At 31.3% G+C, this 57,671-nt stretch carries 57 protein-coding genes and 3 pseudogenes (2 of these 60 only partly in view); 8 read left to right on the forward strand and 52 right to left on the reverse strand.

The window, feature by feature from the left end:
* The 10 genes from KPL50_RS01795 to mraZ all read right to left on the reverse strand — a co-directional run.
* Nucleotides 1-366 carry the 5' portion of a DUF881 domain-containing protein gene (locus KPL50_RS01795; protein ID WP_216296713.1) on the reverse strand. It extends 354 nt beyond the left edge of the window, so only the first 366 of its 720 coding nucleotides appear in the window; its start codon is at nt 364-366; its stop codon lies off the left edge, out of view.
* A gap of 49 nt (nt 367-415) precedes the next feature.
* A complete protein-coding gene (locus tag KPL50_RS01800; protein WP_216296714.1) occupies nt 416-1,222 on the reverse strand; it encodes a cell division protein FtsQ/DivIB in 807 nt (268 codons plus the stop codon).
* A gap of 239 nt (nt 1,223-1,461) precedes the next feature.
* Nucleotides 1,462-2,568: a stage V sporulation protein E gene (spoVE, locus tag KPL50_RS01805; protein ID WP_216296715.1), complete on the reverse strand. Its 1,107-nt coding sequence runs from the start codon at nt 2,566-2,568 to the stop codon at nt 1,462-1,464.
* A 20-nt stretch (nt 2,569-2,588) separates the two neighbouring features.
* On the reverse strand, nt 2,589-3,542 hold the full coding sequence (gene mraY, locus KPL50_RS01810; RefSeq protein ID WP_216296716.1) for a phospho-N-acetylmuramoyl-pentapeptide-transferase: 954 nt from the start codon (nt 3,540-3,542) through the stop codon (nt 2,589-2,591).
* Nucleotides 3,539-5,029, reverse strand: coding sequence for a UDP-N-acetylmuramoyl-tripeptide--D-alanyl-D-alanine ligase (murF, locus tag KPL50_RS01815; RefSeq protein WP_216296717.1), 1,491 nt, complete (start codon nt 5,027-5,029; stop codon nt 3,539-3,541). The genes mraY and murF overlap by 4 nt, the downstream gene beginning before the upstream one ends.
* Nucleotides 5,030-6,475, reverse strand: coding sequence for a UDP-N-acetylmuramoyl-L-alanyl-D-glutamate--2,6-diaminopimelate ligase (locus tag KPL50_RS01820; RefSeq protein WP_216296718.1), 1,446 nt, complete (start codon nt 6,473-6,475; stop codon nt 5,030-5,032).
* A 259-nt stretch (nt 6,476-6,734) separates the two neighbouring features.
* The gene (locus KPL50_RS01825; RefSeq protein ID WP_216296719.1) at nt 6,735-8,930 is read right to left on the reverse strand and encodes a stage V sporulation protein D; all 2,196 of its coding nucleotides are present in this window, start codon (nt 8,928-8,930) and stop codon (nt 6,735-6,737) included.
* Between the two features lie 65 nt (nt 8,931-8,995).
* On the reverse strand, nt 8,996-9,481 hold the full coding sequence (locus tag KPL50_RS01830) for a hypothetical protein (protein ID WP_216296720.1): 486 nt from the start codon (nt 9,479-9,481) through the stop codon (nt 8,996-8,998).
* 27 nt (nt 9,482-9,508) lie between these two features.
* Nucleotides 9,509-10,441, reverse strand: a complete 933-nt coding sequence (rsmH, locus tag KPL50_RS01835; RefSeq protein WP_216296721.1) for a 16S rRNA (cytosine(1402)-N(4))-methyltransferase RsmH — start codon at nt 10,439-10,441, stop codon at nt 9,509-9,511.
* 31 nt (nt 10,442-10,472) lie between these two features.
* Nucleotides 10,473-10,901, reverse strand: coding sequence for a division/cell wall cluster transcriptional repressor MraZ (gene mraZ, locus KPL50_RS01840; RefSeq protein ID WP_216296722.1), 429 nt, complete (start codon nt 10,899-10,901; stop codon nt 10,473-10,475).
* A gap of 309 nt (nt 10,902-11,210) precedes the next feature.
* On the opposite strand from mraZ, the gene ychF reads away from it, so the two are divergent.
* Nucleotides 11,211-12,308: a redox-regulated ATPase YchF gene (gene ychF / locus KPL50_RS01845; RefSeq protein WP_216296895.1), complete on the forward strand. Its 1,098-nt coding sequence runs from the start codon at nt 11,211-11,213 to the stop codon at nt 12,306-12,308.
* A 63-nt stretch (nt 12,309-12,371) separates the two neighbouring features.
* Here ychF and KPL50_RS01850 read toward each other — a convergent pair whose 3' ends face one another.
* On the reverse strand, nt 12,372-14,666 hold the full coding sequence (locus KPL50_RS01850) for an AAA family ATPase (RefSeq protein WP_216296723.1): 2,295 nt from the start codon (nt 14,664-14,666) through the stop codon (nt 12,372-12,374).
* A gap of 246 nt (nt 14,667-14,912) precedes the next feature.
* Here KPL50_RS01850 and KPL50_RS01855 point away from each other — a divergent pair, with 246 nt between their 5' ends.
* Entirely contained in the window at nt 14,913-15,332 is a 420-nt protein-coding gene (locus KPL50_RS01855) for a hypothetical protein (RefSeq protein WP_216296724.1), read from the forward strand.
* Between the two features lie 78 nt (nt 15,333-15,410).
* Here KPL50_RS01855 and KPL50_RS01860 read toward each other — a convergent pair whose 3' ends face one another.
* Nucleotides 15,411-17,999, reverse strand: coding sequence for a cation-translocating P-type ATPase (locus tag KPL50_RS01860; protein WP_216296896.1), 2,589 nt, complete (start codon nt 17,997-17,999; stop codon nt 15,411-15,413).
* 263 nt (nt 18,000-18,262) lie between these two features.
* On the opposite strand from KPL50_RS01860, the gene KPL50_RS01865 reads away from it, so the two are divergent.
* On the forward strand, nt 18,263-19,906 hold the full coding sequence (locus tag KPL50_RS01865; protein WP_216296725.1) for a putative manganese-dependent inorganic diphosphatase: 1,644 nt from the start codon (nt 18,263-18,265) through the stop codon (nt 19,904-19,906).
* A gap of 94 nt (nt 19,907-20,000) precedes the next feature.
* On the opposite strand, the gene KPL50_RS01870 is transcribed toward KPL50_RS01865, so the two are convergent.
* The 38 genes and pseudogenes from KPL50_RS01870 to KPL50_RS02055 form a co-directional block, all read right to left on the reverse strand.
* Complete coding sequence (locus tag KPL50_RS01870) at nt 20,001-20,762, reverse strand: hypothetical protein (RefSeq protein ID WP_216296726.1); 762 nt, start codon at nt 20,760-20,762, stop codon at nt 20,001-20,003.
* A gap of 143 nt (nt 20,763-20,905) precedes the next feature.
* The gene (locus KPL50_RS01875; RefSeq protein ID WP_216296727.1) at nt 20,906-21,700 is read right to left on the reverse strand and encodes a flagellar hook-basal body complex protein; all 795 of its coding nucleotides are present in this window, start codon (nt 21,698-21,700) and stop codon (nt 20,906-20,908) included.
* Between the two features lie 27 nt (nt 21,701-21,727).
* Entirely contained in the window at nt 21,728-22,510 is a 783-nt protein-coding gene (locus tag KPL50_RS01880; protein ID WP_216296728.1) for a flagellar basal-body rod protein FlgG, read from the reverse strand.
* A 196-nt stretch (nt 22,511-22,706) separates the two neighbouring features.
* Complete coding sequence (locus KPL50_RS01885; protein WP_216296729.1) at nt 22,707-23,177, reverse strand: DUF6115 domain-containing protein; 471 nt, start codon at nt 23,175-23,177, stop codon at nt 22,707-22,709.
* A 17-nt stretch (nt 23,178-23,194) separates the two neighbouring features.
* Nucleotides 23,195-23,926, reverse strand: coding sequence for a FliA/WhiG family RNA polymerase sigma factor (locus KPL50_RS01890; protein ID WP_216296730.1), 732 nt, complete (start codon nt 23,924-23,926; stop codon nt 23,195-23,197).
* A gap of 12 nt (nt 23,927-23,938) precedes the next feature.
* Entirely contained in the window at nt 23,939-24,583 is a 645-nt protein-coding gene (locus KPL50_RS01895; RefSeq protein ID WP_216296731.1) for a flagellar brake protein, read from the reverse strand.
* An 11-nt stretch (nt 24,584-24,594) separates the two neighbouring features.
* Nucleotides 24,595-25,458 (reverse strand): MinD/ParA family protein, encoded by an 864-nt coding sequence (locus KPL50_RS01900; protein ID WP_216296732.1) that lies wholly within the window; start codon nt 25,456-25,458, stop codon nt 24,595-24,597.
* Nucleotides 25,452-26,705, reverse strand: coding sequence for a flagellar biosynthesis protein FlhF (flhF, locus tag KPL50_RS01905; protein WP_216296733.1), 1,254 nt, complete (start codon nt 26,703-26,705; stop codon nt 25,452-25,454). The genes KPL50_RS01900 and flhF overlap by 7 nt, the downstream gene beginning before the upstream one ends.
* A complete protein-coding gene (flhA, locus tag KPL50_RS01910) occupies nt 26,702-28,777 on the reverse strand; it encodes a flagellar biosynthesis protein FlhA (protein WP_216296734.1) in 2,076 nt (691 codons plus the stop codon). Before flhA ends, flhF begins: the two co-directional genes overlap by 4 nt.
* A 3-nt stretch (nt 28,778-28,780) precedes the next feature.
* Nucleotides 28,781-30,619 carry a fused FliR family export protein/FlhB family type III secretion system protein gene (locus KPL50_RS01915; RefSeq protein WP_216296735.1) on the reverse strand — a complete coding sequence of 613 codons (1,839 nt, stop codon included), beginning with the start codon at nt 30,617-30,619 and terminating at the stop codon, nt 28,781-28,783.
* 11 nt (nt 30,620-30,630) lie between these two features.
* Nucleotides 30,631-30,900: a flagellar biosynthesis protein FliQ gene (gene fliQ / locus KPL50_RS01920; RefSeq protein ID WP_216296736.1), complete on the reverse strand. Its 270-nt coding sequence runs from the start codon at nt 30,898-30,900 to the stop codon at nt 30,631-30,633.
* A 10-nt stretch (nt 30,901-30,910) separates the two neighbouring features.
* Entirely contained in the window at nt 30,911-31,699 is a 789-nt protein-coding gene (locus KPL50_RS01925) for a flagellar type III secretion system pore protein FliP (RefSeq protein WP_253200420.1), read from the reverse strand.
* Between the two features lie 25 nt (nt 31,700-31,724).
* Entirely contained in the window at nt 31,725-32,090 is a 366-nt protein-coding gene (gene fliO / locus KPL50_RS01930; RefSeq protein WP_216296738.1) for a flagellar biosynthetic protein FliO, read from the reverse strand.
* An 11-nt stretch (nt 32,091-32,101) separates the two neighbouring features.
* Entirely contained in the window at nt 32,102-32,554 is a 453-nt protein-coding gene (fliL, locus tag KPL50_RS01935) for a flagellar basal body-associated protein FliL (protein WP_216296739.1), read from the reverse strand.
* Nucleotides 32,551-33,285: a flagellar motor protein MotB gene (locus KPL50_RS01940; RefSeq protein WP_216296740.1), complete on the reverse strand. Its 735-nt coding sequence runs from the start codon at nt 33,283-33,285 to the stop codon at nt 32,551-32,553. The genes fliL and KPL50_RS01940 overlap by 4 nt, the downstream gene beginning before the upstream one ends.
* On the reverse strand, nt 33,278-34,090 hold the full coding sequence (locus tag KPL50_RS01945) for a motility protein A (RefSeq protein WP_216296741.1): 813 nt from the start codon (nt 34,088-34,090) through the stop codon (nt 33,278-33,280). Before KPL50_RS01945 ends, KPL50_RS01940 begins: the two co-directional genes overlap by 8 nt.
* An 11-nt stretch (nt 34,091-34,101) precedes the next feature.
* A complete protein-coding gene (locus KPL50_RS01950; protein WP_216296742.1) occupies nt 34,102-34,293 on the reverse strand; it encodes a flagellar FlbD family protein in 192 nt (63 codons plus the stop codon).
* A gap of 117 nt (nt 34,294-34,410) precedes the next feature.
* Nucleotides 34,411-35,418, reverse strand: a complete 1,008-nt coding sequence (locus KPL50_RS01955) for a flagellar hook-basal body complex protein (protein ID WP_216296743.1) — start codon at nt 35,416-35,418, stop codon at nt 34,411-34,413.
* Between the two features lie 125 nt (nt 35,419-35,543).
* Entirely contained in the window at nt 35,544-35,966 is a 423-nt protein-coding gene (locus tag KPL50_RS01960; RefSeq protein WP_216296744.1) for a TIGR02530 family flagellar biosynthesis protein, read from the reverse strand.
* A gap of 38 nt (nt 35,967-36,004) precedes the next feature.
* Nucleotides 36,005-36,688 carry a flagellar hook capping FlgD N-terminal domain-containing protein gene (locus KPL50_RS01965; RefSeq protein ID WP_216296745.1) on the reverse strand — a complete coding sequence of 228 codons (684 nt, stop codon included), beginning with the start codon at nt 36,686-36,688 and terminating at the stop codon, nt 36,005-36,007.
* Between the two features lie 45 nt (nt 36,689-36,733).
* Nucleotides 36,734-38,203 carry a flagellar hook-length control protein FliK gene (locus tag KPL50_RS01970; protein WP_216296746.1) on the reverse strand — a complete coding sequence of 490 codons (1,470 nt, stop codon included), beginning with the start codon at nt 38,201-38,203 and terminating at the stop codon, nt 36,734-36,736.
* A 5-nt stretch (nt 38,204-38,208) separates the two neighbouring features.
* Nucleotides 38,209-38,655: a flagellar export protein FliJ gene (gene fliJ, locus KPL50_RS01975; RefSeq protein WP_216296747.1), complete on the reverse strand. Its 447-nt coding sequence runs from the start codon at nt 38,653-38,655 to the stop codon at nt 38,209-38,211.
* A 47-nt stretch (nt 38,656-38,702) separates the two neighbouring features.
* On the reverse strand, nt 38,703-40,010 hold the full coding sequence (gene fliI, locus KPL50_RS01980) for a flagellar protein export ATPase FliI (protein ID WP_216296748.1): 1,308 nt from the start codon (nt 40,008-40,010) through the stop codon (nt 38,703-38,705).
* Between the two features lie 16 nt (nt 40,011-40,026).
* Nucleotides 40,027-40,779 carry a hypothetical protein gene (locus KPL50_RS01985; protein WP_216296749.1) on the reverse strand — a complete coding sequence of 251 codons (753 nt, stop codon included), beginning with the start codon at nt 40,777-40,779 and terminating at the stop codon, nt 40,027-40,029.
* Nucleotides 40,763-41,776 (reverse strand): flagellar motor switch protein FliG, encoded by a 1,014-nt coding sequence (gene fliG / locus KPL50_RS01990; protein WP_216296750.1) that lies wholly within the window; start codon nt 41,774-41,776, stop codon nt 40,763-40,765. The genes KPL50_RS01985 and fliG overlap by 17 nt, the downstream gene beginning before the upstream one ends.
* A gap of 6 nt (nt 41,777-41,782) precedes the next feature.
* Nucleotides 41,783-43,354 (reverse strand): flagellar basal-body MS-ring/collar protein FliF, encoded by a 1,572-nt coding sequence (fliF, locus tag KPL50_RS01995; RefSeq protein ID WP_216296751.1) that lies wholly within the window; start codon nt 43,352-43,354, stop codon nt 41,783-41,785.
* 15 nt (nt 43,355-43,369) lie between these two features.
* Nucleotides 43,370-43,684, reverse strand: coding sequence for a flagellar hook-basal body complex protein FliE (gene fliE / locus KPL50_RS02000; protein WP_216296752.1), 315 nt, complete (start codon nt 43,682-43,684; stop codon nt 43,370-43,372).
* A gap of 11 nt (nt 43,685-43,695) precedes the next feature.
* On the reverse strand, nt 43,696-44,130 hold the full coding sequence (gene flgC, locus KPL50_RS02005; protein WP_216296753.1) for a flagellar basal body rod protein FlgC: 435 nt from the start codon (nt 44,128-44,130) through the stop codon (nt 43,696-43,698).
* 6 nt (nt 44,131-44,136) lie between these two features.
* A complete protein-coding gene (gene flgB / locus KPL50_RS02010; protein ID WP_375372894.1) occupies nt 44,137-44,541 on the reverse strand; it encodes a flagellar basal body rod protein FlgB in 405 nt (134 codons plus the stop codon).
* 726 nt (nt 44,542-45,267) lie between these two features.
* Nucleotides 45,268-46,128, reverse strand: a complete 861-nt coding sequence (locus KPL50_RS02015; protein ID WP_216296754.1) for a flagellin — start codon at nt 46,126-46,128, stop codon at nt 45,268-45,270.
* Nucleotides 46,129-46,261: 133 nt separating this feature from the next.
* Nucleotides 46,262-46,603: a hypothetical protein gene (locus tag KPL50_RS02020; protein ID WP_216296755.1), complete on the reverse strand. Its 342-nt coding sequence runs from the start codon at nt 46,601-46,603 to the stop codon at nt 46,262-46,264.
* Between the two features lie 109 nt (nt 46,604-46,712).
* Nucleotides 46,713-46,892, reverse strand: a complete 180-nt coding sequence (locus KPL50_RS02025) for a YjfB family protein (RefSeq protein ID WP_216296756.1) — start codon at nt 46,890-46,892, stop codon at nt 46,713-46,715.
* A gap of 108 nt (nt 46,893-47,000) precedes the next feature.
* A complete protein-coding gene (locus tag KPL50_RS02030) occupies nt 47,001-48,008 on the reverse strand; it encodes a dTDP-glucose 4,6-dehydratase (protein ID WP_216296757.1) in 1,008 nt (335 codons plus the stop codon).
* 1 nt (nt 48,009) lies between these two features.
* Nucleotides 48,010-49,005, reverse strand: a complete 996-nt coding sequence (pseG, locus tag KPL50_RS02035; RefSeq protein ID WP_216296758.1) for a UDP-2,4-diacetamido-2,4,6-trideoxy-beta-L-altropyranose hydrolase — start codon at nt 49,003-49,005, stop codon at nt 48,010-48,012.
* A gap of 24 nt (nt 49,006-49,029) precedes the next feature.
* On the reverse strand, nt 49,030-49,920 hold the full coding sequence (locus tag KPL50_RS02040; RefSeq protein ID WP_216296759.1) for a methyltransferase domain-containing protein: 891 nt from the start codon (nt 49,918-49,920) through the stop codon (nt 49,030-49,032).
* Between the two features lie 28 nt (nt 49,921-49,948).
* On the reverse strand, nt 49,949-50,965 hold the full coding sequence (locus KPL50_RS02045; protein ID WP_216296760.1) for an SDR family NAD(P)-dependent oxidoreductase: 1,017 nt from the start codon (nt 50,963-50,965) through the stop codon (nt 49,949-49,951).
* 192 nt (nt 50,966-51,157) lie between these two features.
* Nucleotides 51,158-52,186: pseudogene (pseI, locus tag KPL50_RS02050) on the reverse strand (pseudaminic acid synthase).
* Nucleotides 52,179-52,571, reverse strand: a complete 393-nt coding sequence (locus KPL50_RS02055; protein ID WP_216296898.1) for a GNAT family N-acetyltransferase — start codon at nt 52,569-52,571, stop codon at nt 52,179-52,181. The pseudogene pseI and the gene KPL50_RS02055 overlap by 8 nt, the downstream one beginning before the upstream one ends.
* A gap of 413 nt (nt 52,572-52,984) precedes the next feature.
* Between KPL50_RS02055 and KPL50_RS02060 the strand changes: the two genes are divergently transcribed.
* The 5 genes from KPL50_RS02060 to KPL50_RS02080 all read left to right on the forward strand — a co-directional run bounded on the left by KPL50_RS02060 (nt 52,985) and on the right by KPL50_RS02080 (nt 56,764).
* On the forward strand, nt 52,985-53,191 hold the full coding sequence (locus KPL50_RS02060; protein ID WP_216296761.1) for a hypothetical protein: 207 nt from the start codon (nt 52,985-52,987) through the stop codon (nt 53,189-53,191).
* 635 nt (nt 53,192-53,826) lie between these two features.
* Nucleotides 53,827-54,720, forward strand: a complete 894-nt coding sequence (locus tag KPL50_RS02065) for an aldo/keto reductase (RefSeq protein ID WP_216296762.1) — start codon at nt 53,827-53,829, stop codon at nt 54,718-54,720.
* A 10-nt stretch (nt 54,721-54,730) separates the two neighbouring features.
* On the forward strand, nt 54,731-55,513 hold the full coding sequence (locus tag KPL50_RS02070) for an SDR family oxidoreductase (protein WP_216296763.1): 783 nt from the start codon (nt 54,731-54,733) through the stop codon (nt 55,511-55,513).
* A 36-nt stretch (nt 55,514-55,549) separates the two neighbouring features.
* Nucleotides 55,550-56,278 carry a cytidylyltransferase domain-containing protein gene (locus KPL50_RS02075; protein WP_216296764.1) on the forward strand — a complete coding sequence of 243 codons (729 nt, stop codon included), beginning with the start codon at nt 55,550-55,552 and terminating at the stop codon, nt 56,276-56,278.
* Between the two features lie 15 nt (nt 56,279-56,293).
* Complete coding sequence (locus KPL50_RS02080; protein WP_216296765.1) at nt 56,294-56,764, forward strand: GNAT family N-acetyltransferase; 471 nt, start codon at nt 56,294-56,296, stop codon at nt 56,762-56,764.
* 240 nt (nt 56,765-57,004) lie between these two features.
* On the opposite strand, the pseudogene KPL50_RS02085 reads toward KPL50_RS02080, so the two are convergent.
* Both KPL50_RS02085 and KPL50_RS27810 read right to left on the reverse strand, forming a co-directional pair.
* Nucleotides 57,005-57,611, reverse strand: a pseudogene (locus KPL50_RS02085) (transposase); the annotation flags it as partial.
* Nucleotides 57,605-57,671: pseudogene (locus tag KPL50_RS27810) on the reverse strand (polysaccharide biosynthesis protein) (its annotated part continues 92 nt past the right edge of the window); the annotation flags it as partial. The pseudogenes KPL50_RS27810 and KPL50_RS02085, both read right to left, overlap by 7 nt.

The following is a 57,671-nucleotide window of genomic DNA, read 5'->3' on the forward strand; positions in this document are numbered from 1 at the left end:
GGGATTACTGCCGAAAATATTGCTTTTGGGAGTAATATAGATTGTTATACCCTGGCCCTTTACTTCAGTACCTCCAGTAAGTATTCTTGTCTCTTCCAAATCTTTGTATAATAATCCACTTTGCTCATCTCTTCCCTTAGCAGCATTTTCATATTCCTTTGTTTTGGCATCTAACTCATCAATTTTTTTCTGCATCTCTTCTTTGCTCTTTTTTAGCTGTTCATTTTCAGTAATAATTTCTGGTGTGTTCTTATTACTATCTGCTGCTGAACTTTGTTTACTTATCATTTTAAATTGGTAAGATATCATAAATCCTAACAATATACATATTAGACCAATTGACAATTGAGATCTAAACTTCCTCATAACTTCCTCCTTGCTAATCTCTGGGGGAGATAATTATTATTCCCTTCTACTATTGTTCTATAAATACAACTGGATTGGATTTAGAACTAACATCCACATATCCCTTAGCACCCTTATATTCAAGTTGTGAAATAATGTTTATTGCCTTATTAAATTTGTTTTTTAAGTCATCGGTCGTTCCAAATTTAATACACATATTTCCAGAATAAATTTTCACATCTAAAATATTATTTACATCTACCATAGTTATTAAAATAGCACTATTGGTCTTTCTATACTCAGTAATAATATTTGTTATTTCATTTGCAACAATAATTTTTCTATCATCCTCTGATACAATTAAATCTCCAACTTTGCAGTTTTCGTAATTGAATCCAATTAAATTCACCAAGTTCTTATTTTTAATATCAGATCTCTTTTCTAGCAAAATCCCTTTGTTATCTAGAATATAATAAATATTATTTACTTTCCCATAAAATACAGCCACTCTTTCTTGTACTTCTATTACAATTTTATTTGGCAAAATCTTTTTAAATTTCACACCTAGGATATATGGATTTTCGGAAATCCTTTTTTCACTTTCATTAAAACTTGTATAAAAAATATTACTTCCGACTTCAATTTTAGCTGCCTTATTGATTTCAACTTTAGATGCATTGGAATTCCCTAGGATTTCAATAGTTGTAATATTAAAATAAGGTAATTTAAAACATAGTGTAATCAATACAGATAACATAATTATTGATAACAACACTAGCTGTTTTAACCTTTTCTTGTGCTTTCTTTTATATAATAATTTTTCTTTGTTTTCTATAATATATCTTCCATCTTTAAAATTATCACTTTTCTTGTTCATTCACTTCCCCGCATTCAATAATATATATTTTTTACAAATTTACACTTTAAAACATAAATTTGTAGATTGTAGCGCACAATTTATATAAATCACCTTTATAACTCACTTATCTATATATAATACCACTTAATTTAATTATTTTCATCTCAATTTCAATGTATTTCTTAGTATTTTTAAAAAATTAATATTTTATGTGAAGGAGCACATAAAAAGGCATGCACAAATGCATGCCTTACTTTTTAATTTTTATTTACAGTTTGCCTTGACACATTTAAAAGTATTCCCATAGCAAACATATTAAAAACCAAAGCTGAGCCACCATAACTTATAAAAGGAAGTGGCACACCCGTAACAGGCATAGAACCGGTAACTACCGCTATATTAATAATTGCTTGAACAGCTATAACAGATGTAATTCCAATACCTAAAATAGTACCGTACATATCTTTAGCCGTAACTGCTGTTTTAATACCACGCCATACAAAAATTGCAAATAATATAATTATAAAAGCGCATCCAATTAGACCTAATTCTTCACCAATTATTGCAAAAATAAAATCCGTGTGAGGTTCTGGTATGTAAAGACATTTTTGTCTTGACTGTCCAACTCCTGAACCAGTTACTCCTCCTGACCCAAGTGCAAGCAATGATTGAACTAATTGATATCCATCACCTTGGCTATCAGACCAAGGATTTGTAAAGCTCATAAGTCTTTTCATTCTGTATGAGGCAGTAATTGTTAGAACTCCAACGGCAGCTACTAGGGTTCCGCCTATTGCAAAAAGGTGAAAAAATCTTGCACCAACTGCAAATAAAATAATTACAGTAACAATCATTATAACAGATGCAATACTTAAGTTTGGCTCTAGTAAAATTAAGCCTGCATAAAATCCTGAAACTAGTAGGTACGGAAGTATTCCTTTAAAAAATTCTTTGACTTTTTCACCCTTTAGATCTAAACTTTTAGCCATATATAATACTATAGTATATTTTGCAATTTCTGAGGGTTGAAAATTTGCAAAACCCAATTGAATCCATCTCTTAGAACCATTAATTTCAGGGAATGCTAACACAACAATTAATAATGCTATACTAATTACCATAATAAATCCAGTGTATTTTTTTATAACATGATAATCAATTTTAACAGCTGTAATCATAAAAACAAAGCCAACACATGCCCACATAAGTTGTTTTTTCAAATAATGTTCCGGATCATTTAATTTGAAAGCCGAAGTATAAGAACTGGCACTATACACCATTACTACCCCTATAGCCACAAGAAGCATTATGGTTGCAAATAATACAAAATCTATTTGTCCCATTTTAACCTTGGATTTTTTCATAATATATCCTCCTCAAAATTCTAATAGGTAAAGGATAGAAATCCAACTATACATAAAATAACTGTAACAATGGAGAATACTGCCACAATTTTAGTTTCTCGCCATCCACTTAATTCAAAGTGATGATGAATTGGAGACATCTTAAATACTCTCTTACCTGTAGACTTAAATACCAAAACTTGAATAATAACTGAAATAGCCTCTAAAACATATATTCCGCCTACAATAATAACGAGTAGTGGTACCTTTAGTATCATACCCACTGCCGCTACTGCGCCCCCCAGTGCAAGGGAACCCATGTCTCCCATAAAAATTTGTGCTTTATAAGAATTAAATTTTAAAAATCCTAATAATGCACCTGCAAGTGCTGCGCAAAATATTGCAAGAGTAGAATGAAACATCATATTACTAACTAGTGCAAAGAATGTCATAACTACAATTGTAACACTTGTAGCTAAGCCATCTAATCCATCTGTTAAATTAACTGAATTTGTGGTTGCTGCAAAATATATAATAATAAAGGGCACATACCAATAACCCAAATCTACACTTTTATTAAAAAAAGGTATCATTATATCTGTTCCTATTTTAATTGAAGAGTAATAGCCAACCACGCCTCCCACTATTAATAAAAGCAACATCTTTTGTTTTGACGTAAGGCCTTCATTTTTTTTACGTTTTATTTTTAGAACATCGTCAATAAGACCAATTAATCCAAAAGCAATAAAACAATATAGTGCAATCATAGCTTCATCGTTTGTGTGTCTAACAATTATTAACATTGTGATTATTGTTGAAGTCATGAATATAATACCACCCATAGTAGGTGTGCCTGCTTTTTTGAGATGACTTCTAGGTCCTTCTTCCCTTATATTTTGACCAAATTTAAGTTTATGTAGCATTGGAATTAATAAGGGACCTTGTAGGATTGATAAAAAAAATGCAATTAAAACTGAATAGATAATTAAACTCATACTCTAGTCACCTCTTTATCATTTATATTCTCTAAGGAATTGTGATTCGAGATAGGATTTAGATGCTCACATGAATTAAGATTCACACGTGAATTTAAATTCACGAGTTCACTAACTATACTCTCAAACTTCATATATCTTGAGGCTTTAACTAAAACAACATCATTTGGAGCAATAACTTTTTTTATAAAACAAATTACCTCATCATAAGTTTCAAAACTTCTATATTTATCTATATCACTAAATCCTTGTTTATATGCCTCATTAAATTCGCCTATAGTAATTAATAAATCAATATTCTTGCTTTTTGCATATGCACCAACTTGTTTATGTGCTTCAAAAGCATTATCGCCAAGTTCCCTCATAGTACCTAGTATTGCAATTTTAGATTTTCCACTAACATCACAAAGTACATCCATTGCAGCTAGCATTGAATCTGGACTAGCATTATAACAGTCGTTAATTATAGTGAATTTCTCACCCTTTATTATATCTAAGCGCATGGAGGTAGCTTCTAAATTTTTAAAGCCACTAGCAATTTCATTATAGGTCATACCCAATACCCTTCCGCAAGCTACTGCTAGTAAGGAATTTAACACGTTGTGTCTTCCAGGTATATTAACCTCAATGATAGTTTTTGTTAAAATTCCAGACTCTATTAATCCGAAAGTTATTTTGTTTCCGTAAATATTTAAATCACAGGCTTTATAATCAGCCTTTGAATCAATTCCTGTTTTTATAGTTTTATAGTTTGATGTGATTATATTTTCTAATAAATCATTATCTGAATTTACAATTAAAACACTGTCCTTTGTAAAAAAATCTGTTATCTCCATTTTAGCCTTTAAAATATTTTCTCTTGTTATAAGATTTTCAAGGTGAGACATTCCAATGTTAGTAATAATACCAATATTAGGTTTTGAAGTTTCGCATAGGTTATGTATCTCGCCAAAATCACTCATGCCCATTTCGAGAACTGCTATATCATAACTTTTATCTAACTTAAATATCATCATAGGTAATCCTATTTCATTATTAAAATTACCTATGGTTTTAAAAACTTTGAATTTTTCAGATAGCACTGCTGCAACCAAATCCTTTGTAGAGGTTTTGCCTGTAGAACCTGTAATCCCTACTACTTGTAAATTTAGTTTATTCAAATAAAATTTCGCAAGATTTCTCAATGCTTTCTTAGTATCTTCTACCATAATTACAGTAGTTTGCACATCTAGCAATCTTATATCAAATTTCACTTCATCAATTATGCAAATTGAAGCTCCACTTTTACTAGCCTCTAAAACAAAATCATTTGCATTAAAATTCTCACCTTTTAATGCTATAAAAATATCCCTGTCTTTTAAGGCTCTTGTGTCCATGCAAACACAGTCATAAAAGGCGCTCTCAGCGTTATATAAGACACTCTCGCCTTTTACTAGTATTTCTCCCCTGGTTGCCTCAATTATCTCATCTAGTGTAATATACTCCATCTAAAAACTCTCCTTTATTATGTCTAAAACAATTTCTCTCTCATCAAAATGAATAGTTTTATCTTTCAAAACCTGATAGTCCTCATGGCCCTTTCCTGCAATGACAATTATATCATCTTTCATCGCAATTCCAATTGCTCTTTTTATAGCCATTGTTCTATCCGTTATAATTTCAAAATTGTCTTTTCCAATGCCTTCTACTACATCATTAATGATTTCTAGTGGGTCCTCAGTTCTTGGGTTGTCGGAAGTTATTATTGAAATATCACAAAGCTCAGTTCCAATTTTGCCCATAATAGCTCTTTTGGTTTTATCTCTGTCTCCACCACAACCAAAAACACATATCAGTTTACCTTTTGTAAATTCTCTCACAGTTTTTAGTATGTTTTCTAAGGCATCAGGTGTATGTGCATAATCTAAAATTATTTCAAATCCCAGGTTGTGTGTATTTGCAACAAGTTCACAACGACCAAGCACTTGTACTTTTTTTAGACCTAGTTTAATTGCAGATATGTCTATTCCCTGATTTAAACAAACACCAATAGAGCCAAGAGCGTTATATATATTATAATTTCCTGGTATATTTAATTCAATTTCAAATGAGTTGTCTTTATACTCTATTGTGAATTTACTTCCTCTTGAGTTCATTTTTATATTACTAGCCCTAATGTCTATATTAGAATTCAATCCATAACTCAATTTACTACTTGTAATTAAATTATAGGCTTTTTCACCATAAGTATCATCAATATTAATCACAGAGTTTTTACTATATTTAAATAATATTAGTTTTGCATTGAAATAATTTTCGAAGGTTTTATGAAAATCTAAATGGTCTTGTGTTAAATTTGTAAAAATGCTTTCACAAAACTCTATTCCGTATACCCTATCTAAACTTAGAGAATGAGAGGACACCTCCATGACACAATAATCCACACGTGATTCCACCATTTTTTTGAAAAGTTCATGTAACTCTAGTGACTCTGGAGTAGTTCTTTCCGTATGAATTTTATCATTACCAATAAAATTTGCTATAGTGCCAATAAGTCCAACTTTATGCCCTTGCTCCTCTAAAATAGCTTTAATCATAAAGGCTGTAGTTGTTTTCCCATTAGTACCTGTGATTCCTATTATTTTCATCTTACTACTAGGGTTATTATAATAGTTAGCTGCACTTAAGGCTAATGCCTTTCTACTATCCCCTACTTTAATCACCGTACAATTTGATTGATTTTCTATATTCTTCTGACATACAATAGCAACTGCTCCATTGTTAATTGCATTTTGTATGTATTCATGACCATCAACCTTATACCCTTCTATACAGAAAAACAAATCTCCATTTTTAATTTTTCTTGAATCATATTGAATTTCACTTATATCTATATCAATATTCCCATTAATTAAATCCAAATTAATATTCTCCATAATTTTTCCAAGTTTCATATTATCAACTCCCTTAAGTGTGAATCATTTTTCTTATTATTACTAACCTCTTTTGAAAATAGTATACAGTACTAAGAGGATTAAATGAAAAATTTACCATCACTCACAATATGGCAAATCCTTCAGTTCAAAAATTCTGAGTGCCGCTTTTTTTTTCACCTTTATATTACACGAAAATAAATAACAAGTCAAAGATGCTCCATGCTGACTTGTTATTTATTTCAGTGCTTCTTATATTTTGTGTATACACCATATTTAACTAATCAGCCATAATATCTAAATGTAATGTAATTACAGTTCCTTTTTTTACTTCTGTGCCTTCTACGCTTTGTTCTGAAACTATTCCATTACCAATAAATTGAACTTTTAACCCAAGACTATTTAATGTTTCACTAGCTTTTTCCGGGCTATTTCCTTTAATATTTGGAACTATTACTGTATTACTATATTGTGGCTTTGTATCAGTGTGCAAAATAATTTCAGTTCCTTCTTTAACTGTATATCCAGGCTTAGGAGTCATATCAGTAATAGTTTCTCCTTCTGTAGTTAATTTCAGCTTTAAATTATTTTCTTTCAATATTTTTTGAGCCTCTGCTCTTTTAAGACCTCTTACTTCAGGCACAATAACATCTTTCAATAAACTTTTGGAAGTTTCTTCTATAGTAGCATCAGATTTTAGTGCTAAGTAATTAAATATATCATTAAAAGCTTGTTTTGCAACTACTGTTGCAATCTGCCCACCATAATAATTAGATGGATCTGGTTCATCAATTGAAACGAGCAGTGTTATTTGTGGATCACTGGCAGGCGCCATTCCAGCAAATGAAGCAACATATTTGCCTGGTGCATAACCTACCCCTGTAGAATTAATTTTTTGAGCAGTTCCAGTTTTTCCAGCAATATGATACCCTGCAATGAATGCTTTCTTACCACCACCATTTTCTATAACCTGTTCTAAGTAACTTCGTAGCTGCTTTGCCACTGGCTCATCTATTATTTGTCTTTCATTAAATTTTGAATATGATTCTAGAACCTTTTTATTGCTTAAATCATCATAACTTACTATCTCTTTCATAACATGAGGCGTTATAAGCTTTCCTCCATTTGCAATAGCATTAAAAGCTGCTAAATATTGCACCGCTGTTAATGTACCACCTTGGCCAAAGGATGTTACTGCTAAATCTTGGGCAGTCATATCTTTGGTCTTCCTAATTATTCCCAGTGCTTCTCCATTTAAATCAATAGCAGTTTTTTTACCAAATCCAAACAAATAAACGTACTTATTTAATTTTTCTGCCCCTAACCTTCTACCCAGTTCCATAAATCCAACATTGCAAGAGTTCTTTAAAATATCCACAAAACTTTGAGACCCGTGCCCTGTGGTTTTCCAACACTTTATTGCTTTACCGCCAACTACAGTGCTACCATTACAGACAAATCTATCAGTATCCTTAACAACCTTCTCTTCCATGGCTGCTGTGGCGGTAACTACTTTAAAAATAGACCCAGGTTCAAAAGTATCACTTACTGCTCTGTTTCTCCAAGCCTTTTGATTTTCATCAAAACTTTTAGTAAGATCCCAAGGAGCATTGGGATTATAGTCTGGTTTATTAACCATACCTAATATTTCTCCATTTTTAGGATTCATTGCAATTATAGTAACTGCATTTGCTTTATTATCAATCATTGCCTGGCTAGCTGCTTTTTCACAAAAATATTGGATCATCTCATCAATAGTAAGCACTATATCTTTACCATTTATTGGTTTTGTATAATCTGATATTTTATAAGGCAAGTCTTCACTTTTTCTATCAGTTTCAGAAAGATTTATTCCTGGCACCCCAGATAGATATTTATCGTAATATAGTTCAACGCCTGTTAATCCATTACCATCAGAATTAGTATGTCCTAGAACATTTGCCAAGAAATTATTATTAGGATAATATCTTTTTGTATCTCCAGTAACTACAATTCCCCGAAGCTTACTTTTAGTAGCATAATCAACAACTTTATCGGCTATATCCTTATCTATCCTTCTCTTCAAAATGCCCGCTCCAACAAGTTTTCCCTTTGAATTCTTCTGAGTCAAAATGGATAAGACATTTTTAGAATCCATTCCAAGTATTTTAGCCAGGTCGGGTGCTATCCCCTCCATAGTTAATTTGTTTTTGGCTGTAGTATCTCTTAATGAATTAAGATCTAAGTCTATTCTAAAAACATTTGCACTTATAGCTAACTCCTTTTCATTTCTATCTAAAATTCTTCCTCGTTGTGGTGCAATACGAACGTCACTTGTCCACTGCAATATTGCTCTTTCTTTATAATCCTTTCCTTTAACTATCATTACGTAGCTTAACCTACTAACTAATAGAAAAAACAAAAGAAAAAGTATGAAAAAGACAGTAAGCATTCTACGTTTAACTAAGACCTTGTCCCTATACTCTCCTCCTGCCAATACGGTTCCTCCTTACTAATAACTGTGAAGATGAAAACGAAAATATAAAAATAAATAATTGCTATTTAAAATATAAAATTTTTAATTTTATTTACTATTTCGTTGCTTACTTTAACTTCTACATTTTGCACCGATCCTAAATTGTTTTTACTTAAATTGCAATATTGTACATCGCTAATCCTAGGTTTAACCATATGAAGTTTCTCAGTAGCAGTTTTCTCAATGTAACTTATATTTCTAAACTTAATAAGTTGTATTTTATAAGCGTCATTTTCTTTACTTAATACCTCTATTTGGGCTTTAGCTTTAGTAGTTGTATTTTGGTAATTATAAATCATACAATATCTAGCAATAATAATAATTCCAATAACAAAAACTAAAAATATATTTGTGAGAATGTTTTTTTTCTTTTTTATATCCTTTAGTTTTTTACCTTGGTTTGTCTGTTGTCTTGATTTTTCTAAGTCCTCATATTTTCGTTTTTGAATTCCATGTTCTGGTGCAAGTACTGTATTCCCATCCATTCCAAACTTGTTTTTTTCTACTATCACTTTATTCACCCCATCCCCAAATTAGAACTAAATCTTTTCAGCCACTCTTAGTTTTGCACTTCTACTTCTCTTGTTAATTTCCAATTCTTCTTCTGTTGCCACTATAGGTTTTCTACTTATAAGTTTTACAATTGGTTTTTTACTACACACACACATAGGTAACTCTTTTGGACACTTACATGGATCATGTAATTCTTTAAAAACATTTTTAACAATTCTGTCTTCAAGTGATTGGAATGTAATAACTGCCATTCTTCCTCCAGGATGTAATCTATGCACACCATTTTCTATGGCTGTATTTAATATTTTCAGTTCACCATTAACTTCAATTCTTATACCCTGAAAAGTTCTCTTAGCAGGATGGCCACCTTCCCTTTTATACTTGGCTGGAATAGCTGCATCTATAACATTCACTAGTTCCAAGGTAGTATCAATAGATTTTAGAGCTCTTCTATCTATTATAAAATTAGCTATTCTTTTCGAAAATTTTTCTTCTCCGTAATTTCTTAAAACCTCTCCTATTTCCTGCTCACTATAGTTATTCACAACATCATATGCTGATAAACCTTGGCTTCTATCCATCCTCATGTCAAGTCTTGCATCTTTCATATAGCTAAACCCACGTTCTGCACTATCTAATTGAAAGGAGGACACCCCTAAATCCATAAGAATACCGTCCACTTTTTCTATTCCAAGGTTTTCGAGTATTGCATCAATATTGTAAAAATTATTATGTACATACGTAACATTATTATATTCTTTAAGGTTTTCCTTTGCTGCCCTTAATGCATCCTCATCTTGATCAATGCCAATTAATCGTCCCTGGGGCGACAGTCTTTTTAAAATTTCTAGTGAATGTCCTGCACCTCCTAATGTACAATCAACATAAATTCCATCCTCTTTAATATCTAGTGCATCAAGGCACTCATTTAATAAAACTGGTAAATGCTTAAATTCCATAATTTATCTCCTTTTATATACCTATTTCAATCTATATTCCAAGTTCCATCATTTTTTCTGCTATTTCATCAAAATTAATATCCGAGTCATTATATTCATCCCATTTATTTTTAGCCCATATTTCTATCCTAGTTGAAACTCCTATACTTACTATTTCCTTTTGTATTGAAGCATATTCACATAAATTTTGTGGTATTAAAGCTCTTCCTTGCTTGTCTATTGTTATTTCATTTGCACCCGAGAAAAAAAATCTTACAAAGGCCCTAGCGTCTTTACTAGTTAATGGAAGTTTTTTTAGTTTTTCCTCCATTATTGTCCATTCTGGCAGGGTATATATGTATAAACACCCATCTAAACCTTTAGTCAATATAAAGTCGCTTCCTAATCCCTCTCGAAATTTGGTGGGAATAATTATTCTATTTTTACTATCAATGGCATGTTGATATTCACCAATAAACATTTTACTCCCCACCTTATAAAAAATTACTCCACTTTAATCCACTTTAGACCATTCTAAACCACTTTTTAGTATTATTCTATAGAAAAACGAAAATTCCTTCTTATTTTAAGGAGTTATTATCAATTTTTAATAATAATTAAATTTATTTACCATTTTATTAGAATTTTATTACTTAAAATACAATTTAATCTTAAATGAGTTTTCATTAAAAAAACAAGCTAGTATTTACTTTCTTGATATGCATTAGAATCTAGAGTATAATTTATAAGGTATAAATAAATTAAGAGTAAGAAAGGAATGTACATATATATGAAGCTAGGAATCGTAGGTTTACCAAATGTAGGGAAGAGCACATTATTTAATGCAATAACAAAGGCAGGGGCAGAATCTGCTAATTACCCATTTTGTACTATAGAACCAAATGTAGGAGTTGTTAGTGTCCGTGATAAGAGATTAGATGTGCTACAAGCTCTTTATAATAGTAAGAAGGTAATTCATACCGCAATTGAATTTTATGATATAGCAGGTCTTGTAAAAGGAGCCAGCAAAGGAGAGGGACTTGGTAATAAGTTTCTATCTCACATCAGAGAAGTAGAGTCTATAGTTCATGTTGTAAGGTGCTTTAATGATGACAATATAATTCACGTAGATGGCAACGTGGATCCACTGCGCGATATAGATACAATTAATTTAGAACTTATTTTTTCTGATCTTGACGTACTAGAGCGAAGAATGGAAAAATCATTAAAGCTTGTTCGTTCTGGTGACAAAACAGCAAAAATGGAATATGAGCTTATGGAAAGAATAAAAAACCACCTTGAAGCAAACCTTCCAGTAAGAACACTTGAATTTACCGAGGAGGAATCTACTTTTACAAATAGTCTTTTCTTAATTACTTCAAAACCAGTATTATATGCTGCAAACATTAGCGAAGATGATTTAGTCTCTGGTAATGCAGATAATGCTATGGTTAAAAAAGTTAAAGAATTTGCTGCAAATGAAAATTCAGAAGTAATCATAGTTTGTGCAAGGCTTGAAGAAGAACTTTCTACTTTAGAAGAGGATGAAAAAATGGAACTTCTTAGTGAATATGGTCTTGATGAATCAGGTTTAGATAAACTTATTCACGCAAGTTATAAGTTGCTCGGTTTAATGAGCTACTTAACTGCAGGCCCTCAAGAAATAAGAGCATGGACTATAATCAATGGAACTAAAGCCCCAGCAGCTGCTGGTAAAATCCATTCAGATATAGAAAGAGGATTTATAAGGGCAGAAATAGTTTCCTTTGACAAATTAGTTGAATGTGGAAGTGAAGCCGCAGCTAAGGAAAAAGGTCTATATAGACTTGAAGGAAAAGAATATATTATGCAAGATGGCGATGTAGTTAATTTCAGATTTAACGTATAAAGTAATAAAAAGCAGGACTTGGATATTTGAATATATCAGTCCTGTTTTTTTAATAGCATTAAATTATTTTTTGCTACTATATTTTTTTAATTCTTTGTTTATAGCCGTCATTACGCCTTGGACGTCCATATCAGAAGTTCCCATTAGAACTTCCATAGCATCATCTATAGAGGTCATAGTATATATATGAAAGTTTCCATTTTCAATCTCTTTCTCAACTTCTGCACTTAAAACCAAGTCATCTGCATTAGAAAGTGGTATCACTACGCCTTTGCCCACTATTGTATCTATTGCCTTGCAAACCCCAAAAAAGCCCTCTATTTTATCATTTACTCCACCTATAGGTTGAACATCCCCAAATTGATTTACAGAACCAGTGACGGCGATATTTTGTTTTATAGGTATCTTACTTAGGGCTGAAAGCATACATACTATTTCTGCCACAGAGGCACTATCCCCATCTATTTTGCCGTAAATTTGTTCAAAGCTCAAATGGAAATCCACTGGTAGTTTATTGAATCCACCATTAATACCACTTATATATCCTTTTAAAATATTAATAGATTTACTATGAATATTTCCACTTAGATTGCTATCCTTTTGAACGTCCACAATATTTCCTTCTCCCTTATAGCAACAACAAGTAATCTTTATTGGCTTACCAAATCTCAAATATCCAGTATCAATTACTGATAATCCATTCACTTGTCCGATTTTACTATTTTTAACGTCAATAAGCATTTTCTTTTCAGTATAGTTCTTTAAAATCTCCTTTTCCATAATGTCTTGCCTGCAGGCTGTGTGGATTATATCTTCTGCACTAATCTCTTTTTTATTTTCTTTGCATACCTTATTGTTTGATAGTGTTAATAACTTACTTATTTCATATTTATCATAATATATTTTTTTCCTACTCTGAGCCTTTCGTGATAAGACCTTTGCTACTTCTCTTATAGCTCCACTAGAAAGATGTTTAAAATTATTTTCACTACAAATATTGTTTATCTCAAATATTAAAGAGCTCTTCAAATCATTGTCTATATTCTGCATAGGATTACATTCTGCTTTTATGGTGAAAATTTTTCTAAAGTCTTCATCGTAATTATAAAGCAAGTCGTAAGTTTCATAATCCCCAATAAGAATCACCTTTTCTTTAATAGCTATAGGCTCTGGTTTTATTGTACTTAATGAGACCAGGTCATAATAGCTTCTGTTATAACTAACATCCACTTTCTCTGCTTGCAATGACTTTTTTAAATAATAGTAAGCTGAAGGATTACTTAATAGCATGTTTGCTCTAATCACCAAACACCCCTCATTTGCTTTTAACATACTACCACTTTTTATAAGTTCTATATTCGTAGAATAAGCCCCATTGTGGTTTTCATATTCAATATTCCCTAGTAAGTTTGTTAAACTAGGATCTTGTTCAAATATCACTGGTGCAGCGATATTTTTACTATTATCTACAATTACGTTTACAGCATGTTTAAAAATAATTTCATTTATTTTTTCCTCATCCTCATCAAAGCATAGTGAATAATTATCTATAAGTTTTTTCTCAATGTCCCCTGCAACCATATGAAAATAATTCTGAACATCTTCTTCTTTATTAAACCTATTTTTATACTCTTCTTTTAAATCGCTCATTTCGGTTTTATAATATTCTTCCATTATTTTTTTTAATTTATCTATATCCTTTTCTTCAATTTCCTTTAACGCTTCTAATATTTCCTTAGCTTTATCTTTTAAAAGGCGCACTGTTTCTAAAATTCCATCTTTTTTTTCACTATCTAAAATATCATATTCATTTTCAGTCATTTCTTTCCCGCTACTTAAAGGAATGAATGTAAATCCGTTATTAGCAGATTTTATATCGAAGCCTTTGTCTTTAGCTGTATCTACTAGTTTAGCAATTAGTTCATTTCTTTTCTTTTGAATGTTTTCTTGAATTTCTTCCTTTTCTTTATTTCTAGAATTGTTATAAAACTGAAATGTGCACTCTAAATATTCATTCTGCAACTCTTCAAGCGTTGCTTTTAGCTTTATCCCTCCCCCATTACCTACAAAAATTGCTTTAGGAGATTTTTCATCCTCATATAATACATAACAAATATCTTTTGGTTTTGGTTTATTTTCGAAAATTTTATTTACATATTTCATAATATCTTTAAGAGCCTCTTTTGAAAAATCGTCTATCAAATAAATATTAAAGCCCTCTTTATCTATACTTAGGGCAGTTTTAATATTTTCTATTACATCAAAATACTGTGGCAATGCATCTAAGGGTTCGCATATACTCATATTTTCAATATCAAATTCATATATAATGTCCTTTGGAGTTAATTCCCTATTCATATTCCGCCTCCTTTCAATCCTTTATTATATTAATATTCTTAAATTACGATTTTAGGAACAAATATTATCATTGTGAAATAATAATATTTTCTAGAATTATGCATATATATTTTTTTGTAAGTTCATTAAAATGGTAAAAATTAAAAATAGACTTTTTTAATACTTGAGTTAAATTAGAACATAAGATATAATAAGTTATTGACTTTTTATATTTTATATAATTTTTATTGTAGAGGAGTAATACTGATGGGATTTAAAGACAAATTGACTAATAGCTACACACAGGCTTATTTAAAAAGATATGGTGATAGACTTACTCAAGCACAAGGTAGAGTTTTATCTGTCAAAGTAGAAGAAAAAAGTTACTTTAAAATATTTTACAAATTACTTGTAACAATCTTAGTAAAGGCAGACGGAAGTAAATCTATTGCTAAGTGCGTATTTAAAAAAAAGCGTTGGTTCAAAAAAATTCACTTTATTTCTGTGCTTCAAGGACATTCTGTAATAATTCAAGGAATGAAGGGTAAAAAAGGAAAAGAACACAGGGAGCAGATTCAAATTGTAAATATTAGAAATATGACTACAAAGAAGGACCTGGTTCCAACAAAGGGAGATACTCCAACTCCAAAAATTCAAAGGGTTAGAGCAGATAAACGGTTTAAATAAAAAAAAGCTATATGACTTGTCATATAGCTTTTAAAATTTCTAGTAGCACTGCACGTGATAATATCACGTGAGTGATGATTAATGGTTGTGAATTAAATATAAGTACAAGCTATTGATAAAGGAAATAATACCAGAGAAAAATATAATAATGAACCATTGACCAAGATCAAGTGGTATCGTATGAAATACCCTCTGTAATGCCGGAATGTACACTATGCTAAGTAGCATAAGTACAGATACGCCTACAGCACATATTAGGTACAAATTTGTAAAGGGATTAATTTCAAATAAAGACAGCTTTTCTGATCTACATTCAAACACATGTATGAGTTGCGATAAAACTAGAGTTCCAAGGGCCAACGTTCTACATGCCTCAATACTCATTCCATAATATTTACCAGCAATAAAAGATAATATTGTTAACACACCAATGAGGCACCCGCGAATGAGTATCTTTTCTGTAAGTCCTCTTGAAAATACACTTTCGTTCTTTTCTCTAGGCTTTTCAAACATAATATCACCGTCAGCAGGATCAACTCCAAGAGCAATAGCAGGAAGTCCATCTGTAACTAAATTTACAAATAAAATTTGTATTGGAAGCAGTGGATTTTCTAAATAGAATAGCGAAGCCAAAAACATGGTAAGTACTTCCCCTAAATTACAGGACAATAAATACCTAATAAATTTTCTTATATTATTATATATTACACGTCCCTCTTCAACTGCTGCAACAATCGTTGCAAAATTATCATCTAAAAGAATCATAGAGGCTGCCTCTTTAGTTACATCAGTTCCCGAAATTCCCATGGCTATACCAATATCTGCTTCTTTTATGGCTGGCGCATCATTTACTCCATCTCCAGTCATTGCAACAATTCCATTACTCTGTTTAAAGGCTTTTACAATTCTTAACTTATGTTTTGGGCTCACCCTTGCAAATATCTTATAATTATTGATGTTTTTTTCTAATTCCTTGTCATTTAATAGATCTAGTTCATCTCCAGTTATAACTTCACTTGGATCCTTGCAAATATCTAACTCTTTCCCAATAGCGTAAGCTGTAATTTTGTGATCTCCTGTTATCATTACAGGCTTTATCCCTGCAATCTTGCATTTTATAACTGCCTCTTTTACTTCTGCCCTTGGAGGATCAATTATACCTGCAACACCTATGAAAATTAAATTAGATTCTAAATTATCATTTTTCATAATACCAGATACCTTATAGGCAGAGGCGATACATCTTAGTGCCTTATAAGACATAGAATCTACAGCCCTGAGTAGTGCATTTTTGTAATTGCTCAGCATAGGCTGCACGTTTCCATCTAGCAATATATAATTACATTTTTCTATAACTCTTTCTGGTGCACCTTTTACATAGCAAACTTCTCTATCACCCTCTTTAACAATGACAGACATAATTTTTCTTGTTGAATTAAAAGGTATTTCATATATTCGTCTGGATTTACTCAGAAATTCTTGTAACTCTTTCGCGTTACCAAAAAATCCTTTAATTAATGCAGTTTCTGTAGGATCACCAAAGAGGCATTTTTCTAGATTTTTTCCATTAAAATCGTAATTACAATCATTACAGTATGTAAAAGCACTCTTCATAACAATATTTAATGGAATTTTGTCTTTATCAATGTTGTAAACCTGTCCATTAAAATACAAGGCTTTTACTGTCATATTATTTTCAGTTAGGGTTCCTGTTTTATCTGTGCATATTACAGAGGTACAACCTAGTGTTTCAACCGCTGGTAATTTTCTAACTAGTGCCTTCCTTTTAAGCATTCTAGATACTCCAAGGGCTAAAGCCACCGTAACAATAGCAGTTAATCCCTCTGGAATTGCAGCTACTGCCAAACTTACCCCAAGTAGAAACATTGTGTACTTATCTTGTCCTCGCCAAATACCCATAAGTGTTACGACAACACAAATTACTATACAAAGTGCAACTAATATTTTCCCAAGATGATCTAGTCTTTCTTTTAATGGAGATTTTTCATTTTCAATATTATGAAGCATATCCGCTATTTTTCCCATTTCCGTTTTCATTCCTGTGGCTACAACCTTTGCTTTGGCTTTTCCTGTAAGTAGTATTGTTCCCATATAAATGTTACTATCAGCTGAACTGGAACTTTTATTAACTCCTGCTGACTCTCCAGTAAGCAGTGATTCATCTATCATGACATTATTATCCTCAGTCAAAATACAATCCGCGGGAATTCTATCTCCACTTTCTAAAATCACTAAATCGCCAGGCACTAAATATATTGCATTTATTACTATTATGCCTCCATTCCTAAGTACCTTAGCCGTTGGTGCTGCTAGCTGACTTAGTGCCTCGAGAGACCTCTCAGTTTTATACTCTTGAATAAACCCTAGTATTCCATTCATTATAACTATAATAAATATAGTTATTGCATCAGCTCTTTCGCCCATGACACCTGAAATCAATGTTGCAGCAATTAATATCCAAGTAATAAAATCATTAAATTGTGAAACAAATATTGAGACAGGAGATATCTTTTTTTTATTTTCTAATTTGTTATATCCATATTTTTTTAACCTAGTTTCAGCCTCGTCTGTGGTAAGCCCCCTTGATGTGGTCCTACTATCATAAACAGAGCCTCCTTTCTTGTTTTTATCCTTCGCATTATTCATTGACAATTGTTCGTTAATCACTACATGTCCCCCTTATACTTGTCTGACCTAGCTAAGATTCCATAGTTCTTTTAGCGTGCTAACTTACTATATTTTTCATTCTCTAATAATATATGTGTTTGTCTACTTACATATGAAAAGAATATAGTGTATTATTTTAGCTAATATTCATTTTTTCTTTACAATATGTAACTTTAAATATAAACTAGTACTAACAATGATTATTAATAAAAAAATGACAATGGAAAACAAGGAGGACATACGTGAAAAACATTATTTATGTTACTGGGCATAAAAATCCAGATACTGATTCTATCTGCTCTGCTATTGCCTATGCAGAGTTTAAAAATAAAACTGGGAAAATACCTGCGGTTGCTATAAGACTAGGTGCAACAAATCTGGAAACACAATTTATTCTTAATTACTTTAACGTAGCGGAACCTGATCTTATAACTACGGTTAAAACACAGATTTCTGATTTAGATATAGACATTGTAGCTCCTATTTCACCAGATATTTCTCTAAAAATGGCTTGGTCCATTATGAAGAAAAATAATATTAAAACTCTACCTGTTATAGACGAAAATGATAGGCTAGCTGGTGTGGCTTCAGTTTCAAATCTTGCTGCCAGCTATTTAGATATTTGGGACAATTCTATTCTTGCCAAAAGTAATACTACACTTGAGAATATTTTAGATACCCTATCCGCTAAATGCATATTTAAACCAGAACATGATTTTAAAATAACTGGAAAGATTATTGTAGTTGCTATGAATCCAGAAAGCACTAAAGCTGTAATTGAGGCTGGTGACGTTGCCATATGTGGCGATAGAGAAGATTCTCAGTCACTAATAATTAGTTCTAAAGCTTGTCTTTTAATTATTACGGGAAACCATCCTCCAACAGATGGAGTTATAAAGCTTGCAAAAGCGAATGACTGTACAATTATATTAACTCCCTATGATACTTTTACGGCTTCTAGATTAATAACTCAAAGTATCCCTATAAATTATGTTATGACCAAAAACAATGTTTTAAGCTTTAATACAGATGATTTTATTGAGGACATAAAGTATATTATGTTAGAAACCAGGTACAGAAGTTATCCAGTAATTGATGAAACTAATAAGGTTATTGGAAGTGTATCCAGATTCCATCTAATATCACAAAACAGGAAAAAAGTAATCCTTATGGATCATAATGAAAGAACTCAATCAGTTTCAGGCCTTGAGGATGCTGAAGTATTAGAAATTATAGACCATCATAGAATTGCAGATGTGCAAACTGGTTTCCCAATATATTTCAGAAATGAACCTGTGGGCAGTACTTCAACCATCGTAGCCTCCATATTCTTTGAAAATGGAATTAGGCCTTCAAAAAGCGCTGCAGGTCTCCTATGTGCAGCAATAATTTCAGATACACTGCTTCTAAAATCTCCTACATCTACTATAGTGGATGAGCTTGTATTAAAAAGATTAGCTCAAATTGCTAATTTAAACATAGAAGAGTTTGCTAAAGAAATGTTTAAAGCTGGAACATCCCTTGAGGGTAAAACTGCTCAAGAAATTTTCTACCAAGACTTTAAGACCTTTTCTCTTAATAATTATAAAGTTGGAGTATCACAAGTTGGTACAATGTATATCGATGGCTTTGATCCATTAAAAGAGGACATAATAAATCTCATGAACAAAAAAGCCAAGGAAAGTAGTTATGATATTATTTTGCTAATGCTAACCGACATATTAAATGGAGGATCAGTATTAATAGCTGCAGGGCAACATAAAGATATTGTTTCAAAAGCCTTTAATATTACGCTTACTGATAGTGGTGTATACATACCTGGTATAGTGTCAAGAAAAAAACAAGTTATACCACCTATTTCAGCTGCCATAAATCAAATAAAGTAAATGGTAGAACATATTACGCAATAAAAAAACAAAGCATTTATTTTCAAATGCTTTGTTTTTTTATTTAAATTTATTAATAAGTGTTCTTATACAACTATAATAGCTGTATAAGAAGAATAGCAATAAAAAGGATGAAACATATAGTATAACTTACACTTAAATAATCCTTAATGCATGCATCATCAATCTTATTGTTATATTCCCCATAGCTTTTTAAATAATGCATATTATTTCCATTATAATAAAAATAAAAATTAACAGATTCAATATATGCAGCTAAAATATCCACATTTACCAGTGGTGTTTTCCAAAGATTATTGATGTAATCCCCTTTAAATTTTATCTTTAAGTTTTTGTTTTTGAAAACATAAATTGCATATAGAAAGATTTCTGCTATCAATGCTGGAATTATACAAGCTATAGATAGAATTACACCTATTATATTCAAACTATCGTCAAAACTTAAATTAAAGATTAAAGTAAAGACAATAGCGGCTTCGTTTCCAAAAACTATAATATAAAATAACGGCGCAATAAATCCACACACCAAGGATCTAGATATAGTGGACATTGTGTCATAAAAATGTTTTCTTTCAGTATGATTTAAATTCTTTCTCTCTGTATTACTTACATCTATTACTATAAAAGCTGTCAATGCATTGTATACCTCATTGCTCTTTACAAAAGAAAGCCCAATATAAATAGCAATTACAACTAAGAAATATAAAAATTGTACCGCATATATATTTTTGATTTTTTTCCTTAATTTTATGTTAATGAAATAAAAAAGCCCTTGCCTATCTAGTTTCCATAGCAATATACTAAATAAACATCCAAATACATATCCTATTCCCATTTCCATCCCCCCCATATCATATTATTACGCACTTTAATATTAATATATGAAAGGGACTCTTTAATTAAAACTATTTTATTTTATTATTTCTGGGGATTAAGAATGGACACGCTTCTAAAAGCATGTCCATTTTAATAATAAATTTATTTGCGCAAGTTATTAGCCATTTGCCACATTTCGTCTGCGGTTTTTAAAGCAGACGAACTAAGCTGAAAAGCTCTTTGAGTTATAAGCATATCTGTCATTTCTGTTGCAATATCAACATTTGATAATTCTAAATACCCCTGATTAATAGAATAATCATCACTTTCTGAAATCTGCACACCAGGCTTTGGCATATACAAACTGTCTCCTACAGAAATCATTGAATTATCCCCTTTAGTATTTGAAATTCTCACTTTTCCCACCTGTAAATCTACATTGTTTTGTTTTATAGTTACAAGGCCTTTTTCATCTACATGAAAATTATTTGCATTGAATTTATAAGGTCCATCTAACCTATTAATATTAATACCCTTATCAATTATACTTAATCTATTTCCCTTTTGGTCAACTATAGTGCCACTTGCATCTGTTAAAAAATTACCTGCCCTTGTATAAGCCTTGCTACCGTCCGGTTGAACCACCTCAAAATAGCCGGTACCATCTATAGCTAAATCCGTTGGAAGCTCTGTAGATGTGAGACTACCTTGCATATTATCTCTTGTCCACTCCCCCAATCTAACGCCAGTACCATTTTGTAGTATTGATTTGCCCTTTTTATCAGCAGATACTGGATATCCATTTCTATCAAGTGACTCGTAAACAAGGTCTTTAAAATTTGCACTGATTTTTTTATAACCATTGGTATTTACATTTGCAATGTTATTTGATATACAATCTAATTTTTCTTGTTGCGCCATCATAGAACCTTTACTATTCCCTATAAGTCTTAACATCTGCTACATCCCCCCCTCATTAATATTTTACCTTACTGTGCCAACTTCATTAACAGCTTTTCCTAAAGTTTCATCAATAGCTTGAATAACTTTTTGATTACTTTCAAAATTTCTCATAATTGTCATCATATTTACCATTTCATTTGTAACATTAACATTAGATTTTTCCAATGCGTTTTGTCTAACTGTAATGTTTTGATTTTGAATTGGATTCGTTGCCTCAAACAAATTATCTCCAACTTTTTTAAGGGTTTTATAATCTGCAAAGTCCACAGTATTTAATTTATATATGCTTTCACCATTAACTGAGATATTTCCGTTTTTATCAGCTTGAAGTTTACCATCGGAAACATTTAGAGGTTCTACTGCGTTTGTTGCTTTATTTTTACATAAGACCTTATCTCCGCTATCTGTTACTAAATATCCTTGTCCGTCAACATGAAAATCACCACTTCTAGTATAATAATTTTTAGTTGCAATACCATCATTCCTTTGCACCGTAAAAAATCCTCTTCCTTCAATTGCAAAATCTGTGGGTTTGTCAGTTGTTTGAATAACCCCTTGAGTAAAATATGTATTCAAATCATCAATTTTACTTCCCATGCTAAGGGAGCCAATAGTATTTCTTGTATTTTTACCATTTACAATTTTGTCATAGTTCTGTATTAATACATCATCAAATTTTTTAATAGATATATTTTCGCTTTTAAAACCAGTTGTACTGGAATTTGCTAAATTGTTAGTTACTATACCTTGTTTTGCTTCTCCAGTTATGAGTCCTGTCACTGCTGTATAAAGCCCTCTAATCATTTTTCCACATCCTTATTATTAATAATTGGCATTTCATCAGGGTAACGCATACCATACCCTCTAGCCTTTATTTCTACCTTACCTTTACTCATTTCATAATTTATCTTTGCACTACTTAATAAAACAGAAGAAATAATCAGTCCTATTCCTATTCCTATTAGAAGTTTTCTATCACTTAGAAAGTCTATTAAATTTTTTATCTTATATATAAATCCTTTATTAATAGTACTTCCCCCTTACCTAGATGCATTATTTCTGATATTTCTTCTACAGGGAATCCTTCGGCAAATAATCTTTTTATTTCCTCAACCTTTTCACTGTTTTTATTATGTGCATATTCAATAATAATTTCATTTTTGTTTCTAACTTGAATTTTATCATTACTATCTATATCGTTAACATCTTGCATATATGAAGTACTTTTTTCATAATTTATATTTGCTCCATTAGATTCTTCCATATTTTCTTTAATATGCATTAATTCACTTTGAAGTTCTAAAATACTTTCGGAAAATTCTCGTCTAAGTTCACCTATTCTAATGTCATAATCATGAGTATCTTCTATGGCATTTGTCAGCACTCCATTAAAAGACTTATTCTGCTTTCTTATAGATAACACATTTAAAATTACAAGAATTAATCCAATAAAAATTAATAAACCTGTCATATAATTCACTCCAAATTCTATACTATTTCATATTTCAGTTTTACTAGAGCTTTTCTTAGATTTACTAGTGCCCTGCTGTGAAGTTGGCAAACTCTTGATTCAGATACATTCATTATATTTCCTATTTCTTTTAATGTAAGGCCTTCATAATAATATAGTGTTAAAACCAGTTTATCTTTTTCCTTTAGATTGTCGAGTCCTAAAGATAGATATTCAATTTGTTCTTTTTCTTCTAAGACCTTTTCAGGGCTTGGACTCTTATCATCTTTAATTGTACCGCTAAGGGGCATTTCATCCTCATCAGAGAATATTAAATCCTCGAGAGAAACTACGGATATATAATTTATATTGTTCTCAATGTCAGCTACCTCATCAATTGTAATTTTTAATTCTCTTGCAATTTCCTGAGTTGAAGGTTCTCTATACAGAACCTTCTGTAGGCTTTCAATAGCTGCATTGTACTTATTAAGCTTATCCATAGCACCCTTAGAAATGGGGCTATTTTTACGAAGCTCATCGATCATAGCACCTTTTATTCTTATAGATGCATAACTTGAGAACTTCATGCCTTTAGTATCATCAAATTTCCCTAAAGCATCCATAAGTCCTAGCATACCATAACTAATTAAATCTTCATATTGGACATATTTAGTTTTCCCAATTATTACCCTGGATGCAATATATTTTACTAAAGGTATATTGCTTTTTACAATTTGCTCGCGTGCATCAACTGGTTTAGCTATGGACATATAAACCCCTCCCTAGATTTTTTTCATCTGTTCTCTCATAAGTTGAAATATAAATTTAATTATCCTTTCGCGAGTGGCACTGTCTAAGAACTCAAAGCTCAATCCGCAAGTAAATCTACCTTCATCATCCTTTACAATTCTCATTGTTTGCCCAACTATAAAGGTATCTTCTCCATTAACAGTTAAAGACACCAAAAGAAAATCATTAAGCTTTATTTCTTCTGATACTTTAACCCTCATGCCACCACCACTTAAATCAACTATTACAGCATTCAAATATTCACTGCTTTCAATAGTACTAGGACTCGTGCCTGGCTGATTCTTAAGATTTTTATATTTAACGTTGCTTATTAATGATATTCGAACGTATTTTCTTCTCTGAATTTTTTTTACTTCTTTCGGTTTTGCTATAAGTAAAATAGGTAAATTTTCAAATTTACGTCCTAAAACTGAGGACTGAAATTTATAAAAATTTTCCCCTTCACAATAAATCACCTCTATTATATCCCCCTTTGATAAGGGTATATATTCACCTACATTAGTAGGAATACTAATTGCTATATATTCCTCCGTTACATCTTGCACATTGCTATTATAATATTTTTCATCAACTAATATTTCCAATTTATTGTTTAGTTTAAAATCCACTTTGCTCATACTCCAACCCCTTATGAAAAAATGCTAAAAATCTTCTTGAATAACCCTTCTACTCCCATATTATTTGACTTAACCTTCATGCCTTCAATTTTGCTTGCGATACTATTTATATCCTTTGCTGCCTCCGAATTGGGGTAACTTATAATTACAGGTTGTTGCGCTCTTACTGCATAAGCTAATTTCCTATCTTCACCGATTTTACCTAAATAGTCTAGTTTCATATCGAGAAACCTAATAACAGCATTGTTAAATTTATTAAAGGTCATATTAGCTTCATTATTATCTAATGATCTATTTACTATTACCTTAGCAGAATTCTTAATATTAAAATGCTTAACTGCCTTTAGCAAACTATATGCATCCGTTAGTGAAGTAGGTTCTGGTGTTGTTACTATTACTAAATCCTCACAACAAGCAATAAAACCCAAAACACTTTTATTTACGCCAGCACCAGTATCCATTATTATATAGTCAAGTCCTTTTAAAGCTGTAAGCTTATCTAAAAATACATTTCTTTGTTTTTCTGTCAAATCCTCAGTATTCATGAGAGCTGAGCCACCTGGAAGAAGTTTTACACCAAAAGGTCCAATTAAAACAACCTCTTCAATTTCTTTGCCTTTACTTATAACATCAAATACACTATATCTTGAAGAGCATCCCATTAAAACATCATCATTTCCCATTCCAATATCTGCATCAAATATCATAACTTTCCTACCCATTTTCTGAAGTGCTATAGATAGATTTACCACTATATTACTTTTACCTACTCCACCCTTACCAGATGTAACCGTTATAATTCTAGGCTTACTATGCATCTCACTATTGCCATTTTTCACTGCCAGTTGTCTCAATCTTTGCGCTTGGTCTAGCATATAGAATCCTCTCCTAATATAAGACTAACAAGATTGTCAGCCGACAACTCTTTAATATCATCAGGTACACTTTGACCAGTTGTCACAAAACTCAATGGTATTTGTGCAGTTTCTAATATATTAAGTATAGAACCATAAGTGGAAGTTTCGTCTAATTTAGTTACTATTATACTATTATAATGCAAAATTTGATATCCTTCAATAATATATTTAATATCTTTATTCTTTGTTGTAGAACTAAGCACTAAATGGACATTTTTTGTATCTGCTTTTTCCACAAATGTTCTTAATTCAGCAATTTGCATCTTGTTTTTACTACTTCTTCCGGTAGTATCAATTAATACCACCTCGCATTCACTCATACTTCCTATAGCATTTTCCATATCCTTCATATCATATACTACTTTAAAAGGTATGTTCATAATGTCAGCGTAAGTTTTAAGTTGTTCAACTGCGCCAATTCTATAAGTATCTACAGTAATTAATCCCACTTTCTTTTTCTCTAATAAAGCTAGTCTTCCTGCAAGTTTTGCAATTGTAGTAGTTTTCCCTACCCCCGTTGGTCCTACCAGCACTATTCTACCTTCTAATTTTGGTATAGTCACATGAATCATTTCTTTTAATACAAGCTTTAATTTTTCATATTCTCTAGTTTGGAATTCATTAGTTTGGAATTCATTAAATTTGATTACATCATCTTGTATTTTATAATCTTCAATTTTTATGATTATTTTTGATATAGTCTCGCTATCTACATCATTGTCCTCTAATATTTTCTCTATATCACTCTTATTATTTCCTGGGCTATTAACAGCGGCTAACTTACTAACGTTTGCCAGCTCACTAATCATAGTTTTCATTTGTTTCATTTCATCCATTAAGTCCACAGTGGAATCATTAGTGTTGACCTTGCTGTTTATAATATTATTATTCTCCTCAGAATACCTAGAACTTTTATGTACTACACTCTCTTGTTTTCCAGTCTCTCTAGGGTAATTTTTAATTTCATTTTGCTGTTGCACAACTTTTTTAATTGCTTCGATGCTATCCTTCACATTTTGATCTTGTGGATTTATTTCATTTTCCACCGTAGCGGTAACTTCGATAACCTTCGGTGAAAACAATCCTTTTATTCCTGGTCTTCGGATTTTCCTTTGACTTATAATTACAGCTTCCGACCCTAGTTCATATCTTATTCTTGTCATGGCCTCATTCATGCTATTAACTATATATCGTTTTATAATCATTGTAGAGTTACAACTCCTTCAGTTTTAATCTCCACTTCATTTGGTATCTCATTGAGAGAAAGGACGTAAATTCCAGGAAATACCATTTCAATTAGCTTTCTAAATGCTGGCCTTATTTTTGGGGATACTAGTATTACTGGTTGGTTATTGTGAAAATAAATTGTGTTAATGTTATTCTTAATAGAATTTAATATTTTACCTGTGGTATCTGGATCTACTGCTGGAAAAGAACCTTGTATAGATTTTTGGATGTTGCTAGAAACAATATTTTCAACTTCCGGTGATAGGGTTATAATTGTTATAACCCCATTGTCGTCAACTAGTCCATTACAGATACTTCTTCCCAGTGAAAAACGAACATATTCTGTTAATACTTCAATGTCCTTAGTTATCCTAGAATTATCCGCCAAGGACTCGAGTATTGTAACCATATCCTTTATAGCTACTCTTTCTTTTAGTAAGCTCTGAAGAACCTTTTGTACTTCACCAATAGTCATAAGATCTGGTATTAATTCTTCCACTACAGTATTATATTTCTCTTTTACAGAATCAATTAATAGCTTAGTTTCCTGCCTACCTAGAAGTTCAAAGGCATGATTTTTAATAGTTTCTGTTAAATGAGTTACCATTACAGTAGTTGGGTCTACAACTGTTAGCCCTTTGATTTCTGCATCTTCTCTTTGATCATTATTTATCCACACTGCAGGCAGTCCAAAAGTAGGTTCAACGGTGTTAATTCCTTGTATATTAATATCCTCGGAACTTGGGTCAATACAAAGCAGCATACTTGGCATTAAATTACCTTTTATTATTACAGTTCCACGTATCTTAACTACGTATTCATTTGTTTTAAGTTGCAAATTATCTTTAATTCTAATGGGTTGAACAACAATTCCCATTTCCAACGCACACTGCCTTCTTACTGAAGCAATTCTTTGTAATAAATCGCCCCCTGTAGCTTCGTCTGCCAGCGGAATTAGTCCATATCCTATTTCTATTTCCATAGGCTCGACAGAAATCAGACTCATTACATTTTCTGGTTCGCGGTTTTCAGTTTCAAAGTTTTCTTGTTCATCATTTTCTATTCTCATAATTTTTTGATCTTTTTCATCCTTATGTAAAAAATATGCACTGGTTGCCGTAGCAATAGATAATATAATGAAAACAAGACTAGGCATACCTGGAATTGCAGCCAAAACTAATAACACCACTGATGATAATGCTATTACTTTTGGAAATGCAGTAAGCTGCGATGTTACTTGAGTTCCTAAATTTGTAGTGCTACCAGACCGGGTAACGAGAATACCAGAAGCAACTGATATTAAAAGCGCCGGAATCTGGCCTACAAGACCATCCCCAACCGTTAGCCTAACATAAGTGGTTGTAGCTTTTGCAATGGGCATTTCAAGCATTACTACACCTATAATTATCCCACCAAAAATATTAATTATGGTAATAATTATACCAGCTATAGCATCTCCCTTTACGAATTTTGAAGCTCCGTCCATAGCCCCATAAAAGCTGGCTTCGTCCTGCAATTTTGTTCTTCTTTCTCTTGCCTGGTCTTCATTTATAACCCCTGCGTTCAAATCAGCATCAATACTCATTTGTTTACCTGGCATAGCGTCTAGCGTAAATCTAGCAGAAACTTCTGAAACTCTGCCAGCACCCGCTGTAATAACTATAAACTGGATAACGATTATTATTAAGAAAATAATTATACCAACTACATAATTACCTCCAACAACAAATTCACCAAAGGCCTCAATTATATCACCTGCATAAGCTTCTGTTAATATAAGCCTTGTAGATGAAATATTTAACCCTAATCTTAAAAGTGTTGTAATAAGCAATAATGTTGGAAAAACTGAAAATTGCAAAACTTCTGTCGTAAACATTGTTAGTAATAAAATAACAACTGCCAGTGTCATATTAAGTGCAATTATTACATCAAGAAGCCTTGGTGGTAATGGAATAATTATCATTAAAACTATTCCTATTACACCAACGGCAACTAAAACATCTAAATTATTTTTTATGTTAAATTTTGTTTCCTTAGCCACAAATATCATCCTTTACTTTCTTTTCTTTAATTTGTATACCAATGCTAATATTTCTGCCACAGCTTCATACATATCCGCTGGGATTTCTGAGCCCAAATCTAAATCTTTATATATTAATCTTGCTAGTGGTTTATTTTCAATTATTGGGATGTCATTCTCTTTAGCAACCTCTTTTATTTTTATTGCCACATTATCTGCACCTTTAGCTACGACTATTGGCGCACCCTCCCCTCCTTGCTCATATTTAATAGCTATAGCTAAATGAGTTGGGTTTGTTATAACCACAGTAGCATCTGGTACTTGTTGCATCATTCTACTTGCTGCCATTTCTCTTTGCTTTTGCCTGATTTTCGATTTAATCTGCGGGTCTCCTTCTTGTTGTTTATATTCTTCTTTAATTTCCTGGATACTCATTTTAAGTTCTTTGTTATGCTTATATTTCTGGTATGCAAAATCAATGACAGATATTATCAGCATAATTATTGCAATTTTAAAAAATATAGATATTACCAATTTACCAAAAACACCTAAAACAGCATCTATTTTCAGGCTTCCATAGTTCATCATATCTAAATAATTACTTTTAATAAAATTGTAAGCCACAACTCCTATGGTGGTAATTATAGCTAAATTTTTCAATAAATCCACTAAGGATCTTGTTGAAAAAATTTTCTTAAATCCACTTATCATACTTAGTTTTTTTAAATCGGGTTTAAGTGGTTCATTAGTTAATATAAAACCAGATTGCATTAAGCTTGCCACAACTCCCATTATCATAATAGGCACCACAATTGGTAAAATCAAAAGCCCAAATTTAATTATAGAAACAAAAAGCACAGTGCTAAAAGTTTCCTCAGTAACAGTCAAGGTTAAATAATTGTTTAAGAAAAGAATTATTACATCTTTTAAATTTTCTAACATGTAGGCACCAAGTATTATCAATAAAAACGTTGAGGTTAAAAGTGTAATAGTAGAGGATAATTCCTTGCTCTTTGCTACTTGACCCTTTTTCTTTGACTCACTTTTCTTTTTAGGAGTAGCTTCTTCGGTTTTTTCACCACTATCTGCAGAAATAACAATTAGCATAGGTATTACTCTATAAAAAGCTTTAATTATATCTGGAATAGTATAAAATGAACCTACTATTAACTTCATAACAGCTGGTAGCACTAGTGCAAAGCAACTGAGTCCTACTAGTATTTTTATTGGCATACCTAAAATCATAACATTTAATTGTGGTACTGTTCTTGATATCAAACCCAGACATAAATCTGTAATAATAATTATTAAAATAATTGGTATTGCTATTTTTAACCCTAATGTGAAAAACTCTACAAATACTTTCACCATCATCATAGCAGTTGCTTGTGAAAGTATAAACTTACCAAGCACAATAACATTGAATGAATCAATGATAGCCCTTATTAACATGTGGTGACCATCTACAACAAAAAACATTACCATACTTACCCAATAAAGTAACCTTCCAAGCAAAGTAACATTCTCATTAGATATAGGATCAAACATGCTCATCATGGAAAATCCAACTTGGAAATCCATAAGCTGCCCAGCCATTTGTGCTGAGAAAAAACAAAATTTTGTTATGTAACCTAATGTTAACCCTGTAATAACCTCATCTATACAGAATATTACGAGTCCAGTGTTATTAGTAATTAAGCTTACATTTTCATAATTAACGCCTGGTAAAATCAGAAAAGTGAAAACAACACAAAATCCAACTTTTGCCATTGCTGGAGTACCCTTAGGAAAGAAAATTGGTATACCCATAACGAATGCTGATATTCTAAGTAGCACCATTATAAAGCCTAAATAATAAGCTGTATTAATCAATATAACTCCACCTAACCTCCCATATTAGCAATAAGTTCAAAAATCCTAGTTGTAAAGCCAACTAACGTATGAAGCATCCAACTACCCATTAATAAGCCAATTAGTGCTGCTGCAAGTAACTTTGGCACAAATGTTAATGTTTGCTCCTGGATTTGAGTAGTAGCTTGAAATATACTTATTATTAGCCCTACTAAAGTGGCTGTAAGTAGTATGGGAGCTGATACCAATATTGATGTTTGAATAGCGTCTTTTATTACGGACAACACAATGCTCTCTGTCATTTAATTCACCTCAACTAAAACTCATAATCAACGATTTCACCAATAAATTCCACCCATCAACCATTATAAATAACAATAATTTAAAGGGAAGAGAAATCATAACCGGTGGTAGCATCATCATTCCCATAGCCATAAGAATACTACCCGTAACAATATCTATTATAATAAAAGGGATAAATAATAAAAACCCCATTTCAAAAGCTCGCCTTAGTTCACTTATTATAAAAGAGGGCACCACAGCATATAGGGGTACTTTATCATAGGTAAGTTTAGGCTTTCCCTTACTCATTACTACATTACCTTTTGCATCAACTTCATTTTTAACTGTATCTTCTAATTTTCCCACTTCTAAAAAAAGTTTCAAATCCTTAGCTCTGGTCTGTTTTAGCATAAAATCTCTAATAGGCTTAGAGCCTTTATCAATGGCAACACTTTGAGTTATTCTATTATTCATATATGGAGTTAAAGCATCGGTATTGACTTTTTTAAAAGTTGGAGCCATAGTGAAAAATGTTAAAAATAGAGCAAGTCCAATTATAACCTCTTTTGGTATTGCCTGTTGAATTCCAATAGCACTCTTAAATAAGGATAGCACTATAATTATCCTTACAAAACTGGTAGTCATTATAATAAATGAAGGAAGTAGGGTAAGTATAGTAAGCATCACTATCAGCTTAATATTATCCACATAATCAGTTGGAGTAGTTGCTTTATCAATGGAAAGATTGATTTTAGGTATTGGTAGTGTTTGTGGAACAGCATTTACGATTTTAATTGTAACAATCCCCAATATTAACATAACCAAAGCAAAAACAAATAAGTTTCTATTTTTTCTTTTCATCTTTACCTTCCTTTTTCAAAATATGTTTTTTGAATAATTCCTTCATGTCTTTATATTGAGGTATCTCTTTAGCGTTTTGAATTGTAATTATTTCTTCTTGTGGCACCTCAAATAAAATATTGATTTCCTTAGAGCTAGAAGATACTGCATAGGCTTTTTCACCAATTTTAACTACTAAAATACTATTTTCCTTAGATAGGGCAATTCTATCTAATACTTTCATATATCGCCCATCTTGCAACTTTTGGAGTTTATCTCCGCCGTATTTTAAGGATAAATATAATATAAGTAATATGAAAGGTAAAAACAATAAAATTTTAATAAGTAGCATCAAAAATTCTCCGTCCATAATTTTATCACCTACTGTACTAATATATCATTAAAATATATATGAGCAATTTTTCCTTTAGTTAAAACAGGGTTTATACTCTTAATAAGTTCATTCTTTATAGCGTCAACGCCTACAGCACCAAAGTCCGTAGTTTTCTTCACCCTCATAGAAGTATTGACAACATCCCTAATAATCGGCTTTTTTATTTCTAATTCTGCAGTTAAATCCTTATTATCTTCGTATCCTATAAAAACCTTAACCTTTAGATATCTTCGTCCATCCTCATCTGAAAGATTCACTAAGAATTCATCTAAGGAATAAGTTACCTCATTAGTTTCCAAAGCATTAGTTGATTTTGCCGTAGGAGCTTTCATACCAGCAAAATACATCCCTCCAAAGGCTGCAGCGCCAACTACAACTAATACCAACAGAACTATAATAGCTATCCTAAAAACATTTCCCTTTTGTGGTTTATCACTCATTTTTTAGTGGCCTCCTTTTCAGTTGCAACAATTAAAATATTTACTCTTCTATTTAAAGCTCTGTTTACATCACTATTATTAGGTACAATAGGTTGATACTCAGCACAAGCAACAGATTTAAATCTGTTTGGGTGAGATTGTACCTTGATGTTAACAAAATATTCAAGTACATTTAAGGCTCTAGCAGAGGATAGTTGCCAATTGTTTTCATATTCATAATTACTAATTGGTATATTATCTGTATGGCCCTCTATTACAATATCATTAGGTAAAGTAGCTAGTAGGCCATTTATCGAATCTAGCACTGGTTTAATTTTATCTATAATTTCTGCTTTTCCACTTTCAAATAAAATATTTTCTCTAAGTTGAATTATAACCCCTCTGTTATCAGTTTTAATTACTACTATAGCTTCTAGTTTATTCTTTTTTATGAAACTTTGAACCTTTTCATATATATCTTCAGTATTATTATTAGGTGTGCTAGTGGGTATTGGTTCACCAACTAATGGTACTTCTCCATTTTTCACACTAAAATCTAAAATACTGGTTCCTGTTTCACCTGTGAGTACTGATTGAAGAGATGATGCAATTTGTTTGAACTTTGCAGCATCAACTGTTGAAAATGAATATAATAAAACAAAGAAGGTTAGAAGAAGTGTCATGGTATCTGCAAAGGTAGCTAGCCAAGCATCAGTTCTCATTTCTTCTCCACCACTTTTTTTTCTAGACATTGTCTGTCACCCCAGCTTTTTTTGCTTGCTCTTCAACAAATTTAGCTCTGTCAAAAGGTGATAGGTAAGATGTTAACTTTTCTTCAACTATTCTTGGATTTACTCCAGATTGAATTGCAAGTATTCCTTCAAGCATCATTTCTCTATTATTCACTTCAATACTAGATTTATAATTTAGATTTTGCGCCATAGGAACCAATATTAAGTTTGCGAGTAATGCACCATAAAATGTAGTTATTAATGCTTTTCCCATACCAGAAGCCAGCGCTGAGGAATCACTTAAATTTGCAAGCATTTGAATAAGTCCTATAAGTGTACCAAGCATACCAAAGGCTGGTGCATAAGCCGCCCAAGCTTTTAACATATTAGCTCCATCACCATGACGTCTTTCCATCTCTCCTATTTCTAGTTCCATAATATCTTTGATTGTTTCAGGTTCTAGACCATCGACCACCATTTGTAGTCCTTTTTTCAAAAATTCATTTGTAAGATGAGACATTTCATCTTCAAGTGATAAAAGGCCCTCTCTTCTTGCTTTTTTAGATAGTGATGTAAAGCTATTAATAATCTCAGAACTAGAGGATGTACTTTCTTTAAAAGATTGTACAATGACCTTAAGTACTTTATTCATAGCTGAAACAGGATATGCTATTAGCAGTGCCGCAAATGACCCACCTACTGTAATCGCTATTGAAGCCGGATCATAAAATATTTTTAAACTAGTTCCCCCAGATGCCATCCCCCATATAGTTAACCCAAACCCTATTACAATTCCAATAGTGGTCAAAATATCATGTTTTTTCATGCCCCTACCCCCTATAACTTGCCAGTAAATATCCTGTTTTTATATTTTATTATTTTATCAATTACTACATCTGTGCTTTCAAGTACAATGTACTTCTTGCCGTTTACTAAAGTTATTAATGTTTCTGGCATTGTTTCAATCTTTTCTATAACTTCTGCATTTAAGATAAATTCCTCTTTATTTAATCCCGTAAGTTTTATCATGAGACCTCCTAATGATATATTTATATTATATGTATAAATTTAAGAGGATTTGGTAAGTCTCAAATAATTTTGTACTTGAGACTTACTACAAATTCACTCTAATATTTTATGTTTACACTACCTCTTTAGATTTATTATCTCCTGTAATATTTCATCGCCTGTGCTAATTGTCTTACCCGCTGCTTGGAAGGCTCTAGTTGCAACTATCATATCTGTAAATTGCTCAGCTAGGTCAACATTTGACATTTCAAGCATTCCTGAAAGCATAGCACCGTAACCTTTACTATTATCAGTAATTTTATCAGATCCAATTGCTGATCTAACTACAGGTTCTCCTGAGTTAGAATTGCTTTCATATAAATTTTTACCAAGCTTGCCTAGTCCTGCTGGGTTATTAAATGATGCCATAGCAATCTGTCCAATTATAGTTACCGCATTATTATCTAAAGTGGCCTTAATAGTTCCATCCTTTTCTATGGAAAAAGATTTTACCTTGGCTGTAGTTGCTGTAGCTGGTGGAATTGGAACAACAGTTACTTCATCTGGTATTGTTAATGGTATAATGTCAGTAACTGGGGTAGTAGGCACAGGGCCATTTGCATCTACAAATTTTGTGGTAAGTACAGTTCCCGCATAGCTTAAACTTCCACCTATAGCATAGCCCATAACCCTAAACCCATCTGAGGTTAATAAATGACCTTCATGATCTCGTGTTAAAGCTCCATCCCTTGTATATGATGTATTTAATGTTCCAGTTCCCATAGTGTGTTTAGCTGCATCAACTGCTATTTTTCCATCAACAGGTCCAGTTGCAACTATTAAATACCCTTCTCCATCCATAGCAACATCTAGATTTCTAGATGTTGGCTGCATCATCCCTTGACCTACCATAGTATCTATTCCTGCCACTTGCACTCCTAGTCCTACTTGCTTTGGGTTAACTCCACCTTGATTGGTTGATGGTGAAGATGCATCAGACATACTTTGGCTTACCATATCTTGAAACCTAACTCTTCCGCTTTTAAAAGATGTAGTTCCAACGTTCGCTATATTATTTCCTATAACATCTAATTTAACTTGATTTGCTTTCATTCCACTTATTCCTGCATATAATGATCTTAACATATTATTACCTCCATATTTTTTCTTCTTAAGCTAAATTCCAATAGAGTTATAATGCAATTGTAACTTTCTTAGTAATTACCTTGCTTCTGTACCTCCACAAAGTTAAGCTTCCTAAAAGGTCCAGCTTATATCATAACTACACTATCTATATTGGTTATTACACTTATTTCGCTTTGATTTTTATCAAAAGCAGTAATTATAGTCCTATTTTTAATACTGGTTATGAGTGCCATATCCTTGTATAATATTAATGATTGTTTAGCACCTTTACTGTCTGCTATATTTATTCCTTCATTGATCTTTTTCATATCCTCATCATCAAAATCAATATTTCTACTATTAATCCTTTGTGCAGCATGAGAAGATATGGTGAAAAACTCTTCTTTTCTTATTTGTTTATCTAAAATCTTATTAAAGGCATTTTTTTCTTCATTGGATAAACTGCCTTTGTTATTAACTTTATTACTTTTATTTTGCAAACCATCAACGGAATACTCAGTAAAGTCTATAGTTGAGTATAGTTTGCCATTTACCACTCTATAAGACATATACCAACATCACCTTACCATCGCTATTAATTACTTTTTTATTCTACTCTTGAGATGTTTCCAAAGTTTACATCCTTGGTAATTTCTTTTCCATTTTCCTGCCATGCAATAGTTAAATTAGTACCCTTTGCATCCCTAAAAACGCTTTTAACTATACCAGTATATTTTATAATATTTTTTACATCGGTACCTTCCTGCACCAAAGCTTCAACCTTTTTACCCATTAAGCTTACTGCACTTGAAAAGCTTGTGTTTCCATTTATATAATCTAATCTATAGTCTGGTACATCTAAAATATCTGTCAAAGAGTCTGCCGGGAAATCTTTTATAGATCCATCTGCAATTTCTACTGCCATTTTAGTTATACCTGCTTCTTTATAAACCGCCTTCACAGTGCCTCCATATTGCATTCCATTTGCATCATAACTACTAAAAGCTACCACCTTACCCACAAGTGAAGAAGCTGTTGAAAAGGCTACTGTGCTATTTAAATTTGTCATCTGCTCAAGAGCCGCAAACTGAGCCAATTGAGATACAAATTCTGTACCATCCTTACCCTTAGTTGGATCTTGGTTAGAAAGTTCCGCTGAAAGAATTTTCAAAAAAGAGTTCTTGTCCATCTCTTCACCTTTTTTAACAATTCTAGTTCCTCTGTCAGTTGCTCTTGCTGACCTATCCGCGTCCTTTGTTTGTGGTGTTATTATCGGTCCATTTGTAGCCATATTTATCGCGCCCTTACATTTTTTATTTTACAAGGTACTAAATTTTTAAACAAATTTATTTACCTGATTTTCTTCTATAGCATAGTTATTGCTTATAGAAATATCGCCTTCATCTTCTAAACCCATATTTTGATTTCTGTTATTATTTTCACTACCATTATTATTTTTCTCATTTGAGTTCTTATTAAAAAATGTGGAATCCTCATAAATATTTATATCTAAGCTTTGAATTTTAATATCCATATTTTTTAACTTATCGCTTATATCCTGAATATTTTGATTCAATAAATTATAAGTGTCCTTATTTAAAGCTGATATACTAGCCTTCATAATCCCGCTTTCCATAGTAAGCTTTATAGTTATTTCTCCAAGTTCCTTAGGATTCATTTTTACTGTTAAATCCTTAATATTGTTAATTTCCATAAATTTTATTGATTTAATAACATCTACTGTAACGTTGTTTTTATCAATTACTATATTGGGCATTTGTACTTTAGGTGCATCTACAGTCTTCACAGCTTCAAATTGATTCATAAAATTTACTGCTTTAGATATTTTTGATTGATCCTTATCTTCTCCAAGCAAATTATTAAGAAATTTTTCTTCAAAGGAACTATTTCCAGAAGATTTATTATCCTTTTTAGCATCACTTGAACTTTGCATTTGATTTTCAGGAACAATTTCAGAAGCTGTCTTAGTGCTTTGCTCTATTACTTTTTTTAGCAGATTTTCTTTTATTAATACATCATCACTATTTACGCCAACAGTTTGTGAAGTAGATGTTTTTAATAAATTCAAATCGCCCTTTACCTCCAAGATTTTAGTAGTTAGTTTTTGTATCACATCAACTGTTTCAGAAGTCAGGTTGTTATTTCCTTTTGATTTTTCTAACAGTGCAACAATTTCACTAAGGTTATTTTTCAACATACTCTTTACATCAGGAGTTAATTTTTCCCCACCTATTAATTGTTCCACACCCAATAGGGTTTCTAAATTAATAGATTTAAGCTCACTGTCAACCTTTGTACTTACCGAAGCCTCAGAAACATTTTTAAGCATAGAACTGAATAATTGAAGTAACTGTTGCAGTTGTTCCATTTGTGACCCAGATTTATCGGGTCCTTCCAATTCTTTCGATGAACCCTCCGCAGTTTGTTTAAGTTTAGCTAAAGCTTCTTCTATGAGATTAGTTACTTTTAAATCCTTGTTATCATCAGAGTTGTTCAACTCCTTTGAAATATCGCCTTCCTCTGTGTATTTATCAGTACCCTTGCTTTCAATGTCCTTGGTTTCAGCATACTTCTTTTCAACATTAAGACCCTGATTTTCCGTTTTTGCCTTATCCAGATTCTGATCCTTATTGTATTTCTTCTGAATGTTCCCACCAGAATAATTCCTAGAGTTTAATTCACGGTTATCTAAAATTTTCTTAAACTCTTCACTTTTATTTGATTGCTTTGGAATATCCTGTTTTTTAGAAGTAGCCTTTGTCATCAAATTCATATTTACGTTCATTTTTTTCACCTCCTCTCCCTGTGTTTATTTCTAATAAAAGCATAAAGTGCAAATTCATCATTAGTCTTTTGTTCTATTAAGTTTTGTTCTTTAAAAAAAGCACTCATTTGCTTTTCTTTTAAAATCTCTACAGTCTTTTTTTCAATTTGGCATTGTTTCAATTTTTCTCTTTTCTCATCTAGTATCTCTTCTTTTTCCTCTAATACAGAGTTAGTATCATTGATAGCAAAATTTAAAGCATTTAAATAATTCTGTATTATTTTCTGCTGAACAACTGATTGATATGCGTCTACGTTTCTATGAGTTTTATATTTTTCTTCTAAATTATATAGCTTGTTTTCCACTAATTTCTTTTCTCTTTGAGCTTCTTTAAATTCAAGTTTACTTTTATCTTCAAAATCTTTCCTAATATCTAGAAGCTTTTGCAGTCTGAACTTGTATACTCCTGCCAATTTAAAAACTCCTCTCTAAGAACCTTTCAGAATATCTCGCATAACCACTAATTAAATATCTTGTTTAACATATTCAAACTATCTTTAAAGTCTGTAGTCTCATTTATACCCTGCTTTAAATAAGACTCTATGCTATCATTATATTTAATTGCATTATCAATTTTCTTGCTACTGCCTTTTACGTATGCCCCAATATTTATCAAATCTTCAGAATCATTATAAGTTGCCATAAGCTCCCTAGCTGTGGAGGCATCTTGTTTATGCTCTACTGTAGCAATTTCAGACATTAACCTACTTACGCTACCTAGAACATCAATAGCTGGATAATGGTTTTTTGCAGCTAGGGCTCTTGATAAAACTATGTGTCCATCTAGTATTCCGCGAACAGCATCTGCTATTGGTTCATTAAAATCATCACCATCAACAAGTACTGTATAAAAAGCTGTGATAGATCCCTTTTGTGACATTCCACTACGTTCCATTAATTTAGGTAACATTGCAAACACTGATGGAGTATATCCTTTAGTGGCTGGCGGCTCACCTATAGCTAGTCCAATTTCTCTCTGTGCCATGGCAAATCTAGTAACTGAATCCATCATTAGAATGACTTTTTTACCTTGATCTCTAAAGTATTCTGCAATAGCTGTAGCTGTAAATGCCCCTTTTAATCTTACTAAAGCTGGTTTATCAGAAGTTGCACATACGATAATTGATTTTTCCATTCCCTTTTTTCCTAAATCTTTTTCTATAAAATCCAGTACTTCGCGTCCTCTCTCTCCTATAAGTGCAATAACATTTACATCTGCTTTTGCTTCTCTTGCTATCATTCCAAGGGTTGTACTCTTACCTACTCCACTACCTGCAAAAATACCTATTCTTTGGCCCTCTCCACAAGTCAAAAACCCGTCAATTGCCCTAATGCCAGTAGGCAACACCTCTGTTATTCTACGTCTTTTTAGTGGATCTGGTGGAGATGCATTTAATGAATAAGTTGTATATTGGGTGATTTCAGGTCCATCTAAAGGATTGCCTAGGCCATCTAAGACCTTTCCAAACAAATCTTCAGAGCATTTAACGCTTAAGGGACTTCCAGTTGGTACCACTCTACATCCTGGTGATATACCCACTAGTTCACCCAGCGGCATTAAAATTACATCCTTATCTCTAAACCCAACAACTTCACAAGAGATCTCTTCATTTGATATATTATAAATTTTACACACTTCACCAACAAAAGCCGTTATTCCTTGAACTTCAATAGTAAGACCTATAACATTCTTCACCACACCTTCGCAGTAAGTGTAGTTAATATCAGGAATTTTATTCATTAAATACTCAAAATTTAGATTTATCATAATAGTTCTCGCCTTTCTAAATTTGTATTTGTTCTTCCTGAAAAACTTCTATTATTTTTTCTATACCGTAAGCTATGCTTACAATACTTTTACCTGTATCTTTTTCAATAACAGCAGTTCCATCATCTAAAAAATTATCCTCTATTACAAATATATCCCCTTGAAAAGCCAGCTTAAATTTCCAATTTTCAATTTGCTGCTTTATGTTAGAAAAATGCGAATTATTAGTTTTTATAATATAGGATTTTATATTTCTTTCAGCCTTTATACAATTGAAAATCATTTCATTTAAAGCATCTTTTTCCACTACTTCTCTTTTCAATATATTCTCAGCTATACTTAAAACTAAGGCTTTTATATGTCGTTCTTTATCCATCAAATACTGATTATACTCGCCTTTTGCTGCAGTTAATATTTCATCAGCCATGGCTTTTAGTTCTTCTGCCTCATGCTTTGCATCGCAAATAGCCTCGTTATAACCGTTTTCATAGCCTTCCTTGTGCCCTTGTTCTAACCCTTCTTTAAAAGCTTGCGTTTTTGTTATTCCTGCTTCGATAAAGGCTTTTGAAATAATTTTTTCGCTTTCTCTCCCTGCATTCACTAAAATATTTTTAGCAATATTTTCATAACTTTCCATGTTAGCTTTTTTAATGCTATGATTTTCTCCAAGAATTTCCACTTCAGAATCTTCGCTTAACTGAGTGTTTATTTCTCTATTTCCCTGATCTAAAACCCTTGAATTTTTTATAACATTAAATGACGATTGCATCTTCACCACCTCTTGAAAGTACGATTTCACCAGCTTCATCTAATCTTCTCAAAATACCAACAATTTTTTGTTGTGCCTTTTGAACATCCATAAGTCTAACTGGTCCAAGGAACTCCATATCTTCTTTTAAAGATGCCGCTGCTCTCTTTGACTGATTTTTGAATATAGCATTTGCAACTTCTTCTGAACATCCTTTTAATGCAAGAGATAAATCTTTAGAATCTACTTCTCTTAGAACTCTTTGTATTGAAACATCATCCAATGTGATAATATCTTCAAATACAAACATAGATTCTTTAATCTTTTCTGCCAGTTCTGAATCTTCTCTTTCAAGGCCTTCCGTAATATTTTTTTCTGTGGTTCTATCTACTTGATTTAAAATATCCACTAGGGATTCTATTCCACCAACCACAGTACTATCAGTTCTAATAACAGATGATAATTTTCCATCTAGGACCTTCTCAATTTCTTTAATAACCATAGGAGAAATACTACTCATAGTTGCGATTCTATAAGATACTTCACTTTGCAAATCTACTGGAAGCTCCGCCATTATCTGAGCAGCCTTGTCCGCTTGCATATAACACATAATAAGTGCTATTGTTTGTGGATGTTCATTAGCTATAACATTCAAAAGTTGATGTGCATCCGCTTTCCTTGCAATTGAAAATGGTCTATATTGTTGAGTTTCTTCCGTAACCTTGTCTAATATTTCCTTTGCTCTTTGTGAACCAAGTGCTTTTGAAAGCAAACTCCTCGCATACTCAAGTCCACCTTCTATAATAAAATCCTTTGCTTTATTCATCTCCATAAATTCATCTAGAATTACCAGTCTTTGTTCATATTTAACTGATGCTATATTAGCAATTTCATAAGTTACCTTTTGAATATCCTTATCTGGCAGTTTTTTTATTATACCCGACGAAGCGTCCGGCCCTAAAGTTATAAATAATATAGCTGCCTTCTGAACCCCTGTAAGTTTTTCGCTTTTAGCCATTATTTATCACCTCTCATCCTCTGTCAACCAAGACTTAATTATCTCAGCAACTTGTTCTGGCTTCTCGGAAGCGTACTTTTTAACTTCTTTTTCCATATGGAATTTTTTATTATTATCTTCAAATTCAATAGGAGGATAAATTTCTTGTTGCTTTGGAGCAACATTATCTCCAATTATCATATCAATGCCCCCTGAAGCTGTTTCTTTTTTCTTACTAGACCTTCGAATTGCAATTAACAATATAATAAATAATATAATTGCTAGAGCTCCATATGCAATACGAGCGTATAGCGCTTTTTTCTCAGCTGATTTACTAGCATTCTCTATATCTAGCAGTGCTTTTTCGGCCATTTTTTTACTATCACTATTAAAGTTTAACCCCTCTACACTTATAGAATCTCCTCTTTCTTGAGAGTAGCCTATAGCCTTCGCTACTAAATTATTTACAGAAGTTCTAGTATTTTCATCTAAATTACCATCTAATACAACTGAGGTAGTAATTCTTTTAATTCCTCCAGGAGCCTTGACTAAAATTTCCTCTGTTTTTGAATTTTCATAATTTTTTGTACTATCTCTATTTACAACATTCCCATCTTTCGCAGTTGTAGGCGATGTGTTTTGCGCCGCATTATCTATCACCCCATCATCTACAGGGCTTTTGGATAATCCAGTACTAGAGCCACCGTTCCAGGTTTCAACATCATGAGAACTTACAATGGTTCCCTTTGGCTCATATTTAACACTATTTTTTTTAAGTGCATCAAAATCAAGTTCAGAGTTAACAGAAACCTTTACTCCATTTTTATATATTGGCTCTAATACCTTCATTATCTTTGCCTCTAAATTTTTTTCAATTTGTGCTTTTAATACTTGTTGCTTATCTGTAGACCCAGTTATTGTATCTTTTTCTTCGTCATATAAACCCTCGGTCAAAAGCTGAAATTTATCTGATACTATACTCACATTTTCCTTTGGAAGGTTTTCCACGGCTCCGGTTAACAATGCTACTACGGCCTTTACCTGCGCATTGTCAAGTTTAGTACCTGCTTTAAGCTTTATTACAACAGAAGCACTAGCTGGTTCAGTCTCTCTAACAAATGCTGTATTTTCTGGTAGAACCAAATTAACCTTAGCTCCTTCAATTTCTGGAAAAGACTTAATAGCTCTTTCTATTTCACCAGATAAAGCCCTTTGGTACATGATTTTAGTCTCTGTATCTGTAGGTGCCATTTTACCACTATCAAAAAGTTCAAACCCGTTACTTCCCTCTGTAATTTTAACCTCTGACATAAGCTCCATTCTGAGGCTGTCAAGCTCACCCTTAGGCACTAGTATGGAGCTTCCTTTTATCTTATATTGAGTTTTTTTCTCTTTTAACTTTGCAACAATAGCACCTGAATCCTCGGGTGTCATATTGGAAAACAACACATCATACTTAGTTGAAGATGCTCTGATAAAAAAAGAGATAAGGGCTACTATAATTACACTCGTAAGTAGACTATAAGCTATTTTTTTGCTTTTACTTAAATTACCCCAACCTTGCGATAGCTTATTCTTTATTTCATGTAGCTTGTTCATATATTGCACCCCTTACTATATCTGCATTCTATTAAATTCCCCATAGGCATCAACAAGTTTATTTCTAATTTGCACCGCCAATTCTAAAGACAGCTTAGCTTCTTCTGTGGATAACATAACCTTGTGTACATCTTCTTCTTCACCCTTTATAAACTTTTGAGTAAGATTTTCTGATTCGATTTGTTTATCATTAACTTCATTTAGTTTTTCTTTTAAAGTATCTAAGAAACTACTGCTTTCCTTATTGCCTTCTACATCATCCCTTTGAAGTTCATTTTTTTGAAGTTCATTAAATATTTTTGTATTTTGGATATAAGCATTAATATTCATAAATCATTCTCCTATCTACCTATTTCTAAAGCTTTAGAAAACATACTTTTTTGAGCATTAATAGAATTTACATTTGCCTCATATGCTCTTGTAGAAGCAATCATATCTGCCATTTCATTTAAAATATTCACGTTAGGCATTGTCACATATCCTTCCACATCTGCATCTGGATGAGATGGATCATAGACACGCCTCAAAGGTGAATCATCATTTTCAATACCAACAGCTTTAACCCCTTTAAAGCTTGTTTTGTATGTACCACTAGTTTTATCCATTTCTTGTTGCAAATTTTCTTGAAATACAGCTATTTTCCTAATGTATGGTTGTCCATTCTCTCCCCTAGTAGTAGTTGCATTAGCTATATTAGAAGCTATTGTATCCATCCTTAATCGTTCTGCCGTTAATCCACTAGAACTTATTCTCATTCCCATAAAAGCATTATTCATTATGTACTATTTCCCTCCTCCTATTATGTACCTTGTAAGTGATATCTTACTATTAGCTTGCGTAACTAAAGCGTTAAACATTAATGTGTTTGCTGCTTGATTAGCCATTTCTAGGTCTATATCCACGTTATTACCATCCTGTCTCATGCTAGTACCTTCGTCCTTTTGCACTGAAATATCTCCAGTGCCGCTAACCGTTTGTATATGTTTTTCATTGTCAGTTTTTAACGTATTTTTAACCATGCTGTCATTTAAGGTCTCTTCAAATGTAACATAGAACTTCTTATAACCTTTCGTATTAATATTAGCAACATTATTTGCAATAACTTTACTTCTTAGTGCGGAAGCATCCATACTCTTTTTCAACAAATTATAGGTGTTTTCACTAATAGAACTTCCATCCATATTCACTATTCCCCCACCCCCTTCTTAATCACCTTATATATTAGACATATAATTCTAAATTCCTTTTTAATTTTCATATTTTACTAAAAATTAGCGAAAATTATTTTTAATTACACTGTATTCGACTAAATTATTCTTATTTTATAGTATTAGTTTATCCTTTAAAAAAATGTTTTAATAAATTTAAAATGCTCATTTTCGTTATTAAAATGCTTATTTAAAGAACTATGTTTCTTTGTTAGAAATTTTTATGATGTTTATGTTTTTTTTGGAAATCTATTTTATTATACATTATTGTTTTAATTTGTCAATAAAAATATATTAATTCAACAAAAAGAGACTTGATTTTCATCAAATCTCTCTTTTACTAACTTTACGTTCATTATACATTTAAATTAATTGCAAAATTAACATTAAAATATATATATGCATTTACTAAAGTGTCTTTACAATAATAGTTTTAATCTTTGAAATATTGTTTGAATTATCCTCAGCAATAAAATATATTTTATATTCTGTGTTTTATTTGAAAGCACTTATAATTTCTGAAATTATTTACTATATTAATAGATGTATCTTTATCCGTGCTCCGTGCTCTTATCATACACCTTGATATTTTCATAAATTACAGAATTCAAGTCTATTTCTTTGTTAGATTTAATGGTCCATTTCTTATCTGGCATTAGATTAAATTGAGTAGACGCTGAAAAAATAACTCAAAAACTGAGTTATTTATCTAGCTCTAACATTCTCTAGTATTCTTAATGCATCCTGCGGTAATTTATTTGATTGAACCATCATAGCAGTTCCAGCTTCTACAAGAAGATTATATTTAGTATATTCCATGATTTCCTCAGCTATATCTGCATCTCTTATATCACTTTCAGCGAATTGTATTTTATCTGAAATCTCTATTGTAGAATTATAATTACCTTCCAATCTACTGCATAGGGCTCCAAATTTACTTCTAGCAGCTATGATAACATCAATGGCATCGTCTACAATACCTAGAGATTTATCTACATCATTTACATCTACAGTAACTACATCTGGGTTACCTGCTACACCTGCGACTGTAAGTCCCAATCCTTTAGATGACATATCTAGCCTTGGAATATCTATCTTTTCCCCCACGTTTGCTCCTGACACAGTTTTTATAGTAACAGTGCCATTATTATCTCCCCCAACTAAAAGGTTTACCCCGTTAAATTGAGTATTATCTGCCATGTCCTTTGCGCCCTGAATCATTTGATTTATATCCTTTTGAATAACTTCTCTATCCTCAGGCGTTGTAATTCCTCTAGATTGTACTAATAGTTCTCTAATTTTTTGCAAGTTATCAGTGATACCTTCAAGACCACCTTGTGCCGTTTGAATCAAGCTAATTCCATTTTGACTATTTCTAGCCGCCATTTGAAGTCCTCTTATTTGCATTCTAAGTCTCTCACTTTGAGCCATTGCACTAGGATTATCTTTGGAGCTATTTATTTTAATACCAGTAGATATTTGACCTAATGAATTACTTTGCTTAATAAGATTCTTACTATATTCTCTATATATATTTAATGATGCAATATTCTTGTTTAATCTCATAAAATCAACTCCATTATTTTTTTTATTCACTATCTAATTAATATATCGTATATACTAAGTTTAACTTTAAGGATTCTTACCCACTATTTTAACGAATGTATTTTTTGTAACCCTTCACTATAATCCAAGTACACTAAAAAACAATTATATCCAAAGGATACATTCTGATGCAGCTTTCAAAAGAAGCGATGGCATCCATTTCTGATATTCTACCACTCGTAAGGTTTCTATATAACATATACAGCTTTAAATGAAGATCTGGATTTAAATTCTTAGCTTCCACCATTTTTTCAAATATTACATTCTCAAGTGAAATCTTACTGTCCGAATTAAGGATACTAGAAACAAATGTTTGTAGTTCTCCAATTTTCATTTTCAAATGTGGCTCAAAGCAAAGAGCGTTTATTTCCTCTAATTCATTAATAATTTTCTCTATTTCTTCTAATTGAATTGAAACTCCATTACTACTACTCAAATAATATCACCTCACTTTGGTTAAGCCAAAATGAACACCTGCAACTACTACTGTAGTTTCTGATGCCCACTCTAATGCTTTCCCGTGTTCTGTTCTTCTCTTTTTTCGTCTACGCCCTTGTATCCAAATGTTGTCCTAGATTAGGGTCTATTGCAACATTCTTTATCATTTGTGCCATTTGAGTAGCAGTTTCCTTACCATTATCCATTACAATTTTCATTACTGCAATACCAGCTGATTCTTGTACTCTCGATTGACTCATTGCCATTGATAACGCACCTATATCCATTTGTTCACTTCCTATAATTATTCATTTAAAAACCTTGCTAATCTATTATCGACATATATTAGCAAAACTTTATATCCATCATCTGCTCAAATAGCTATTTCTATTTTATCATTTAAATAGTTTTGTATTTTTTATCCACTGTTCTGTCTCTTCTATTCCCTGCTCTAGCGTAAACTTTGGCTTCCAATCCATAAGTTCTTTAGCCTTATTATAGTTACATTTAAGTTTCATAATTTCACTTTGTGGATGAATGTGTTTTACATGATTTATTTTAACTCTTTCCTTTGTTATAATCTCTGCAAGTTCGTTAACAGTAACATCCCTACCAGTGCCTGCATTTACTAATTCACCATTAACCTCTTGTGAGTAACCTGTCATAACAACAAACCTAGCACAATCCTTAACATAAAGTAAATCTCTTGTCTGCTTCCCACTTCCATATATATTTATATCTCTTTCATGAAGTGAATTATTTATAAATATAGCAACAACTCCGCCTTCTCCACCAGTCTTTTGAAAAGGTCCATAAGTATTAAAAGGTCTTATAACTACCGTTGGAAGCTTATAGGCATTATAATATGATAATACCATGTTTTCAGCTGCTATTTTACTTCCACCATAGGGTGATACAGGTTTTGTAGGATGATTTTCATCTATTCCACTATCATCTGCTGCATCATAAACCATGCAGGTACTCATAAATACAACTTTACATGGATAAGTATCCTCCTTAGAATCTAAAACCCATCCATCTCCATCCATACTTCCATTTTTACCAAACATCTGAATCTTAGCTTTTTCAAGTATATTGAAAGTACCAACAGTATCATTGAAAAAAGTAGTTCTTGGATCATCTATACTATCTTGCACATTTATTGATGCTGCAAGATGATATATTACATCAAATTTCTCTTTAAAAATGTCATCCAAAGTCTTTTGGCTTTGTATATCTCCTTTTATAAATCTAAAACTATTATTCCCTACAAACTCTTCTATATTTTCAAGTCCTCCATTGGACAAATTATCAAATGCAGTTATTCTATGACCATCCTCTAATAGTCTTTTAACCACCCAGCGGCCTATAAATCCTGCGCCTCCAGTTACAAGTATGTTCATACTAACACTCCTCCAAAATTAATTTTTTCACTATTTTGTTTACACCATTTCCATCAATAGCTTCTTTAGCTCTTGCATACATTTCATTTCTTTTTCCATAATCATTACATAAAGCGTTTAACTCTCTTACAAATGTATCTTTATCTAATTGATTGTACCATCCTATATTTTTTATTAATCCCATTTTGCTCATCTTATCAGCTATTCCTTGTTGATTGTTCGCAACCACTATGCCTAGCGTTGATATTCCGCAAGCTGTTAGTTCGTATAATGTACTGCCACAAGCTGAAATAGCTATATCACATTTTTGCATGACTTCGTACATATTAGCATTATAATAAAAATTAATATTTGTGTTTTCAAAGTTCTTCAAGGAGTTGTTTTTATCAAAAGAAGGTCCTACAACAACATGAAAGTTGTACTCTAGTGTTTTTACATATTCTAAAAGCTGTTCTGTAACGTGATGCGGATCTCCTCCACCTACTGTTATCAGTATATCATTCGCTTTTTCCTTTATGTACTTTTGGGAAATCCCTCTAAATTCTTCTCGTAACATTATGTAATCTGAACCTATAAGTAGCTTTGTATCAGTATTAACCTTATAATTAAAATCAACACCATCTAGATTTTGATTAATTAAAAAATCCACATTAAAATAATATAAATTCATATCGTCTATATATGCAGTTTTATTAAACATTTTTTTAGTCTCATCAAAATACTTTTCATCAATATCGTAACTATCAGTAATTAACAAATCTGCTTCTATATCTTTTAAATCAAGTAATACAAAATCCTCGCGTATTTTTTCAACTTCAAATCCACTTAATTTTACCTTTTCAATACCTACTCTATATCTATCACTTAAAGGATTGTCAACCTTACATATATAAAAGACATCATGAATTTTAGATAATTCCTTTGCTAAAACCAAAGTTCGCATTATATGCCCCATGCCAATTTCAGCACCACCATCTGCTCTAATACCTATTTTCATTTTTAGATTAAAATTCAATTGCTTTTACTCTAAAAACTTTGTTGCTATAATTGCATTTTGCGACAATAAACAAGGTATTTCATCAATTATCGGATATGCAAGAAGACTTTCTTCTGAAAAATAAGCATTATTCTTTTTCACAATATCAGTTTTAGTAACAGGACAACATAATGGATTTAAAACTTCCGAGTTTAAGTTTTTTTCAATAATTATTAGTCCAGTAGGATTTAATGGATTTGAGCATATGCCAAATAATTTATGTTCAATAACATTATATCCAAGTTTTTTTGCTGTTGAATATAAATTAGTAACATATCCATGACTTAACATTCTTTCTTTCGACTCTTCGTTTGCAAATTCATAAGATGGTTCTAATAATATTAAATATTTATTAGTTATACGATATAGTTCCATAAGTGCTTCTTTTTCTTTACCCCCATTAGGTTCAATTGAATGAGATGTATATACTATATCAATAGAATTATCTTTAAACGGTGTGCAAAATAAATCTCCTGTAAATAGTTCCACATTACTTATTTTTAAGTCATTTAAGAATTGCTTAGCATATTTTATTCTTGACCAAGATATATCAAACCCATAACATTTATTAGGTTTATTTTCTAATGAGAGAATCAATGGCGCTAATGTAGTCGCTTCTCCAATACCAACTTCTAATAATGAGTTATATTTGCCTAAATTACCAATGCATTGAGCAAGTTCAAAACAATATTTATTTGAAAATAACGAATCTTCCTTGTATGCCTTACTGTATGTACCAGCTTGAAAATCATAGCTAATCATAATATCTTCAATGGAATTGTAATTATTCCCCTCTGTCTCTTTTAAATGTTTTATTATATTTGTATTTTCTAAATACAATTGTTTAACTCTACTTAAAATTTTTAACTTATCCATTTTTAATACTCCTTAATGTTTTTATTTTTTACACCAAACCTTCTTCCTTAAGTAGTGTTCTAACTTCCTCTTTACTTAAAATGTTTTTATCTGATGAATTATAGCTTTTAATTTCAACTTTTGTATGTTTTTCATAAAATTTATATAAATTCTCTAAATATGCTGATGGCAACACCGAATACATATCCCCTAAGTCAAAAGCAAATTCAGACTCTTCCTTAGTCATAAGTTCTTCAAATTTTCTTTCTCCAGCCCTAAGTCCAATGGTATGTAGCTTCACATCTTCTCTTTTTATATTAAGCTTTTTACAAGTTTCTTCAACCACTGCCTCTGCAAGATCATAAAGTTTAATTACTGGCATTTTTAGAACAAAAACTTCTCCACCTACTGTATTCTCAGCAGCATCCATAATAAGCTTTACCGCTTGAGTTAAAGTCATCATAAATCTAGTCATTTCTGGATCAGTAACTGTAATCTTTCTATTTTTTTCAATTTGGGTTTTAAATAGTGGTATTACTGAACCCCTAGATCCCATGACATTTCCAAACCTAACTGCAACAAATTTTGTTCTACAATTACCTTTGTTAAAGTTTGCTGCTTGTACTAATTTTTCTGCTAAAAGCTTTGTAGCTCCATAAGAATTTGCTGGATTAATGGCTTTATCTGAACTTGTAAATACTACACACTCCACATTATTATGCATAGCTGCTTTTATTACATTTTCCATACCTACTATATTCGTTTTAATAGCTTCACTAGGATTATACTCACATGCCGGAACATGTTTCATAGCTGCTAAATTAAATACTACATCTATATTATTCATTGCTCTTTCTACCCTCTCATAATCTCGCACATCACCAATCAAAAATCTAAACTGTTTATGATCATTAATTTCATTTTCCATTATAAATTGTTTATATTCATCTCTGCTTAGTATTCTTATTACCTTTGGATCTTGTTTAACAAGTTCCTTTATAAGTCCATATCCTATAGTACCTGTCCCGCCAATTATAAGAATCTTTTTTCCTGTGTAATATCCCATCGTAATCCTCCAACTATAATCATTATTTAACTTTCAAATAAATGTAACTCCATTTTCCACACCATTTCTTCTTTCAATATTAAAACTCATTTTTTATGATATATATTATAATATTCGTGTAATTTCATCAATAGTTTACACTTATTTAATAGATAACAAAATGATTAGTAGAATTAACCACTAATCACTGTATTAATTGTATATTAACTTGCACTCCATAGGCGTTCCTTTATTAATATCTTCTTTTGCCATTTTTCCAATTATGTCATTATAATATCCCGTATGCATTCCATACCCTAGTCTTATAGATTTTACATTACTCTCTGTAAAAACTTCTCCTTTTTTAATGTCTTCAACAACAAATAATGACCTAGAAAATGCCCTACTATTTTTCGTTTTATCAGTTAAATCATAAGTAACAGTCCCTAAAGCCTTCTCAGTTTCTCTTATTGATTTTACCATAGCCTTAGTTCATCTGACTCTAAATAAAATGCCGCATCCGGTCCGCCATCCGCTCTACATAAAGTAAAATGTTTTTCTATAATCTTAACTCCAAGTGCTACAGCCGCAATAGGTACTGAAATACCTACTGTATGGTCTGATAAACCTACCACCACATTAAATGTTTCTGCTAAATTAGGTATAGTTTTTAGATTCATATCTTCTAACGGTTCTGGATAGCTACTTGTGCATTTTTAAATCGCTATTTGTTCATTTCCTACTCTTTTACATGCATCTATTCCTCTTGTATTTCACTTAATGTAGCAACTCCTGTTGCCAGAATCATAGGTTTTCCTTTTGATGCCATAATCTCAAAAGAAGCTACTTTATATGCAGAGACACCATACCTTCAAGAAAATCAACTGCTGTTTTATCAAAAGGTGAAGGAAAACATATTAATCCTTCTTCTTCAACAATTTTTTTCAGTTTTGGCTGCCAGTCCCAAGGAGTGTATGCTTCCTTGTATAAATCATAAAGATTTCTATCGTCCCAAATAGTTCCTTGCTATATTTTAAAATATTCTTTGTCACAATCTATAGTTATAGTATTGGCTGTATATGTTTGGAGTTTAACAGCATCAACGCCTGCTTTCGTTGATTCTTTTATAAGTTTTACTGCATTATCGAAACTTCCGTTATGGTTTGCTGAAAGTTCTGCTATAATAAATAACGGTTGCTCACTACCTGCTAATTTATTTGAAATTTTTATCATACTATTCATAAACTAAAACCTCCATAAGTTGTTTATAATATTTAATATAATCATCACACTCCATCTTTTTATATCCCAATCTTTGAAAAACTTTTTGTGATTTTATATTATCATATTTAACATAGCCTACAAATTTACTTATTTCACGTTTTGTGTTCATTTCTAGTAGTCCCAACATTTCTATTGATAAATTACGCCCTCTATAATCTTTATCTATACTATAGCTAATTATAGCTTCCTTATTTTTAATATCAATACTTACTTTACCTGCTGGAATACTTCCATAATAAAATACAAATATATCAGTGGTATTAGAATTTAATTTGTTGTTAAACCACTTGATATGATCTTTATACTTTATCTCATTATTATCAAATGAATTTTCTCTTACTATTTTATCATTTTACCATCTAATAAAATATAACTTATGCTTTTTAATTCTTTATTAAAACTATCATATGTGAAAGTGTATTGAAATTATTTTCATTAAGTATATCTATAAACGATTAATAAACATATTATTATGTAGCACAGCTCTTGAAAAGAATAAATTAAGTCAATCACCATTGTATCAGTTAATTCTTTATCACAAGAAGCCATTCCTGTTAACAATAATCTAACAATACTATAATTTAATACTAAAATCATTAAAAAAATTATCATCTTTATATGGAAACATTCTTTGAAGCACTTCATTAACTAAATTATTCAAAAATATATTCTCTATCCTTTATATATGGTTCATAATACTCTTTTGTTGCCACTTTGTAGTCTTTTATGCATTCCTCAATTTGAATTTCATCTTAAATGAGAGAAATATTTTTTCTTGCTTTTGAAGAGCTCCACGATGTAGAATTTTCAGAAGTTTTAAAAGTTATCCTAGCTATTTTACAAGAAACTTTGCAAGAATTGTTATTTTTATCTGATGAACAGACGGATAGCTTTATCCACACTTTTATTACAAAACTACCTAAATATATGGCAGAAAAATTTACTTCTAAAAAGATAGCTTGAAATCAAATATTTTTACTATTTTAAGCCACATTGCATTTATTGATAAGGTGTTGAAGCTATTTTTCTCCTGCGAAGTATGAGTTATCATTACAATACTTCAGCTTTAATTCGCATTTCTCTACAAGCATAAACAAAATGCCCACTTCTCCACTAACATAAAATGCATGTTATGGCGGTAGATATATAACGGTAAATCGTTTGTATACAAGATTTTATAGATGTATGTTGGATAATATAGAATTTAATGCTTCAATTTGGTGAAATAGAAGGTTGCCATGAAGTGTTTTAAATTATATAATTAATCTCATGTAGTTTACAAAAATCAGGAAAGGGCGTGTTATGAATTCTCTAAGAAAAGGGTTAAATGGTTATATGGGCTCACACAATGATTATTTACAATGAACTCTTATGTGTGGTTTGATAAATGCCGCAATTTTAACTGAATAGTTCTATGATCGTATAATTACTCTTCCAATACATCTAGGTATGAACAATGATGTTATAGAATCTGTAACAAAGGTTGTTGCTTATTATAGAAAGTATGGTGTTTTATCTCAAATAGCTTTTACAAGATAAAATATAGCTAATATTAATACAGTGATTAGAAAGTGTTTTGAAAAAGGAGAATAAGATAAATGAGTATTTCTAAATTAACATTAGGTACAGTTCAAATGGGTTTGGACTATGGGATCAATAATAAGCTTGGAAAAATACAAATGGAAGAATGTCATAAAATATTAGATTTTGCTTATGAAAATGGTATATTATCGTTTGATACGGCTAAAGCATATGGAAATAGTGAGACCATCATAGGCGATTGGATAAAATCAAGAAATCCTAAGGGAATTTTTGTATCAACTAAAATCTCATCTATAAATAAGAATAATGTTCATGCTGATAAGTTAGAACAGTTTATAAAAAGAGAAATTGAGGATTCTTTAAAAAAACTTAACATTACTTCCATTGATAATATATACTTGCATGATTGTGCAGATATTCAATTATATAATGTCAAGTTAATGTATATACTTAGGGAATTAAAAGAAAAAAAGGTTATTAAAAATATTGGTATATCTGTATATGAACCTAAAGAGGTTATTGAGGTATTAGATTATGGCTTTGATATAATACAGATTCCAACAAATGTTTTTGATTTGAGATTTATAACTAGTGACTTGTTAAAAAAAATGAAAAGCTATGATATACAAATTTTTTCTAGAAGTGCTTTTTTACAAGGACTATTTTTTATGAATGAAGATGATGTGCCTAATAGCATTGCAGAGTGTAAGAAATACTTGAAGCTATTAAAAAATCTATGTAAAAGGCAAAATATAACTGCTGAGACATTAGCTTTAGGATTTTTAAAAAACATAAAAGAAATTGATAGCATATTGATTGGTGTGAATAGTTTAGAACAACTAGAAAGTAATTTGAATAGTTATAGAAGTCCAACCGAAATAGTTAATGAGGATATTATAAAATGTTTTAATAATGTTAGTGATAAAATAATAGATCCAAGAAAGTGGTAGGTGATTTTTTATGGAATTAAAAGAGATGTTTAATATGAGTAATAAAGTTGTTTTTATAACTGGTGGAAGTGGTAATTTAGGTAGAGCAATGTCAGAAGCTCTTGCAGAATATAATGCTATAGTAATAATTGCTAGTAGGAATGTTGATAACAATAACGAATATTGTACTTATTTATCTAATAAGTATAACAACTTAAATGAAGCTGTACACGTAGATTTAAAATCTGAAAAATCAATAGATAATTGCGTAGATTATATTCTAGATAAATACAAAAAAATTGATGTTTTAGTTAATAATTCTTACTACGGAGCAGGAAAAGAATTTCATAATATGAGTTCTGAAGAGTGGCTATCTGGAATTGATGGAAGTATAAATTCTGTCTTTAGGTGTACTAAAAAGGTAATAAGTTCTATGATTGAAAGAAATGAAGGTAATATTATTAATATCTCTTCTATGTATGGCAATGTTGCACCTGATATTTCGATATATGAGGGAAATGGGTTTTATAATCCAATAAATTATGGTGTTGGAAAAGCGGGTGTTGTTCAATTTACTAAATATATCGCAAGTGTTTATGGAAGATATAATATTAGATGTAATTGTATTTCACCAGGTCCATTTCCAAGTAAAGAAGTACAAAAGGATAAAGAATTCGTTAATAGACTTAAAGCTAAAGTTCCTATGCATAAAATTGGAGAACCTGATGATCTAAAAGGGATTACATTATTGTTAGCATCAAAGTTCATTAACGGAGCAAACATGTTAGTTGATGGTGGTTGGACGAGTTGGTAATTTGATTTATTGATAAAAAAAGAAAGAAGGGGCTTAATGAGAACGTTATGTATTATTCAGGCCAGAACAGGTTCAAGTAGATTATCAGGTAAAGTATTGATGAAAATTGGGAATAGGACTATTGTTGAAATTATATACGAGAGACTTAAAAAATGTGGTAATGTTATAGATGATATTATCTTTGCAATACCCGATTCAGATAAAGAAAAAAAATTAGAAGATCTTCTTATAAGCAAGGGGTACTTGTATTTTAAAGGTAGTGAACTAAATGTATTAGAAAGGTATTATAAATGTGCAAAAAAATATAAAGGAGATATTATTGTTAGAGTTACTTGTGACAATCCTTTAGTAGATTATACCGTAGTTAAAGAGCTTGTTAATGTTGTAATTAAACAAGGTGCAGATTATATCATAAAAAAAGAACTCCCTATCGGAATAACATCAGAGGCTATGAATTTTAAATCATTAGAAGAAGCATACTTAAATGCCGATAAAGATTATCATAAAGAACATGTTACTTCTTACTTTCTAGATTATCCTGAAAAATTTAATAATGTTATTTTATATGCAGATGGTATTTTTAATAAGCCTAATTATAGATTTACTTTAGATACAGAAGAAGATTATAAATTAATGAAAGTTATTTATACTAATCTTTATAAAGGTGAAGAATTAGAAGTAGAAGATGTAATTAAGTTTATTAACAATAATAATGAGCTAATAGATATTAATAAAAATATAAGACAAAAATCATATAATGATTAGTTAAGGAGCAAAAACATGAATAAATCAAATCTTCTAAAGGAAATGGTTTTGAGGGAAGTTGAGAAAAAAGATTGTGCCCTTATTTACAACTGGGCTATTGATGAACACGTTAGAATAAATTCTTTTTCCAGTGAAAAAATTTTTTATGATGATCATATAAAGTGGTTTAATAAAAAAATAAATAATATAAATAATTATTTTTTTATTCTTGTACATAAAGGTATTGATGTGGGAGTTATACGGCTAGATGTAGAAAATCAAAAAGGAATAATTAGCTATAGCATTTCAAAAGATTTTAGGGAAAAAGGGTATGGCAGCATAATTATTGAGAAGTTAGATGAAAAGATAAAAGAATGTGAGCTTGATATTCATGAGTTATATGGAGAAGTTAAATATACAAATAAGGCTTCACAAAAAATATTTAAAAAGTTTGGGTATAAAGAATATCCATTACAGGATAAACTAGTATATAAAAAAGAGTTATAAGGGGACATACATCATCTGCCCTAATAGCTATTTTTATATTGAGAATGTTTTATAGATTTGTGTAAATAACTTTAGACAAGTATATTTTAACTGAAAATTAGTATGGGAATTCACTCCTGTACTAATTTTTTATTTTTGGGGTAATACTAATACTGGGGTAGTGTGGATATTATTATATTATTTGTAAAAGGTTTTAAATTATACATTAAAACATAAAAAATACAAAATTTTATCTTTTAATTATGCTTCAATCTTATCTTCAAACATAATTGCCAACTGTGCTAATGAACTAGACCAGTTTTGAACAGGTGCAGTCCATTTTTTCATAATTTCTAATGTTGCTAGGTATAACGATTTTCTTAAAGAATTGTCTGTGGGGAACACAGTTTTAGTCTTTGTAAACTTCCTGATTTGCCTGTTAAAGCCCTCCAAGGCATTTGTTGTATATATAATCTTTCTTATATCTGGTGGATAATCAAAGTATGTTGATAATTCGCTCCAATTAATACCAGTAATTAACAACTATACTATATTTTGAACCCCATTTGTCTTTTGATTTTTCAAGTTCAGTGGTGGCTATTGCTTCTGAGGAAGCCTTATAACCACACTTTAAATCCCTCATGAATTCCTTAGCTATATATTTAAAAGAGTTCCTTATTTGGTGTATTCTACATGTTTGAATGCTTACATCAGGGAAAAGCACTTTTATTGCATCACGTAAGCCTTTTAAGCCATCCATACATGCTATAAGAATATCTTGAACTCCTCTATTTTTAAGATCATTGCATACTGTAAGCCAAAACTTTGCTCCTTCTTGTTCGCCAATCCATATCCCAAGTATACCCTTTCATAATCTCGTACATCACCATTAAGTTCATTTTCCATTACGAATTGTTTATATTCATCT

This window comes from Clostridium sp. CF012, assembly GCF_018861755.1.
GTDB lineage: Bacteria > Bacillota > Clostridia > Clostridiales > Clostridiaceae > Clostridium_AD.

What these genes read in the sequence shown, in the direction of transcription:
- KPL50_RS01800 (WP_216296714.1), bottom strand. Translation starts at nt 1,222, where the DNA reads ATGAACAAGAAAAGTGATAATTTTAAAGATGGAAGATATATTATAGAA.
- spoVE (WP_216296715.1), bottom strand. Translation starts at nt 2,568, where the DNA reads ATGAAAAAATCCAAGGTTAAAATGGGACAAATAGATTTTGTATTATTT.
- mraY (WP_216296716.1), bottom strand. Translation starts at nt 3,542, where the DNA reads ATGAGTTTAATTATCTATTCAGTTTTAATTGCATTTTTTTTATCAATC.
- murF (WP_216296717.1), bottom strand. Translation starts at nt 5,029, where the DNA reads ATGGAGTATATTACACTAGATGAGATAATTGAGGCAACCAGGGGAGAA.
- KPL50_RS01820 (WP_216296718.1), bottom strand. Translation starts at nt 6,475, where the DNA reads ATGAAACTTGGAAAAATTATGGAGAATATTAATTTGGATTTAATTAAT.
- rsmH (WP_216296721.1), bottom strand. Translation starts at nt 10,441, where the DNA reads ATGGAATTTAAGCATTTACCAGTTTTATTAAATGAGTGCCTTGATGCA.
- mraZ (WP_216296722.1), bottom strand. Translation starts at nt 10,901, where the DNA reads ATGTTTATTGGTGAATATCAACATGCCATTGATAGTAAAAATAGAATA.
- ychF (WP_216296895.1), top strand. Translation starts at nt 11,211, where the DNA reads ATGAAGCTAGGAATCGTAGGTTTACCAAATGTAGGGAAGAGCACATTA.
- KPL50_RS01850 (WP_216296723.1), bottom strand. Translation starts at nt 14,666, where the DNA reads ATGAATAGGGAATTAACTCCAAAGGACATTATATATGAATTTGATATT.
- KPL50_RS01855 (WP_216296724.1), top strand. Translation starts at nt 14,913, where the DNA reads ATGGGATTTAAAGACAAATTGACTAATAGCTACACACAGGCTTATTTA.
- KPL50_RS01860 (WP_216296896.1), bottom strand. Translation starts at nt 17,999, where the DNA reads ATGAATAATGCGAAGGATAAAAACAAGAAAGGAGGCTCTGTTTATGAT.
- KPL50_RS01870 (WP_216296726.1), bottom strand. Translation starts at nt 20,762, where the DNA reads ATGGGAATAGGATATGTATTTGGATGTTTATTTAGTATATTGCTATGG.
- KPL50_RS01875 (WP_216296727.1), bottom strand. Translation starts at nt 21,700, where the DNA reads ATGTTAAGACTTATAGGGAATAGTAAAGGTTCTATGATGGCGCAACAA.
- KPL50_RS01880 (WP_216296728.1), bottom strand. Translation starts at nt 22,510, where the DNA reads ATGATTAGAGGGCTTTATACAGCAGTGACAGGACTCATAACTGGAGAA.
- KPL50_RS01885 (WP_216296729.1), bottom strand. Translation starts at nt 23,177, where the DNA reads ATGACAGGTTTATTAATTTTTATTGGATTAATTCTTGTAATTTTAAAT.
- KPL50_RS01890 (WP_216296730.1), bottom strand. Translation starts at nt 23,926, where the DNA reads ATGTCCATAGCTAAACCAGTTGATGCACGCGAGCAAATTGTAAAAAGC.
- KPL50_RS01895 (WP_216296731.1), bottom strand. Translation starts at nt 24,583, where the DNA reads ATGAGCAAAGTGGATTTTAAACTAAACAATAAATTGGAAATATTAGTT.
- KPL50_RS01900 (WP_216296732.1), bottom strand. Translation starts at nt 25,458, where the DNA reads ATGCTAGACCAAGCGCAAAGATTGAGACAACTGGCAGTGAAAAATGGC.
- flhF (WP_216296733.1), bottom strand. Translation starts at nt 26,705, where the DNA reads ATGATTATAAAACGATATATAGTTAATAGCATGAATGAGGCCATGACA.
- flhA (WP_216296734.1), bottom strand. Translation starts at nt 28,777, where the DNA reads ATGATATTTGTGGCTAAGGAAACAAAATTTAACATAAAAAATAATTTA.
- fliQ (WP_216296736.1), bottom strand. Translation starts at nt 30,900, where the DNA reads ATGACAGAGAGCATTGTGTTGTCCGTAATAAAAGACGCTATTCAAACA.
- KPL50_RS01925 (WP_253200420.1), bottom strand. Translation starts at nt 31,699, where the DNA reads ATGTTAATATTGGGGATTGTTACAATTAAAATCGTAAATGCTGTTCCA.
- fliO (WP_216296738.1), bottom strand. Translation starts at nt 32,090, where the DNA reads ATGGACGGAGAATTTTTGATGCTACTTATTAAAATTTTATTGTTTTTA.
- fliL (WP_216296739.1), bottom strand. Translation starts at nt 32,554, where the DNA reads ATGAGTGATAAACCACAAAAGGGAAATGTTTTTAGGATAGCTATTATA.
- KPL50_RS01940 (WP_216296740.1), bottom strand. Translation starts at nt 33,285, where the DNA reads ATGTCTAGAAAAAAAAGTGGTGGAGAAGAAATGAGAACTGATGCTTGG.
- KPL50_RS01945 (WP_216296741.1), bottom strand. Translation starts at nt 34,090, where the DNA reads ATGAAAAAACATGATATTTTGACCACTATTGGAATTGTAATAGGGTTT.
- KPL50_RS01950 (WP_216296742.1), bottom strand. Translation starts at nt 34,293, where the DNA reads ATGATAAAACTTACGGGATTAAATAAAGAGGAATTTATCTTAAATGCA.
- KPL50_RS01955 (WP_216296743.1), bottom strand. Translation starts at nt 35,418, where the DNA reads ATGTTAAGATCATTATATGCAGGAATAAGTGGAATGAAAGCAAATCAA.
- KPL50_RS01960 (WP_216296744.1), bottom strand. Translation starts at nt 35,966, where the DNA reads ATGTCTTATAGAGTGGTAAATGGCAAACTATACTCAACTATAGACTTT.
- KPL50_RS01965 (WP_216296745.1), bottom strand. Translation starts at nt 36,688, where the DNA reads ATGGCTACAAATGGACCGATAATAACACCACAAACAAAGGACGCGGAT.
- KPL50_RS01970 (WP_216296746.1), bottom strand. Translation starts at nt 38,203, where the DNA reads ATGAACGTAAATATGAATTTGATGACAAAGGCTACTTCTAAAAAACAG.
- fliI (WP_216296748.1), bottom strand. Translation starts at nt 40,010, where the DNA reads ATGATAAATCTAAATTTTGAGTATTTAATGAATAAAATTCCTGATATT.
- KPL50_RS01985 (WP_216296749.1), bottom strand. Translation starts at nt 40,779, where the DNA reads ATGCAATCGTCATTTAATGTTATAAAAAATTCAAGGGTTTTAGATCAG.
- fliG (WP_216296750.1), bottom strand. Translation starts at nt 41,776, where the DNA reads ATGGCTAAAAGCGAAAAACTTACAGGGGTTCAGAAGGCAGCTATATTA.
- fliF (WP_216296751.1), bottom strand. Translation starts at nt 43,354, where the DNA reads ATGAACAAGCTACATGAAATAAAGAATAAGCTATCGCAAGGTTGGGGT.
- fliE (WP_216296752.1), bottom strand. Translation starts at nt 43,684, where the DNA reads ATGAATATTAATGCTTATATCCAAAATACAAAAATATTTAATGAACTT.
- flgC (WP_216296753.1), bottom strand. Translation starts at nt 44,130, where the DNA reads ATGAATAATGCTTTTATGGGAATGAGAATAAGTTCTAGTGGATTAACG.
- KPL50_RS02015 (WP_216296754.1), bottom strand. Translation starts at nt 46,128, where the DNA reads ATGAGATTAAACAAGAATATTGCATCATTAAATATATATAGAGAATAT.
- KPL50_RS02025 (WP_216296756.1), bottom strand. Translation starts at nt 46,892, where the DNA reads ATGGATATAGGTGCGTTATCAATGGCAATGAGTCAATCGAGAGTACAA.
- KPL50_RS02030 (WP_216296757.1), bottom strand. Translation starts at nt 48,008, where the DNA reads ATGAACATACTTGTAACTGGAGGCGCAGGATTTATAGGCCGCTGGGTG.
- pseG (WP_216296758.1), bottom strand. Translation starts at nt 49,005, where the DNA reads ATGAAAATAGGTATTAGAGCAGATGGTGGTGCTGAAATTGGCATGGGG.
- KPL50_RS02040 (WP_216296759.1), bottom strand. Translation starts at nt 49,920, where the DNA reads ATGGATAAGTTAAAAATTTTAAGTAGAGTTAAACAATTGTATTTAGAA.
- KPL50_RS02045 (WP_216296760.1), bottom strand. Translation starts at nt 50,965, where the DNA reads ATGGGATATTACACAGGAAAAAAGATTCTTATAATTGGCGGGACAGGT.
- KPL50_RS02060 (WP_216296761.1), top strand. Translation starts at nt 52,985, where the DNA reads ATGAGAGAAATATTTTTTCTTGCTTTTGAAGAGCTCCACGATGTAGAA.
- KPL50_RS02065 (WP_216296762.1), top strand. Translation starts at nt 53,827, where the DNA reads ATGAGTATTTCTAAATTAACATTAGGTACAGTTCAAATGGGTTTGGAC.
- KPL50_RS02070 (WP_216296763.1), top strand. Translation starts at nt 54,731, where the DNA reads ATGGAATTAAAAGAGATGTTTAATATGAGTAATAAAGTTGTTTTTATA.
- KPL50_RS02075 (WP_216296764.1), top strand. Translation starts at nt 55,550, where the DNA reads ATGAGAACGTTATGTATTATTCAGGCCAGAACAGGTTCAAGTAGATTA.
- KPL50_RS02080 (WP_216296765.1), top strand. Translation starts at nt 56,294, where the DNA reads ATGAATAAATCAAATCTTCTAAAGGAAATGGTTTTGAGGGAAGTTGAG.